Annotated in this window: 49 protein-coding genes (1 of these 49 only partly in view); 27 read left to right on the forward strand and 22 right to left on the reverse strand. The window is 75.2% G+C overall.

What is annotated here, in order from left to right:
- The 4 genes from ABD990_RS27755 to ABD990_RS27770 all read left to right on the forward strand — a co-directional run.
- A protein-coding gene (locus ABD990_RS27755; RefSeq protein WP_345383704.1) for a Pr6Pr family membrane protein crosses the window boundary here: on the forward strand, positions 1-422 show its 3' portion. It extends 226 nt beyond the left edge of the window; the window shows 422 of its 648 coding nt (coding positions 227-648); its start codon lies beyond the left edge, outside the window; the stop codon is at positions 420-422.
- Positions 423-469: 47 nt separating this feature from the next.
- Complete coding sequence (locus ABD990_RS27760; protein WP_425569674.1) at positions 470-2,053, forward strand: alkaline phosphatase D family protein; 1,584 nt, start codon at positions 470-472, stop codon at positions 2,051-2,053.
- Positions 2,054-2,160: 107 nt separating this feature from the next.
- Positions 2,161-2,769, forward strand: a complete 609-nt coding sequence (locus tag ABD990_RS27765; protein ID WP_345383705.1) for a sulfite oxidase-like oxidoreductase — start codon at positions 2,161-2,163, stop codon at positions 2,767-2,769.
- Positions 2,769-3,455 (forward strand): ferredoxin reductase, encoded by a 687-nt coding sequence (locus ABD990_RS27770; protein ID WP_345383706.1) that lies wholly within the window; start codon positions 2,769-2,771, stop codon positions 3,453-3,455. Before ABD990_RS27765 ends, ABD990_RS27770 begins: the two co-directional genes overlap by 1 nt.
- Positions 3,456-3,499: 44 nt before the next feature.
- Here ABD990_RS27770 and ABD990_RS27775 read toward each other — a convergent pair whose 3' ends face one another.
- Together ABD990_RS27775 and ABD990_RS27780 are read right to left on the reverse strand one after the other, a co-directional pair.
- Entirely contained in the window at positions 3,500-4,300 is an 801-nt protein-coding gene (locus tag ABD990_RS27775) for a DUF1932 domain-containing protein (RefSeq protein ID WP_425569671.1), read from the reverse strand.
- An 8-nt stretch (positions 4,301-4,308) separates the two neighbouring features.
- Positions 4,309-5,103, reverse strand: coding sequence for a metal-dependent hydrolase (locus tag ABD990_RS27780; protein ID WP_345383708.1), 795 nt, complete (start codon positions 5,101-5,103; stop codon positions 4,309-4,311).
- Positions 5,104-5,167: 64 nt separating this feature from the next.
- On the opposite strand from ABD990_RS27780, the gene ABD990_RS27785 reads away from it, so the two are divergent.
- Entirely contained in the window at positions 5,168-5,881 is a 714-nt protein-coding gene (locus ABD990_RS27785; RefSeq protein ID WP_345383709.1) for an HpcH/HpaI aldolase family protein, read from the forward strand.
- Between the two features lie 95 nt (positions 5,882-5,976).
- On the opposite strand, the gene ABD990_RS27790 is transcribed toward ABD990_RS27785, so the two are convergent.
- From ABD990_RS27790 to ABD990_RS27830, 9 genes are all read right to left on the reverse strand, one after another.
- The gene (locus ABD990_RS27790) at positions 5,977-8,160 is read right to left on the reverse strand and encodes an FUSC family protein (protein WP_345383710.1); all 2,184 of its coding nucleotides are present in this window, start codon (positions 8,158-8,160) and stop codon (positions 5,977-5,979) included.
- Positions 8,161-8,192: 32 nt separating this feature from the next.
- Positions 8,193-8,615 (reverse strand): ester cyclase, encoded by a 423-nt coding sequence (locus ABD990_RS27795; RefSeq protein WP_345383711.1) that lies wholly within the window; start codon positions 8,613-8,615, stop codon positions 8,193-8,195.
- Between the two features lie 59 nt (positions 8,616-8,674).
- Positions 8,675-9,697 carry a YihY/virulence factor BrkB family protein gene (locus ABD990_RS27800; protein ID WP_425569672.1) on the reverse strand — a complete coding sequence of 341 codons (1,023 nt, stop codon included), beginning with the start codon at positions 9,695-9,697 and terminating at the stop codon, positions 8,675-8,677.
- Positions 9,698-9,773: 76 nt separating this feature from the next.
- Positions 9,774-10,757, reverse strand: coding sequence for a methylmalonyl Co-A mutase-associated GTPase MeaB (gene meaB, locus ABD990_RS27805; protein WP_345383712.1), 984 nt, complete (start codon positions 10,755-10,757; stop codon positions 9,774-9,776).
- Positions 10,757-12,946: a methylmalonyl-CoA mutase gene (gene scpA / locus ABD990_RS27810; protein WP_425569673.1), complete on the reverse strand. Its 2,190-nt coding sequence runs from the start codon at positions 12,944-12,946 to the stop codon at positions 10,757-10,759. The genes meaB and scpA overlap by 1 nt, the downstream gene beginning before the upstream one ends.
- Positions 12,943-14,874 (reverse strand): methylmalonyl-CoA mutase family protein, encoded by a 1,932-nt coding sequence (locus tag ABD990_RS27815; protein ID WP_345383713.1) that lies wholly within the window; start codon positions 14,872-14,874, stop codon positions 12,943-12,945. The genes scpA and ABD990_RS27815 overlap by 4 nt, the downstream gene beginning before the upstream one ends.
- A gap of 139 nt (positions 14,875-15,013) precedes the next feature.
- Positions 15,014-15,457 carry a Rieske (2Fe-2S) protein gene (locus tag ABD990_RS27820; protein ID WP_345383714.1) on the reverse strand — a complete coding sequence of 148 codons (444 nt, stop codon included), beginning with the start codon at positions 15,455-15,457 and terminating at the stop codon, positions 15,014-15,016.
- A gap of 17 nt (positions 15,458-15,474) precedes the next feature.
- Positions 15,475-16,458 (reverse strand): DUF6529 family protein, encoded by a 984-nt coding sequence (locus tag ABD990_RS27825; protein WP_345383715.1) that lies wholly within the window; start codon positions 16,456-16,458, stop codon positions 15,475-15,477.
- A gap of 23 nt (positions 16,459-16,481) precedes the next feature.
- Positions 16,482-17,075 carry a hypothetical protein gene (locus ABD990_RS27830; RefSeq protein ID WP_345383716.1) on the reverse strand — a complete coding sequence of 198 codons (594 nt, stop codon included), beginning with the start codon at positions 17,073-17,075 and terminating at the stop codon, positions 16,482-16,484.
- A 224-nt stretch (positions 17,076-17,299) separates the two neighbouring features.
- On the opposite strand from ABD990_RS27830, the gene ABD990_RS27835 reads away from it, so the two are divergent.
- The 7 genes from ABD990_RS27835 to ABD990_RS27865 all read left to right on the forward strand — a co-directional run bounded on the left by ABD990_RS27835 (position 17,300) and on the right by ABD990_RS27865 (position 28,581).
- On the forward strand, positions 17,300-17,866 hold the full coding sequence (locus ABD990_RS27835) for a sigma-70 family RNA polymerase sigma factor (RefSeq protein ID WP_345383717.1): 567 nt from the start codon (positions 17,300-17,302) through the stop codon (positions 17,864-17,866).
- On the forward strand, positions 17,863-18,537 hold the full coding sequence (locus ABD990_RS27840) for an anti-sigma factor (protein ID WP_345383718.1): 675 nt from the start codon (positions 17,863-17,865) through the stop codon (positions 18,535-18,537). Before ABD990_RS27835 ends, ABD990_RS27840 begins: the two co-directional genes overlap by 4 nt.
- Positions 18,538-18,949: 412 nt before the next feature.
- A complete protein-coding gene (locus tag ABD990_RS27845; RefSeq protein WP_345383719.1) occupies positions 18,950-21,586 on the forward strand; it encodes a LuxR C-terminal-related transcriptional regulator in 2,637 nt (878 codons plus the stop codon).
- A gap of 256 nt (positions 21,587-21,842) precedes the next feature.
- Positions 21,843-22,442, forward strand: a complete 600-nt coding sequence (locus tag ABD990_RS27850) for a hypothetical protein (RefSeq protein ID WP_345383720.1) — start codon at positions 21,843-21,845, stop codon at positions 22,440-22,442.
- A gap of 108 nt (positions 22,443-22,550) precedes the next feature.
- On the forward strand, positions 22,551-24,383 hold the full coding sequence (locus tag ABD990_RS27855; protein ID WP_345383721.1) for a dynamin family protein: 1,833 nt from the start codon (positions 22,551-22,553) through the stop codon (positions 24,381-24,383).
- The gene (locus ABD990_RS27860) at positions 24,380-25,858 is read left to right on the forward strand and encodes a dynamin family protein (RefSeq protein WP_345383722.1); all 1,479 of its coding nucleotides are present in this window, start codon (positions 24,380-24,382) and stop codon (positions 25,856-25,858) included. The genes ABD990_RS27855 and ABD990_RS27860 overlap by 4 nt, the downstream gene beginning before the upstream one ends.
- 176 nt (positions 25,859-26,034) lie before the next feature.
- Entirely contained in the window at positions 26,035-28,581 is a 2,547-nt protein-coding gene (locus ABD990_RS27865; RefSeq protein ID WP_345383723.1) for an Hsp70 family protein, read from the forward strand.
- A 400-nt stretch (positions 28,582-28,981) separates the two neighbouring features.
- Here ABD990_RS27865 and ABD990_RS27870 read toward each other — a convergent pair whose 3' ends face one another.
- Positions 28,982-30,064: an LLM class flavin-dependent oxidoreductase gene (locus ABD990_RS27870; protein WP_345383724.1), complete on the reverse strand. Its 1,083-nt coding sequence runs from the start codon at positions 30,062-30,064 to the stop codon at positions 28,982-28,984.
- A gap of 121 nt (positions 30,065-30,185) precedes the next feature.
- Here ABD990_RS27870 and ABD990_RS27875 point away from each other — a divergent pair, with 121 nt between their 5' ends.
- Genes ABD990_RS27875 through ABD990_RS27895 form a run of 5 tightly spaced genes read left to right on the forward strand, consistent with a single transcriptional unit; the run spans position 30,186 to position 37,421 of the window.
- Entirely contained in the window at positions 30,186-31,604 is a 1,419-nt protein-coding gene (locus tag ABD990_RS27875; RefSeq protein WP_345383725.1) for a cytochrome ubiquinol oxidase subunit I, read from the forward strand.
- A 44-nt stretch (positions 31,605-31,648) separates the two neighbouring features.
- Positions 31,649-32,650, forward strand: coding sequence for a cytochrome d ubiquinol oxidase subunit II (cydB, locus tag ABD990_RS27880; protein WP_345383726.1), 1,002 nt, complete (start codon positions 31,649-31,651; stop codon positions 32,648-32,650).
- A gap of 7 nt (positions 32,651-32,657) precedes the next feature.
- Positions 32,658-34,334 (forward strand): thiol reductant ABC exporter subunit CydD, encoded by a 1,677-nt coding sequence (gene cydD, locus ABD990_RS27885; RefSeq protein WP_345383727.1) that lies wholly within the window; start codon positions 32,658-32,660, stop codon positions 34,332-34,334.
- Between the two features lie 41 nt (positions 34,335-34,375).
- Complete coding sequence (gene cydC / locus ABD990_RS27890) at positions 34,376-36,055, forward strand: thiol reductant ABC exporter subunit CydC (protein ID WP_345383728.1); 1,680 nt, start codon at positions 34,376-34,378, stop codon at positions 36,053-36,055.
- A gap of 13 nt (positions 36,056-36,068) precedes the next feature.
- Positions 36,069-37,421: a hypothetical protein gene (locus ABD990_RS27895; protein WP_345383729.1), complete on the forward strand. Its 1,353-nt coding sequence runs from the start codon at positions 36,069-36,071 to the stop codon at positions 37,419-37,421.
- A gap of 246 nt (positions 37,422-37,667) precedes the next feature.
- On the opposite strand, the gene ABD990_RS27900 is transcribed toward ABD990_RS27895, so the two are convergent.
- From ABD990_RS27900 to fabG, 3 genes are all read right to left on the reverse strand, one after another.
- Positions 37,668-37,838 carry a hypothetical protein gene (locus ABD990_RS27900; RefSeq protein WP_345383730.1) on the reverse strand — a complete coding sequence of 57 codons (171 nt, stop codon included), beginning with the start codon at positions 37,836-37,838 and terminating at the stop codon, positions 37,668-37,670.
- A gap of 153 nt (positions 37,839-37,991) precedes the next feature.
- On the reverse strand, positions 37,992-38,114 hold the full coding sequence (locus tag ABD990_RS27905) for a hypothetical protein (protein WP_345383731.1): 123 nt from the start codon (positions 38,112-38,114) through the stop codon (positions 37,992-37,994).
- A 10-nt stretch (positions 38,115-38,124) separates the two neighbouring features.
- Complete coding sequence (fabG, locus tag ABD990_RS27910; RefSeq protein WP_345383732.1) at positions 38,125-38,886, reverse strand: 3-oxoacyl-ACP reductase FabG; 762 nt, start codon at positions 38,884-38,886, stop codon at positions 38,125-38,127.
- Between the two features lie 172 nt (positions 38,887-39,058).
- On the opposite strand from fabG, the gene ABD990_RS27915 reads away from it, so the two are divergent.
- Positions 39,059-39,820, forward strand: a complete 762-nt coding sequence (locus ABD990_RS27915) for an SDR family NAD(P)-dependent oxidoreductase (protein ID WP_345383733.1) — start codon at positions 39,059-39,061, stop codon at positions 39,818-39,820.
- Between the two features lie 17 nt (positions 39,821-39,837).
- Entirely contained in the window at positions 39,838-40,200 is a 363-nt protein-coding gene (locus tag ABD990_RS27920) for a VOC family protein (RefSeq protein ID WP_345383734.1), read from the forward strand.
- Between the two features lie 34 nt (positions 40,201-40,234).
- Here ABD990_RS27920 and ABD990_RS27925 read toward each other — a convergent pair whose 3' ends face one another.
- Positions 40,235-40,360 carry a hypothetical protein gene (locus ABD990_RS27925; protein ID WP_345383735.1) on the reverse strand — a complete coding sequence of 42 codons (126 nt, stop codon included), beginning with the start codon at positions 40,358-40,360 and terminating at the stop codon, positions 40,235-40,237.
- A gap of 120 nt (positions 40,361-40,480) precedes the next feature.
- On the opposite strand from ABD990_RS27925, the gene ABD990_RS27930 reads away from it, so the two are divergent.
- The 4 genes from ABD990_RS27930 to ABD990_RS27945 all read left to right on the forward strand — a co-directional run bounded on the left by ABD990_RS27930 (position 40,481) and on the right by ABD990_RS27945 (position 43,532).
- On the forward strand, positions 40,481-41,014 hold the full coding sequence (locus ABD990_RS27930) for a YbhB/YbcL family Raf kinase inhibitor-like protein (RefSeq protein ID WP_345383736.1): 534 nt from the start codon (positions 40,481-40,483) through the stop codon (positions 41,012-41,014).
- A 47-nt stretch (positions 41,015-41,061) separates the two neighbouring features.
- A complete protein-coding gene (locus ABD990_RS27935; RefSeq protein ID WP_345383737.1) occupies positions 41,062-41,643 on the forward strand; it encodes a hemerythrin domain-containing protein in 582 nt (193 codons plus the stop codon).
- 32 nt (positions 41,644-41,675) lie between these two features.
- Positions 41,676-42,506 carry a family 1 encapsulin nanocompartment shell protein gene (locus tag ABD990_RS27940; protein WP_345383738.1) on the forward strand — a complete coding sequence of 277 codons (831 nt, stop codon included), beginning with the start codon at positions 41,676-41,678 and terminating at the stop codon, positions 42,504-42,506.
- 201 nt (positions 42,507-42,707) lie between these two features.
- The gene (locus ABD990_RS27945) at positions 42,708-43,532 is read left to right on the forward strand and encodes an alpha/beta fold hydrolase (RefSeq protein ID WP_345383739.1); all 825 of its coding nucleotides are present in this window, start codon (positions 42,708-42,710) and stop codon (positions 43,530-43,532) included.
- Positions 43,533-43,634: 102 nt separating this feature from the next.
- Here the strand turns inward: ABD990_RS27945 and ABD990_RS27950 are convergent, their stop codons facing one another.
- Entirely contained in the window at positions 43,635-44,678 is a 1,044-nt protein-coding gene (locus tag ABD990_RS27950; protein ID WP_345383740.1) for a hypothetical protein, read from the reverse strand.
- Positions 44,675-45,313 (reverse strand): hypothetical protein, encoded by a 639-nt coding sequence (locus ABD990_RS27955; protein ID WP_345383741.1) that lies wholly within the window; start codon positions 45,311-45,313, stop codon positions 44,675-44,677. The genes ABD990_RS27950 and ABD990_RS27955 overlap by 4 nt, the downstream gene beginning before the upstream one ends.
- A gap of 85 nt (positions 45,314-45,398) precedes the next feature.
- Between ABD990_RS27955 and ABD990_RS27960 the strand changes: the two genes are divergently transcribed.
- Positions 45,399-46,505, forward strand: coding sequence for a hypothetical protein (locus ABD990_RS27960; RefSeq protein WP_345383742.1), 1,107 nt, complete (start codon positions 45,399-45,401; stop codon positions 46,503-46,505).
- Position 46,506: 1 nt separating this feature from the next.
- On the opposite strand, the gene ABD990_RS27965 is transcribed toward ABD990_RS27960, so the two are convergent.
- Complete coding sequence (locus ABD990_RS27965; RefSeq protein ID WP_345383743.1) at positions 46,507-48,150, reverse strand: class I adenylate-forming enzyme family protein; 1,644 nt, start codon at positions 48,148-48,150, stop codon at positions 46,507-46,509.
- Positions 48,151-48,356: 206 nt separating this feature from the next.
- Between ABD990_RS27965 and ABD990_RS27970 the strand changes: the two genes are divergently transcribed.
- Positions 48,357-49,451 (forward strand): AbrB family transcriptional regulator, encoded by a 1,095-nt coding sequence (locus ABD990_RS27970; protein ID WP_345383744.1) that lies wholly within the window; start codon positions 48,357-48,359, stop codon positions 49,449-49,451.
- Between the two features lie 9 nt (positions 49,452-49,460).
- On the opposite strand, the gene ABD990_RS27975 is transcribed toward ABD990_RS27970, so the two are convergent.
- Positions 49,461-50,351: an ABC transporter substrate-binding protein gene (locus ABD990_RS27975; RefSeq protein ID WP_345383745.1), complete on the reverse strand. Its 891-nt coding sequence runs from the start codon at positions 50,349-50,351 to the stop codon at positions 49,461-49,463.
- A gap of 199 nt (positions 50,352-50,550) precedes the next feature.
- Between ABD990_RS27975 and pgm the strand changes: the two genes are divergently transcribed.
- Together pgm and ppgK are read left to right on the forward strand one after the other, a co-directional pair.
- The gene (gene pgm / locus ABD990_RS27980; RefSeq protein ID WP_345383746.1) at positions 50,551-52,182 is read left to right on the forward strand and encodes a phosphoglucomutase (alpha-D-glucose-1,6-bisphosphate-dependent); all 1,632 of its coding nucleotides are present in this window, start codon (positions 50,551-50,553) and stop codon (positions 52,180-52,182) included.
- The gene (gene ppgK / locus ABD990_RS27985) at positions 52,179-52,943 is read left to right on the forward strand and encodes a polyphosphate--glucose phosphotransferase (protein ID WP_345383747.1); all 765 of its coding nucleotides are present in this window, start codon (positions 52,179-52,181) and stop codon (positions 52,941-52,943) included. The genes pgm and ppgK overlap by 4 nt, the downstream gene beginning before the upstream one ends.
- A gap of 39 nt (positions 52,944-52,982) precedes the next feature.
- Here ppgK and ABD990_RS27990 read toward each other — a convergent pair whose 3' ends face one another.
- The gene (locus ABD990_RS27990) at positions 52,983-53,900 is read right to left on the reverse strand and encodes an aldose 1-epimerase family protein (protein WP_345383756.1); all 918 of its coding nucleotides are present in this window, start codon (positions 53,898-53,900) and stop codon (positions 52,983-52,985) included.
- A 39-nt stretch (positions 53,901-53,939) separates the two neighbouring features.
- Positions 53,940-55,898: ATP-binding protein (locus ABD990_RS27995; protein ID WP_345383748.1), on the reverse strand; the 1,959-nt coding region annotated here is incomplete at its 5' end.

The following is a 55,898-nucleotide window of genomic DNA, read 5'->3' on the forward strand; positions in this document are numbered from 1 at the left end:
ACTCCCTGGCGATGCGGGTCCTGCTGCTCGACGCCGTGGTGGGCATCGCCGTCACCGGTATCGTCTACAACCTCGTGCTGGCCCAGACCGTGGACCCGCACGGCCTGCACCAGGTCGCCACCGTGGTCTGCCACATGATCACACCGCTGCTCGCCGTCGTCGGGTGGCTGGTGTTCGGCCCGCGCGGGCTGGTGGACCGGGAGGTCGTGCTGGTCTCGGCGGGCTACCCGCTCGCCTGGCTGGCGTTCACGCTGGTGCGCGGCGCGGTGATCGACTGGTACCCGTACCCGTTCGTCGACGTCGTGGCGCACGGCTACGCCCGCATCGCGGTCAACTGCCTGGTCGTGGCCGTGTTGTTCGTCGGGCTGGGGTTCGGGGCGCTCGCGCTGGACCGTAGGCTGCCGGGGCTCGGCGCCCGCTGAGGGCGACCGTCGCCGAGTCCTGTCCTGCACCGGGAGGTGGCGTGCGCATCACCGGCGCGGAGGGTCCCCGGCCGTCTCCGGCCCCTCGCAGGGGTGCCACGACGCTCCCGCCGTTCGGCCGGCGTCTGTTCCTCCTCGGGGCCACCGCCGCCACCGGCGCGCTCGCCGCCGGTGCCGCACGCACGGCGTCGATCCGCGACCCCTTCACCCTCGGCGTCGCCTCGGGCGACCCGTCGCCCGACGGCATGGTGCTGTGGACGCGGCTCGCGCCGGATCCCCTCGCCGCCGACGGCCTGGGCGGGATGCCCGCGCGGGTGGTGCCGGTGGAGTGGGAGGTCGCCCGCGACGAGCGCTTCACCGTGATCGAGCAGCGGGGCACGGTCGACGCCGTACCCGAGGCCGCGCACACCCTGCACGTCGAGACCACCGGCCTGGCTCCCGGCCGCGAGTACTTCTACCGGTTCCGCGCGAACGGGGCCGTCTCCCCCGCGGGCCGCACCCGGACCGCGCCCGCCTCCGGCGCCCTCGGTCCGGCGCTGACCACCTGCGTCGCCTCCTGCGCGAACTACCCCATCGGGTACTTCACCGCGTACCGCCGGCTCGCCGAGGACGAACCCGACCTCGTCCTGCACCTCGGTGACTACCAGTACGAGTACGCGACGCCGGACGAGGCGGTCCGGCCCGTCGTCGGACCCGAGACGACGGACCTGGCCGAGTACCGTCAGCGGTACGCGCAGTACCGGACCGACCCGGACCTGCGCGCCGCGCACGCCGTCGCGCCCTGGCTGGTGGTGTGGGACGACCACGAGACCGACAACAACTGGGCCGGTGCCGACCCCGAGGACGAGCAGCCACGCAGGGCCTTCCGCGCCCGCCGCGCCGCCGCTGCCCGGGCGTACTACGAGAACATGCCGCTGCGCCGCACGTCGGTGCCGCGCGGCCCCGACATGCAGCTCTACCGGCGGATCGAGTGGGGCGGGCTCGCCACCTTCCACGTGCTCGACACCCGTCAGTACCGGGACGACCAGGCGTGCGGGGACGGCCGACGGGTCGGCTGCACGGAGCGGCTGGATCCCGGGCGGTCGCTGCCCGGGGCCGCCCAGGAGCGCTGGCTCGCCGACGGGTTCCGGCGCTCGCGGGCGCGCTGGGACGTGCTGGGCCAGCAGGTGTTCTTCGCCCGGCGCGACCTCGACCCCGGTGCTCCCGAGAGGCTGGCCATGGACGGCTGGGACGGCTACGCCGCCTCCCGCGACCGGGTCACCCGCAGCTGGGTCGACGCCGGTGTGCGCAACGCCGTCGTCCTCACCGGCGACGTGCACACCCACTGGGCCAACGAGATCAAGGCCGACTACGAGGACCCGGCCTCGCCCGTCGTCGGCACCGAGCTCGTGTCCAGCTCGATCACCTCGAGCGGCGACGGGGACGCCTCGACCGACCACCCCGACCTGCGGACCAACCCCCACCTGCGCTTCCGCAGCAACCGCCGGGGGTACGTGCGGGCCCGCTACGAGCCCGGGCGGCTCACCGCCGACTTCCGGGTGGTCGACGCCGTCACGACGCCGGGTGCGCCGGTCCGCACCGCGGCGTCCTTCGTGGTCCCGGACCGGGAACCCGGGCTCCACCGGGGGTGAGTCCCGGATGTGGGTCACCCGTCGACCTCACACCGCTCGGCGCGCGGGAATGTCGCCGCAGTCCGCCATGCTGTGTCGCGGTAGGACACGTCGGCGGAGGGACGGGCATGGCGATCACCCGAGGTTTCACCGGGCGCGGCCGGGCGACGCGCGACCCGCGGCTGCCCCCGGGCCAGTACGACGCGAAGGACGACTGGCCGGTGCTCAACGCGGAGGCCACGCCGCGGATCGGCACCGACCGCTGGACCTTCACCATCGAGGGCCTGGTCGACCGGCCGCGCAGCTGGACCTGGGAGGAGATCCACGCCCTGCCGGGGTCGCGGTACTCCGGCGACATCCACTGCGTCACCACCTGGTCGAAGCTGGGCATGACGTTCGACGGGGTCTCGGTCGACACGCTGCTCGAGGCCGTGGGCGTGCAGCCGGAGGCCGGGTTCGTCATGGCGACGGCGCACACGGGCTACACCACGAACCTGCCGCTGGCGGACGTGACCGGCGGGAAGGCGTGGGTGGTGTGGGAGGCGGACGGGCGGCCGCTGACCGTCGAGCACGGCGGGCCGGCGCGGCTGCTGGTGCCGCACCTGTACTTCTGGAAGAGCGCGAAGTGGGTCTCCGGCCTGCGCGTCATGGCCGAGGACGAGCAGGGCTTCTGGGAGCGCAACGGGTACCACGACCGGGGCGACCCCTGGCTCGAGCAGCGGTACCAGGGGGACTGATGGCGACCTGGCAGACGGCGACGGTGCTGGACGTCCGGCGGGAGACGCCCACGGCCAAGACCTTCCGGCTCAAGCTCCCGGCGGAGTCCGGGCACATCGCCGGGCAGTACTACGTGGTGCGGCTGACCGCGGAGGACGGCTACACCGCCCAGCGGGACTACTCGGTGGCGTCGGTGCCGGGCACGGACGAGATCGACCTGACCGTCGAGCTGCTGCCCGGCGGCGAGGTGTCGGAGTTCCTGCACGAGGTCGTCGAGCCCGGGGACGAGCTGGAGGTGCGGGGGCCGATCGGCGGCTGGTTCGCCTGGCCCGGCGACACCCCGGCGCTCGGCGTGGCCGGCGGGTCCGGGGTGGTGCCGCTGATGGCGATGCTGCGGTCCGCGCGGATCGCCGGGTCGGGGCTGTTCCGGCTGATCGTCTCGGCCCGCACGCCGTCGGCGCTGTACTACGGCGACGAGCTGCCGGGGCCGGAGACCACGATCGTCTACACCCGCGAGGTGCCGCCGGGGTACGCGCGGCCGCCGGGGCGGATCACGGCGGCGGACCTCGAGCCGCTGCTGCAGCCCGATCAGACCCTGTTCGTGTGCGGCACCCCGCCCTTCTGCGACACGGCGACCGACCTGCTCCTCGGCCTCGGTGTCACCGCGGACCGCATCCGGGTGGAGCGCTTCGGCCCCTCGAGCTGACCGCGCTCTGCGAGTCGGGAGTTCCGGCAGCGCGAGTCGGGAGTTCAGGCCCGCCGGTACATCTCGGCCGCGGCACGGGAGAAGCCGTCGGGCACCCCGGCCGCGGCCAGGGTGTCCGCCGCCTCCTCCATCTCTGCGACCCACCGCCAGCCCTTCTCCTTCGCCCGCCCCGCCACCGCGGCCAGCTCGGCCGGGTAGTCCACGCCGGTGCGCGCCAGCTCCTCGCGCAGCGGGCCGTCGACGCCGAGGGTGCGCGCGGCCTCGTCGAGCGCGAGCCAGATCGCGGGCAGCGCCTTGCTCTGCAGAGCGAAGCAGGCCTTGAGCGCGCTCGCGGTGCCCGGCTCGGGCCCGAGCGTGCGGGCCGCGAAGGGGGTGCCGGCGAACAGGGCCTCCACCGTCGAGGCGTGCGGCCCGGAGAGCCACAGGACGGTGCTGCCCGCCTCCCACGCCGGCGGGCCGATCACGGCTCCGTCGACCACGGCGTCGTCGGGGAAGAGGCCGCCGATCGCGGCGACCGTGGCCGGGGAGACGGCGTTCGCGTCGACGTACAACGGCGTCCGGTCCTGCCCGGCGACCGCCTCGGCCACCTGTGCGGCGACCTCGCGGGCCGCCCCCGGCGGGCAGATCGAGATCACGACGTGCGCGCGCCGGGCCAGCTCACCGACGTCCGGCACGGCGATCAGGTCCGCCAGCTCCGCGCGCTTCGACGTGGCCTGCGAGCGGCCCGCGGCCGCCCAGATCACGGCGCCGGCCCGCGCCTTGAGCGCCGAGCCGAGGGCGGCACCCATGGCCCCGGGGTGCAGGATCCCGATCACGGGGCGGGCGGGCAGCGTCCAGTCGCTCACGTCGGCCATCATCCGCCCGTGACCAGCCGGGCGCGCAGGTCCAGCAGGACGTCGAGCGCCCCGGGCACCACGTACACGGCCAGCGCGAGGGTCCCGAGGGTCAACAGGGGCGCGACCAGCAGCGCCTCCACCCGCCCGCCGGCCCGGAACCGCAGCGGTCGCGGGCTGCCGATCGGGTACCAGTGCCGGCCACGGATGGGCAGGGGCCAGAACAGCGGTGCCCCGGACTCGGTGACGGCGTCGCCCAGCGAGTGCACCAGCATCCCGAGCCCGACCGCGAGGCCGAGCCAGCCCGCCGTCCCGGCGGTGCCGCCGGGGAGCTTCTCCTCCGCCACCCAGGTCAGCCCCGCGGCGATCACCAGCGAGGGCGGGCCGGGCACCAGGCCGTCGAGCCCCTTGATCGCCAACGCCAGGCACACGAACAGCACCCCGGCGGTGACCGGCGTGCCCCAGCGCGCACTCGTCACGCCGACCGCGGCGGCGAGCAGCAGCGCGCCGGCCACCGTGTGGGTCAGACCCCGGTGCGTGCCGCGGCCGGAGTCCCGCGGGCCCCGGGTGAGCCGGAAGACCAGCGCCGACAGCGGCCGGACCGCGTGGGCGGCGAGCCAGGAGGCCCAGGAGAAGCGGCGGCTCGCCGTCGACGAGGGATGGTCGAGGTCGGGCAGCAGCGCGGCCCCCGCCGTCACGCCGGCGAAGGTCAGGATCGTGCCCGCGGTCGGGGACGTGCCCACCACCTGCGGGGCGAGCCCCGCGACCGCGAGCCCGAGGGCCGCTCCGGACGTGGCGTGACTGACCCCGAGCACCGGGTGACCGTACGTGCGGCGGGCCGCGCTTCCCGCGAGGCGCGCCGAGGGGCAGGGTCGTGGCATGAGCCTCTCCTTCGACGGCGCCGTCGCCGGCTGGTGCCAGCTCCCCTCCCCCGCCGCGGCCGAGATCGTCGGCTCCTCCGGCGTCGATCTCGTGTGCCTGGACGCCCAGCACGGCCTCCTCGGGGACGACTCCCTGCTCGCCTCGCTGCAGGCCCTGCGCGGCGTCCCGACGCTGGTCCGCGTGCCGCACAACGCCCCGGACCCGATCAGCCGGGCCCTCGACCGCGGGGCCGACGGCGTGATCGTCCCGCTGGTCGACTCGGCCGCCGAGGCCGCGGCGGCCACCGCCGCGTGCGCCTATCCCCCGGCCGGGGTGCGCAGCTTCGGCCCCACCCGGGTGGGCTGGACCGGCGCCGACGTCCTCGCTCGCGGCGCCTGCGTGATCATGATCGAGACGATGGCGGCGGTCGCGGACCTGCCGGCGATCCTGCAGGTCGACGGGGTCGACGCGCTCTTCGTCGGCCCGTCGGACCTCTCGTTGAGCTCGGGCCGGGCCGCGATCCCGCCGCTCGACGACGAGGGCTACCGCGACCTGCTCCGCTCCGTCACGGGGCAGTGCCGGGAGGCGGGCATGCCGGTCGGCGTCTACTGCGGGTCGACCGAGTGGGTGGCCACCTACCGCGAACTGGGCTTCACCTGGCTCACGATGCCCGCGGAGGCGGGGCTGCTGCAGGCCGCCGTCGGCTCGACCCTCGCCGCGTTCCGTCGCTGAGTATCGGCTCCTTCGGCGCCACGCTCCATGATCGTCGGTGGGGGACCGCGGACGTCGTTCCTCGACGGCGTCCGTCCACGTCCGGTGATCATGGCCTACCGGGGCGCCCCGTCCGCGATCCCGGCCAGCCGGAGGCGGAGGGCGTCGGCCGGCGACCCGGGTTCGGCGGCGGGGGCGGCGAGGACCCGGGAGAGGTCGTCGCGCAGGCCGTCGAGCCAGACCCGCAGGTCGGCGAGGTGGTAGAGGTCGACACCGAGGTCCGTGGGCCACCGCAGGTCCGGCGGCGGGAGCGTCGGCGCGGTGAGGGCGGTGCGGTCCCGGCGCGCGAGACCGAGGGCGACGTGCTCGAAGCGGGCGGCGACGTCCGCGGCGGCGAGGTCGAGCGGGCCCACGCAGCTGAGCAGCCGCCCGGTCGGGCACTCCCGGACCAGGGCCTCCGCCCCGCGCACGGCGTGGTGCCCGGCCACCAGGGTCGCCTGCCAGTCGACGACGCCGGGCTGCGGCCGTTCGCTCTGGTAGAGCGCGTAGGAGGCCTCGGCGAGGCGGCCGGTGCGGCGGGCGCGGGGCAGGGCGTCGGCGGGCCGGGCGCCCTCGGCGACCACCCGGACCGTCTCGCGGACCACGCCCGCGGCGTCGGCCAGGAACTCGGCGGCGGCGCGGTGCAGTTCGCCGGTCCCACCGCGCGGCCACGCGATCAGGCCGATCACCACGCCGATGGCGGCGCCGACGGCGACGTCGAGCAGCCGGGCCTCGGCCAGATGCCAGTCCGCCGGGCTGACCTGCGCGAACACCATCGAGATGACCAGGGTGAAGAGCGCCTGTGCCCAGCCGGGGCCGAGCAGCGGACCGGCGGCGAAGCCGACGAGCATGAGGATCGGCAGCAGGACGGCGTAGGTCGTGGGCGGCACGCCCACCACGAGCAGCCCGGCCGCGATGAGGGCGCCGATGGTGGTTCCGATCAGGGCCGGGCGCAGCAGGGCGCGGGTCTCGGCGGCCGTGGTCCGCAGCACGGTGAGGATGGTGAGCAGCACCCAGAACCCGTGGGACAGGTCGAACAGCCCGGCCAGCAGCCTTGCGACGGCCAGGGCGACGGCGAGCCGGAGCGCGCCCTGGAAGTAGACCGACCGCGGGGTGAGGTGTTCGCGCAGCCGGTGCCAGAGCAGCGCCCACTCCGGCTCGTGGGCGAACCAGAAGACGCCGGGACGGGCCGAGGCCGGGGTGGGGTCGGGCGGGACGGGGGCGCCCGCGACCACGCGCAGCGCCGTGACCAGCGTCTTCGTCCACTCCCCCAGCTGCAGGGCCAGCGACCCGAGCCGCAGCCGTTCCGGCGGGAGGCCGTCGGGCGGAATGGCGGCGCGCGCCGCCCGGAACTCCCGCAGGGCCGCGGCGACCCGGTCGGTGTCCGGGACCTCGCCCTCGCCACGCAGCCACGCGCCGGCGGCCGCGACGCAGGAGGCGACCTGGCGCAGCAGGCCGGTGGCGGCGGGCAGGTCCGGGGCGGCCCGGTCGTCGGTCAGGGCGAGGTCGGCGACGCGGCCGAGCAGCAGCCGCGTCGTCCCGGCCGCGGTGGCCAACGCGTGGTCGCGACGGCTCGCCGAGGCCGGGGCCTGGCCGAGCGGCAGCTGGGAGGGCCGCAGCGCGTCGGCGGCGTCGACGGCCTCGGGCAGGAGCGCGTCGAGCCGCTCCCGCCCGCCGCCGGACCAGGCGACGACCAGCGCGTCGAGGCAGGCGGCGAGACCGCCCACGGCCGCGGCCAGCCGATCGGTGTAGGGCGGCGGGCTCCGGTCCGGCCAGAGCACCAGCTCGGCGGCGGCCAGCACCACGACGGCGAGTGCGAGGCCCGCGATGCGCCAGCCCAGCGCGCCCGGGTCGAACGGCGGGAAGCACGGCAGGATGTACAGCAGCTGCGTGCCGGCGGCCAGCCCGACCAGCCGCGGTCCGCCCACCCCCACGAAGCTGACCACGAAGCCGAGCACGAACATCCCGGCCGTCGCGGCGGCCAGGTCGAACGACAGCAGCGTGCCGAGGCTGATCAGCACGGCCCCGACGGGCAGCATCACCAGGATCGTGCGCGCCCGCCGGGACGGGGTGCCCGGGATCTGCGAGAGCGCCCCGAGCGCGACGGCCCCGAACAGGGCGTACGCGGCCATGTCCGGGTCGTCGAGCACGTACCGGCAGACGTAGAAGCCCAGGCAGGCGACGACCGTCACCCGCGCCGCCCGCCGGACGGCGGCCAGGCCGGGGTCGTGGCGGCGCAGCCACGCCCCCGGTGAGGTCATGCCGGGCATCCTGCCCGCGGGGTCGCCCCGTGTCAGCCCTGCAGGTGGCCGAGCTGCCGCAGGACCGTCATGTTGTCCCAGGTGATCCACCACTCGGCGATCTTGCCCTCGGCCATCCGGAACACGGCCCCGAAGCTGAATTTGGCGTACTTCCCGGTGGCCGGGAACGGGCCGAAGTCGCCGTCCTGGGTGCCCTCGTAGGTCGCCCAGAGGCCGACCATGTCCCCGTCGACCACGATGTGCTCGAAGGTCTGCTTGTTGTCCGGGAAGACCGTGGCGTCGAACCGCAGGAAGTCCTTGAACTGGTCGAGGTTCGTGACCTCCATCGCGGGCGTCGCCTCGCAGTGCCGGACGACGTCCGGCGCGAGCAGGGCGTCCAGGTCGTCGAGCCGGCGCTCGTTCATCGCGCTCTCGAAGCGCCGCATGAGGTCCTTGGTCTCGCCCGGGGTCAGCACGTGCGGACACCTCCGTGATCGTGGTCGACCGGAGGCGTTCGGAGCGGATCTTTCGGGCGTTACGACAGGTGCGGCTGCGGCACCTTGTTGCGGCGGTCCCGGAGCCGCTTGGGCCAGTAGTGCTGGATCGCCGCGTTGAAGTGCGCGCCCAGCACGATCGCGAGCCCGATGAAGAACGCGGCCAGCAGGAACGCGATCGGCGCGGCGAGGGCGCCGTAGGTGTAGCCGGTGGTGGTGAGCCAGCTGATGTAGACGCGCAGCCCGGTGACCCCGGCCAGGAACACCACGGCCGCGAGCAGAGCGCCCGGCAGGCCGCGGTGCCACGGCGGCTTGGCCGGCAGCGCGAGCTTGTAGAGCGTGGTCAGGGCGAGGACCAGCACGAACCCGAGCACCGGGTAGTAGAGCCAGCCGATGAGCGTGACCGCCGGGTCCTGCCACGACGCCGGCAGCAGCTTGGGCAGCCGGTCCGGGCCGAGGGCGAGCAGCGGCAGGGAGACGATCCCGCCGACCAGGGCGACGAGGTACATGAGCAGCGCGAGCGTCCGCTGCCAGACCGCGTTGCGGACGCCGTACTGGTCGTGGGCCCGGGTGATCGCGTCGACGAACGACGACATCGCCGACGACCCCGACCACAGCGAGATCACGAAGCCCAGCGACACGAGCTCGCTGCGGCCCGTCGTGAGCAGCGTGGTGACGGTCGGGGCGATGATCTCGTCGACGACGTTGCGGCTGAACACCGTGGAGGCGCCGCGGAGGATCTGCTGCTCGGCGAGGTCGATCGTGTCCGGGCCGAACCAGCCGCCGATGTAGCCGAGGCTGCCGAGCACACCCAGGAGCAGCGGCGGCAGCGACAGGGTCTGCCAGAACGCGGCCGCCGCCGACTCGCTGAAGATGTTGTCGTCCCAGGCCCGCACCAGCGTGCGCTTGACCAGGACCCAGGCCCCGTGCCGACCGTAGGGCCGGGGCGTGCCCTCGGCGGTGAGCCGGACCGTCGGGGCGTCCGGCACCTCGTCGGCCGGGCGGGCGGGGTCGCCGGGGTGCGCCTGCGCGCGCTCCGGGGCCCGGCCCGCCACGTCCGCCACGCCCCCAGCATGCGCCGACCCGGGGCATCTGTCGCGTCCGAGTTCCGGCGCGTCCGGGTCCGGCCCGCCGGAACCGTCAGCCCAGCAGGTCCAGGATCTCCTGGGCGGCCAGCGTGGGCGTCAGCTCGCCGGTGCGGACCTCCTCGGTCAGCCCCGGCAGCCGCCTCTTCACGCCCGGGTCGCTCGTCAGCCGGTCCATCAGCTGGTCGCGGACCATCGCCCACATCCACTCGACCTGCTGGTCGGCCCGGCGCCGCGCGAGCTCGCCGGCCTTCTCCAGCGCCGCGCGGTGCTCGAGCACCGTGCCCCACACCTTGTCGAGGCCCTTGCCGGTCTGTGCGCTGCAGGACAGCACCTTCGGCCGCCAGTGCTCGCTCGACGGCGCCATCATGTGCAGCGCGCCCGCGAGGTCGCGGGCGGCGGCCCTGGCCTCCCTCTCGTGCGGCCCGTCCGCCTTGTTCACCGCGACGACGTCCGCCAGCTCCAGGATCCCCTTCTTGATCCCCTGCAGCTGGTCGCCGGTGCGGGCGATGGTGAGGAACAGGAAGGTGTCGACCATCCCGGCCACGGTGACCTCGGACTGGCCGACGCCGACCGTCTCGACCAGCACGACGTCGTAGCCGGCGGCCTCCATCAGCACCATCGTCTCGCGGGTGCGCCGGGCGACGCCGCCGAGCGTGCCGGCGCTCGGCGAGGGCCGGATGAAGGCGTTGTCGTCCACGGCGAGCGCGGCCATCCGGGTCTTGTCACCCAGGATCGACCCCTTCGTCCGGGTGGACGACGGATCGACGGCCAGGACCGCGACCTTGTGCCCCTCCCCCGTCAGCCGGGTGCCGAGCGCCTCGATGAAGGTCGACTTCCCGACGCCGGGCACGCCCGAGATCCCGACCCGCGTCGCGCCGCCGGCGTGCGGCTGCAGCTCCAGGAGCAGCTGCTGGGCCGCCTGCCGGTGGTCGGCGCGGTTCGACTCGACGAGCGTGATCGCGCGGGCCAGGACCGTGCGGTTGCCGTCGAGCACGCCCTTGGCGAGCGCCGGGACGTCCGGCGGCTTCGGGGGCATCAGTCCGTCGACTCCGCGTGGTCCCCGTGGCCGAGGGCCGCCGACAGCTTGCCGAGCAGCTCGACGGCCGACTCCGCGATCACTGTGCCGGGCGGGAAGACCGCCGCGGCGCCCATGTCGACGAGCTGCGGCACGTCGGCCGGCGGGATCACGCCACCGACGACGATCATGATGTCCTCGCGGCCCAGCTTCGCCAGCTCCTCCTTCAGCTCGGGCACCAGCGTCAGGTGCCCGGCGGCGAGCGAGCTCGCCCCGACGACGTGGACGTCGGCCTCCGCGGCCTGCCGCGCCACCTCGGCGGGGGTCTGGAACAACGGGCCGACGTCGACGTCGAAGCCCAGGTCGGCGAACGCCGTCGCGATCACCTTCTGGCCGCGGTCGTGCCCGTCCTGGCCCATCTTGGCGACGAGGATGCGGGGCTGGCGCCCCTCCTCCTCGGCGAACTCGGCGACGAGCTCGCGGGCACGCGTGATCGCCGGGCTGGACCCGGCCTCCTCGGAGTACACGCCGGAGATGATCCTGATCTGGCCGGAGTGCCGCCCGAACACCTTCTCCAGCGCGTCGGAGATCTCGCCGACCGTGGCCTTCGCGCGGGCGGCGTCGACGGCCAGGGCCAGCAGGTTCTGGTCGACGCCGCGCTCGGCACCCTCGGCGATCGCCGCCGCCGAGTTCGTCAGCTTCTCCAGCGCCGCGTCGACCTCGCGGGAGTCCCGCTCGGCGCGCAGCCGCTCGAGCTTCTCGATCTGCTCGCGGCGCACCTGCGCGTTGTCGACCTTGAGGACCTCGACCACCTCGTCCTCGTCGACCACGTACTTGTTCACGCCGATCACGGGCTGGCGGCCGGAGTCGATCCGGGCCTGGGTGCGGGCCGCGGCCTCCTCGACGCGCAGCTTCGGGATGCCGGCGTCGATCGCCCGGGCCATGCCGCCGGCCTTCTCGACCTCGGCGATGTGCCCCCACGCCCGGCGCGCCAGGTCGTAGGTGAGCTTCTCCACGTAGTAGGAGCCGCCCCACGGGTCGATGACCTTGGTGGTGCCGGACTCCTGCTGCAGCAGCAGCTGGGTGTTGCGGGCGATCCGCGCGGAGAAGTCGGTGGGCAGCGCGAGTGCCTCGTCAAGCGAGTTCGTGTGCAACGACTGGGTGTGGCCCTGGGTCGCCGCCATCGCCTCGACGCAGGTCCGGACCACGTTGTTGTAGACGTCCTGCGCGGCCAGTGACCAGCCCGACGTCTGCGAGTGCGTGCGCAGCGAGAGCGACTTGGGGTTCTTCGGCGAGAACTGGTTCACGAGCTTCGACCAGAGCAGGCGCGCGGCCCGCATCTTGGCGACCTCCATGAAGAAGTTCATGCCGATCGCCCAGAAGAAGCTCAGGCGCGGGGCGAACTTGTCCACGTCCAGGCCGGCGTCGATCCCGGCGCGCAGGTACTCCACGCCGTCGGCCAGGGTGTAGGCGAGCTCGAGGTCGTTCGTCGCCCCGGCCTCCTGGATGTGGTACCCGGAGATCGAGATCGAGTTGAACTTCGGCATCTTCTGCGACGTGTACGAGAAGATGTCCGAGATGATCCGCATGCTCGGCTGCGGCGGGTAGATGTAGGTGTTGCGGACCATGAACTCCTTGAGGATGTCGTTCTGGATGGTCCCCGCGAGCTGCTCCGGCTTCACCCCCTGCTCCTCCGCCGCGACGATGTAGAGGGCGAGCACCGGGAGCACCGCGCCGTTCATCGTCATCGAGACCGACATCTTGTCCAGCGGGATCCCGTCGAACAGCTGCCGCATGTCGTAGATCGAGTCGATCGCGACGCCGGCCATGCCGACGTCGCCGCCCACACGCGGGTGGTCCGAGTCGTAGCCGCGGTGCGTGGCCAGGTCGAAGGCGATCGACAGGCCCTTCTGGCCGGCCGCGAGGTTGCGGCGGTAGAAGGCATTCGACTCGGTGGCCGTGGAGAAGCCCGCGTACTGGCGGATCGTCCACGGCTGGCTCGCGTACATGGTCGGGTACGGCCCGCGCAGGTACGGGGTGATGCCCGGGTAGGTGCGCAGGAAGTCCAGGCCCTCGGTGTCCGCCGCGCTGTAGAAGGGCTTGACCTCGATGCCCTCGGGGGCCTCCCAGGCCTCCGGGCCGCCGGCCCAGTCGGTGGTCGGCGACGCGTCGGACGCCAGGTCGACCGTCGTGAAGTCGGGGATGCTCACTTCTCGACCTCCAGGGCGGAGTAGACGTCGTCGATGACGGCGAGGGCGTCGCACCCGGCGAACAGGTACCCGTCGACGCCCTCGTAGGGGCCCTTGCCTGCCAGCAGGATGCGCGCGGCGCCGGCCTCGCGCAGCGCGGCGGCCGTGGCCTCGGCGCGCTCGCCGTACAGCGCGTCCGTGGAGCAGAGGACCGCGACCGGGGAACCCGCCTTGCGGAAGGCCTCGGCCACCTCCTCCGGTGTCTCGGTCGGGCCGGCCTCGGGCGCGGCGATCCCGCCCGCCTGCAGCAGGTTGCGCGCGAACCCGGCGCGGGTGGTGTACGCCGCGAGCGGGCCGAGGGTGGCCAGGAAGGCGGCCGGGCGCGCGCCGGTCTCGGCGAGGATCTCGTCCGACCGGTCGCGATGGGCCTCGTAGGCCTCCGCGGGCCGGTAGAGCGGCAGGCCGCCGCGGGCGACCGGCTCAGGGAGCCGCGTGCGCTCGACCGGCTTCTCGTCGAGGTTCGGGAACTCGCTCACGCCGGTCAGCGGCGTGCGGCGGGTCGCGACGCCCTTCTCGCGCTTCGCCCGGACCTCGCCGATCTGCTCCGCGAGCAGCCCGGAGTCGAGCGCGGCCACGGCGCCGCCCGCGGCCTCGAGCTCCTGGAAGAAGGCCCAGCCGGCGCGGGCGAGGTCGTCCGTGAGGTGCTCGACGTACCAGGAGCCGCCGCCCGGGTCGATCACCCGGGCCAGGTGGGACTCCTCGATGAGCAGGGACTGGGTGTTGCGCGCGACGCGCCGGGAGAAGGGCTCGGCCTCCCCGATCGCGATGTCGAACGGCGGCACGGTGACCGCGTCCGCCCCGCCGACACCGGCGGCGAACCCGGCGACGGTGCCGCGCAGCATGTTCACCCACGGGTCCCGCTTGGTGAACAGCGTCGGCGAGACGACGGCGTGCTGGGCCTGGCCGGGGCCGTCGACACCGGACGCCTCCAGGACGCGGCCCCACAGCCGTCGGGCCGCCCGGAGCTTGGCGATGGTCGGGAACTGCTCGGCGGTGGCGGAGAAGCGGAACTCCAGCAGGCGCGCCGCCTCGGCCACCGACAGCCCGGCACCGGTGAGCGCGCGCAGGTAGGCCACGCCCGCCGCCAGCGAGAAGCCGAGCTCCTGGGCCTCGGAGCCGCCGGCCTCCTGGACCGGGGTGGCGTCGACGACCACGGCCTTGACCTGGGGGTACTGCCCCGCCACACGGGTCGCGAGCGGGACGACGGAGTCCACGTCCGGCCCGGAGCCGGCGCGGGCGCGCAGCCCGATCGGGTCGAGGCCGAGGGTGCCGAGCAGGGCGTCCTTCGCGACGCCGCGCTGCTCGGCCAGGGTCAGGAAGGCCTCGGCGGCCTCCTCGGCCGACTCCCCCGCGTCGAGCACGACGGGGGCGAGGTCGAGCATGACGCCGTCGAGCGCCGCGCCCAGCTCGGCCACCGGCACGCCGCCGGCGCCGACGGCGAGCCACACCGAGGACACGCCGTTCTCGAGGTCGGCCAGCAGGGCCGCGTGCACCGCCTGCGCCGAGGGCGCGGCGTGGTGCTGGCGGACGTCCCAGCCCGCCGGCACGTGCCCGCCGGCGCGGGAGCCGCGCACGAAGGGCAGCGCCCCCGGCACGCCGGTCTCCGGCAGGTCCGCGACGTCCTCGGCGGTGTACAGCGGCTGCACGTGGATGCCGTCGGCGGTGTCCCAGGCGAGCTTCTCGACGCCCGCGCCGCGCGGCGCGTCCTCGCCGATGCGCCCGGACCTGCGGACGACCGCGTCGACCGCGGCCGCCCACTGCTCGCGCCCCGCGTCCTCGAACTCGGCCGCGAGCACCAGGTGCTCCGGCGGCTCGGGGGCGTTCTCGGCGAGCTCCTGCTCGTCCACCTGGTCGGTCGGGGCGTCCTGCGGTGCCCTGCCTGATGTCATCCGCGCAACTCCTCACCCACCCCGGCGAGCGCACACGCCGTGGTGCGTCGTCGCTACGCGGGGTCGTGCGGAGTCTAGTGAGCGCACCGAGGCCCGGTCAGCCGTGACCCTCGTGATCTGGACCTCTGATCGGCCCTGATCAGGCCAGCGTCACGGCGTCCCCCGACACGGTGACGGCCTTCTCGGGGAGCGGCTTCTTCGCAGGTCCCTCGGTCGGCGCGCCGTCGGTCACGGAGAAGTAGCTGCCGTGGCAGGGACACACGATCTGGCCGTCCGCGACGGACGTCACCGCGCAGCCCTGGTGCGTGCACGTCGTCGAGAAGGCCTTGAACAGGCCCGCGGTCGGCTGGGTGACGACGACCTGCTGCGCGGCGAGGATCACGCCCCCGCCGACGGGGACCTCGGCCGTCCTCACCAGCGGAGCGGCCGCGCCGCCGGGCTGGGGCGCCGCCGTGGCGCCGCCCGCCTGCGGGGCCGTCTGCGGCTCCGGCGCCGCGGAGTAGGTGGCGCAGCCGGCGAGGGCGGCACACCCGGCGGCGCAGGTGCCGGCGAGCATCGAGCGTCGGTTCAGCAGGGGGCTCATGGGTGGGTCTCCCGGGGTCAGAAGGTCAGGCCCTTGGTGGTGAAGAACCACACCGAGGACGTCAGGAAGAGGCCGGTCAGCGCCGTGAAGACCAGGCCGCCGAGGAGGGGCAGGGCCCAGCGGGGGGCGTCGTGCCGGGGCAGGACGAGCATCTTCGCGGCGAAGGCGCCGTAGAAGAAGCAGCCCAGCAGCGAGTGCAGCAGCACCCGCAGGTTCGCGTCCGAGTAGCCGAGCGCGTAGAGGCAGTGCACCGCGACCGGGATCGTCAGCAGCACCGCGACCCGGCCGGACCAGCGGTGGAGCGTCGCCGTCCGCGGGCCGGCGGGGCCGCGGCGGGCGAGCCGGCCATACATCCGCATCGAGGTCCAGAGCTGCACCAGGACCAGCACGAACGCCGCGGCGGTGAGCCAGCTCTTGGCCGCGAGCCCGCTGGAGAAGCCGGCGAGGTTGATCGCGGTGCCCGTGCCCTCGTGGAGCCGGGCGTAGGCGCCGAGGCCCACGGAGACCGCCACGCCGACGACGGTCGGGACGAGGATCGCGGCGAGCCGGGTGCGGGGGTGGGCCGGCGCCTCGACGACCTCGGGGGCGTCGGCGGGATCGTCGGCGGGGCGGTGGCCCGGGACGTCGAAGGCGTCGAACCCGCCGAACCGGTCGAACTCCGCGAGCTCGTCGACGTCGTTCAGGTCGTCGTAGTCCGGGCGGTCCCAGGTGCGCCGGCCCCACGTCGGGTCGGCCCACGTCTGCTCGACGCTCTCGTCGCGCCCCGGCTGGTCGGGCACGGCGGCGAAGACCGAGGTGGTGGCGTCGTGCAACCGCGGGTCGAGCCCGGCGTCCGGCCCCGCCGGCACGATCGGGAGGTTCGGGTCGGTGGGCGGGTCGAACCGGCCGGGGTCGTGGCCCGGCCGGTGGCCGGCGTCGGCGGTGTCGGAGTAGGGCTCGGTGCCGTGCTCGGCGGGATCGAGGCCGAGATCGGTGGCACCGGCGCGCGGGGAGCGGCTCACGGGGTCCTCCGGGGAGATCGGGGTCAGGCGGTGCCGAGCTTCTTCAGGACGGCCCGGTCGGTGGCGACCCCGGCGGGGGCGTCCTCGGGCTGGGCGGAGAAGGGCCAGCTCTTGTCGCCGACGGCGACGGTGCCGAACACGGCCCGGTCCGTCGCGTCGGCGGTCAGGTCGCCGTCCACGCCGCTGAGCTGCAGCTTCCCGCCGTTGACGGTGCCCTCGAACCAGGACTCGACCTGCTCGCCGTCGCAGACGTAGGCGACGACCTTGTCCCCCTCGACGCCCATCGCGACGGTCACCTCGTTGCCGGCGGAGCGGCCGGCGAAGGCGGCGTCGGACACGGCGGGGGCGGCCTCCTGCTCCTGCTGAGGGGCCTGGGCCTGAGGAGCGGGGGCGCTCGCCTGGGGAGTGGCCTGCGCAGCCTGGGCGGGGGCCCCGGCGGGAGCGCCGTAGCCGTCGGAGCCGGCCGAGGCGGCGGAGCCCGTCGAGCCGGACTGCGCGGTCGTCGTCACGGCCGGCTCGTCCGCCGGTCCGCCGGCCAGGACCGTGTTCACGCCGAACACCGCCAGGCCGACCGCCAGCACGGCGAGCAGCGTCAGCATCGGGCCGCGTGCCCTCATCGGATCACCTCGTTCGTGGGGGAGCGTTCACAGGGGGACACGGACGCGGGCGGGGGGTGGTTCACCGGATCGGGGAAGAAGTTGCGGTGAACCGTCGCCGCGGCACGTCCGTGTCGCCGATGTGGACTTCGCTACCCTCACCGCGCTCCGCAGGGGCACGGGACCGCCGGTGGGCCCGGCGCGTTCCGCCCGCGGTGTCGTCCGTCCTCTCTCCGGGAGCGTGCATGGTCGGGTCGGGTCACCGGGCGCGGGGACGCGCCCGGGAACGCACGGGTCCACGGGACCCGGACGAGGCGCTGATCCGCGCCGTCTACGCCGAGCACGGGCGGGCGCTGCTGGCGTTCACCACCCGCCTGCTCGGCGACCGGGCGGCGGCCGAGGACGTGGTCCAGGAGGTCCTGGTCCGCGCGTGGCAGCACTCGGACGTGCTGACCAACGGCCGCGGGTCGGTGCGCAGCTGGCTGCTGACCGTCGCCCGGAACCTGGTGACCGACCGGGTGCGGGCGCAGCGCGCCCGTCCGTCCGAGGTCGAGGAGGACGCCGCTCCCCCGGTCGCGACCGGCGACCACGCGGACCGGGTCGTCGACGCCCTGACCGTCCTGCCCGCCCTGGAACGGCTCTCGCCCGACCACCGGGACGTCCTGGCCGAGGTCTACTTCCGCGGCCGGACGCTGCCCGAGGCCGCCCAGGTGCTCGGCGTGCCCCCGGGCACGGTGAAGTCCCGCTCGTACTACGCGCTGCGCGCCCTGCGCACCGCGCTCGGCCCGACCGTGGAGGGAGTGCCGGGATGACGACCTGCGGCATCGACGGCGGCGAGCTGTCCGCGCACGTCCTGGGGCTGCTGACCCCGGCGGAGACGGCGGCGGTCGAGGCTCATCTGAAGGGGTGCGCGCAGTGCCGCGCCGAGTGGGAGGACCTGCGCGCGATGACGCGGACGCTCGACGAGCTGCCCGACGAGGCCCTGCTGGAGGGGCCGCCGGACAGCGACCTGGTGCTGCACCGGGCGCTGCGCGAGATCCGCGACGAGCGGGCCTCGGAGCGACGCCGGCGCTTCCTGACCCGGGCGGTCGCGGCGGTGGTGGTGGCCGCGGCGCTGCTCGGTGGCGGGATCGTCGCGGGCCGGGCACTGGCCCCGACCGCGCCCGCCACGACGGTGGCCGCGGGCGCCCGGACGATGGAGGCGACCCAGGGCGCGGTCACCGCCGCGGTCACCGTGACCCCGGCCAACGGCTGGGTGCGGCTCGCGGCCAACGTCAAGGGCGTCCCCGCGGGCGAGCACTGCCGCCTGGTCGTGCTCGCGAAGGACGGCTCCCGCGAGATCGCCGGCGGCTGGGTGGTCCCGCCGCAGGGCGAGGCGGGCGGCGTCCACCTCGACGGCAGCGCCGGCGTCCCCGCCGACCAGGTCGCCGGTGTGGTCGTGGAGAACACCGCGGGGCAGCGGTACGCGGAGATGAGGGTGTGAGCGGAACGGCCCGCTGACGCCTGTCCCCGCGGGGATCGGCAGCGTCGAGGAGATGGCGGCTCAGGGCGTCCGTTCCGCGTCACGTGGCATCGCCGTGTCGCCCGCCGCTCACCCGTCGTGACCGCCAGCCCGGGGCCGGGGCGCCCGGATCCTACGCGTAACCGCGTTACGCGTCGTTTGCCCGGTCGGACCTCTGCGACAGGAGGATGAATTCGCCGGGATGCGGTTGGCAGTGCCGGTGCACATGGGCAGAGTCCGACTGCCGATCCGCGGGGGGCGGTTCGGGGCGGTGGGACTCTCCTGTGAGGTTTCCGGTGAGTTGCGTTCTCGGCCGTTCCGCACTCGGCGCCCGTTCTCCGTGCGCCACGGAGTCCTCGCCGGAACCTGCCGTTCCGCCAGCAGGGCGGCGGCCGTGATCCGCACCTGGCCCTTCGTGGGCCGCGCCGCCCAGCTGGCCCGCGTGCGTCGGATCCGGTCCGGCCCGGGCGGCCGCGCAGGCGTGGTGCTGGTCGGGCCCGCCGGTACCGGCCTGACGCGGCTGGCCCGGGCGGTACTCGACGCGGCCGCGGCGGAGGGGTGGACGGCGCGCTGGGCGATGGCGACGCGGTCGGCGGCGGAGATCCCCCTCGGCGCACTCGCCCAGCTCCTCGACGCCGCGGATCCCGTCGAGGGGCCGCAGGTGCTGCCGCAGGCGGCGGCGCACATCGTGGCGGGGGCCGGCGGGCGCAACCTGGTCGTCGGCGTGAACGACGCCCATCTCCTCGACAGCGTGTCGGCGAGCGTGCTCCACCACCTGGCCGTGACGCGCTCGGCGTTCCTCGTGCTCACGGCGCGGACGGACGTGTCCGTGCCGGACCCGGTGTTCGCGCTGTGGAAGGAGAACCTCCTCGAACGCGTCGACGTGCACGAGTTCGACGAGGACGAGACCGCCGAGCTGCTGAGCCGGGTCGTGGAGGCGCAGGTGGACCGGGCGACCGTGCACCAGTTGCACGCGCTCACCGGCGGCAACGCCACCTACCTGCGCGAGCTCGTCGAGGACGCGCTGCGGTCGCGGACCCTCGCCCCGGTCGACGGGATCTGGCGGTGGGCCGGGCCGCCGCGCCCGACGCGGCGGCTGAGCGATCTGGTCCGGGCCCGGATCGGCAGCCTGCGACCGGAGGAGCAGGAGGTCCTCGAGCTGCTCGCCTTCGGCGGCGACCTCGACGCGGACGGCCTGTTGGGCCTGTACGGCGCCGACCTCCTCGACCGGCTCGAGCAGCGCGATCTTCTGGTGTCGCGGGTGGTGGGCGACCGGGTGCGGGTGTCGCTCGCGCGCCCGCTCTACGTCGAGGTGCTGCGCTCGGCCTCCTCGCCGCTGCGCGAGCGGGCCGTCTACCGGCGCCTCGCGGAGTCCCTCGGCGGGTCCGGCGCCGAATCGGTGGACCCGGTCCGGACCACCTCCTGGCGGCTCGCCGGAGGGCTGCCCGTGCCGGACGAGACGCTCGTGGCGGTCGCCGAGCAGGCGGCGACGGCGGCGGAGCCGGACCCCGCCGCAGCGGTCAGGGTGGCGCGCGCCGCGGTCCGCAACGGCGGCGGGTTCGACGCGTCGATGACGTTGGCCCACGCGCTGATGGCCCTCGGCCGGCCGGGCGAGGCCGAGGAGGTGCTCGCCGGGCTCACCGCCGCCGCGGACACCGACGCGCGACGGGCGGGGCTGGCGGTGGCCCGCCTCGGCAACCTGCAGTGGGGCGTCGGGGACCCGGACGGTGCGGCAGAGCTGATGGCCGAGGTCGACCGAGCGTCCTGGCTCGATCCGCGGCGCCCGGAACCGGTGGTGCTGCGTGCGGCGTCCCTCGCGTACACGGGCCACTACGGCGAAGCGCTCACCGCGGTCGCGCCGCTCGTCGACGACGCCGACCGGCTCGGTCCGCTGGCCGGCCCGGCACGGGCCGTCGCGGCCGAGGCGCTGTGCGCCACCGGACGCCACGATGCCGCGCTCGCCGTGGCCGAGCGGGCCCGGGCCGCACTGCCGGACGCGGCCGCGTGGGCGGCGGGCTGGGGACGGGCCCAGCTGGACGCGGCAAGCTGCGGTGCGTTGATCGGCCTGGGCCGGTCCCCGGAGGCGGCGGAGCTGGCCGAGGCCGGGCACCGTCGTGCAGTGGCCGCCCACCAGTCCGTCGCCCAGGCCCTGTACGAGGGCTGGCACGGCATCGCGCTCGCGCGGCAGGGGCTCCTCGGCGACGCCCTGCAGCGGTTGCGGGACGCCGCCGGAGCGGTCGAAGGCGGCTCGTTCCCCTTCCTGGCGGTCGTGCTCGCCCACATCGCCGGGACCGAGGCCATGCGCGGCGACGCGGTCGCCGGGGCTGTGGCCCTCCGGCGGGCCGAGCGGGCGTCCGAGGCGGTCGGCGGGGCCGGCGACGCGTGGGTGGTGCTCGCCTCGGCCTGGGTGGCGGCCGCGCAGGGTCGCGGCGACGCGGTGACCCGCGCGCTCGACGCGGCCCGGCGGGCGCGGGCGGTCGCCCACGTGCAGGCCGAGCTGGAGGCCTTGCACGGCTGCGTCCGACTCGGGGCGGCGACGACGACGCTGGACCGGATCACCGAGGTGGCCGCCGAGGTGGACGGTCCGATGGCCCCCGCCTGTGCCCGGCAGGCCGCCGCACTCGCCGCCGGGGACGCCCGCCGGCTGGTCGAGGTCGCCGAGGTCTTCGCCGGGCACGGCACGCTGCTCGTCGCCGCCGAGGTCGCCGCCCAGGCCGCCCGCCTGCACGACCTCGGCGGACGTCGGGGTGCGGCGCGGCTCGCGGCGACCCGGGCCCGGGAGTGGGCCGGGCGCTGCCAGGGCGCCGCCACCCCGGCGCTGGCGTCGCTGGGCGGGGCCGGGGTCCTGACGTCCCGGGAGACCGAGATCGCGACGCTCGCGGCCGCCGGGATGACCAGTAAGGCCATCGCGGCCGAGCTGATGGTGTCCGTGCGGACGGTCGACAACGTGCTGCACGGCATCTACCGCAAGCTCGGCGTACCCGGCCGGCGGGAGCTGGGCGAGGCGCTGCGCGCGGGTGTGGCCGAGTGACGCTCCGCCGGGTGACCGCGGGGAGCCCGGGCGCACGCCGTCGGCGCAGGTCGTCGGGCGGAGGGTCGGCGGCGGGCCGTCTCCGCAGGTCCTGCTTTGCGTGGATGAGTAGTCCCGTGCGTACCGGGGCGGAGGGAAGTACCGGGCTACTCACGACGCGGGGCCGCGGCCGCCTCGACACTGCTGCCCGGCGACCGGTCGGTCGCCACCGCGCGAGGGACCCAGCCAGGGACAGGCACGGGCAGGAGGGACCGTCATGGCCGACCAGAGCACGGGCGAGCACACCCGCAGCGGGGACGTCTTCGGGCACGAGCACCGGGACCGCGACGAACTCCGCGAGCGCGAGCGCGAGGAGCACCGCCGCGAGGAACGCCGCGAGCACGAGCGCGAGGAACGCCGCGAGCACGAGCGGGAGCGCCGCGAGCACGAGCGGGAGGAGCGCCGCGAGCACGACCGTGAGCGCCGCGAGCACGAACGCGAGGAGCACCGCGAGGGACACCGGGGCGAGCACCACGGTCGCGAGGAGCACGGCCGGCACTTCGAAGGGACCCGGCACGAGCACCGGGACCGCGACGAGCACCGCGACCGGGACCGCGACGACCGCGACCGGGACGAGCGCCGGGACCGGGACGAGCACCGCGACCGTGACCGCGACGAGCACCGGGGCCGCGACGAGCACCGGGGCCGCGACGAGCACCGGGACGACGAGCACCGGTACGAGCACCAGGGGATGCGCTCCGAGCACGACGAGGGCCGCTACGACCACGACCGGTCCGAGGACCACGGCCGCCGTGGTGACCAGGAGCACCACGACATGCAGCAGTCGCACGACATGTCCGGGTCCGAGCACGTCTGAGCACGTCTGAGCACGTCTGAGCACCTCTGAGCACGTCCGACAGGCGCCGGCGTCCACCGCGGCGCCGGGCAGGGTCGCCGGGGGGTCGGGGGCCGGTCCGGGGGGAGCATGATCCAGCAGCAGGGACCGAGCGCCGCGGTGCGCTACGGCCGGGAGACCGTGGACCTGGCGATCGAGGGCGCCGTCGCCCACGGTCGGGATGATCTCGTCGAGCGGCTGCGCGGCGCCCGGGACCTGCTGTCGGGCTCCGGCGTCACGGTGTACGTCGTCGGCGAGTACAAGCAGGGCAAGAGCTCGCTGGTCAACGCGTTGCTGACCACCTCGGTGTGTCCGGTGGACGACGACATCGCCACGGCCGTGCCGACCGTCGTGCGGTTCGCGGCCGAGCCGAGCGCCCGGGCCGTGTACGAGCCGCAGGACGGCGACGTCGGCTCGCCGTGGACCGAGACGATCACGTTCGAGCAGATCGCCGACCACGTCGCGGAGGCCGGCAACCCCGGCAACCGGCGGCGCCTGCGGTCGGTGACGGTGGGTGTGGACCGGGCGCTGCTGGAGTCCGGGCTGATCGTGGTGGACACGCCGGGGGTCGGCGGGCTCGGGTCGGTCCGCAACGCGGTGACCGCGAGCGCGCTGCCCTCGGCGCACGCCGTGCTGTTCGTCTCCGACTCCTCGCAGGAGCTCACGGCTGCGGAGCTGCGCTTCCTCCGGACCGTGGCCGAGCTGTGCCCGACGGTCCTGTTCGTCCTGACCAAGACCGACCTGTACCCGCACTGGCGGCGCATCCTCGAGCTCGACCTCGCGCACCTGGCGCGGGAGGGGGTGACGGTAGCGGCCTTCGCCGTGTCCTCGCAGGTGCGGTCGGCCGCGGCCGAGAGCGGCGACGCGGAGCTGAACGAGGAGTCCGGGTTCCCGCCGCTCGTGCACCGGATCGGCGACGTGATCGAGGACGCGGAGCGGGTCGCGCTGCAGTCGCTCGGCGCCCACCTGCTCTCGGCCATCGGGCAGATCGTCGCCGCGCTCTCGGCGCGGGCCGCCGCTCTGGGTCGCCCGGAGGACGCCGGCGACGTGCGGGCCGAGCTCGCCCGGGCGCGGGAGAGGGCGGACACCCTGCGCAGCCGCAGCTCGCGGTGGCAGCAGGTGCTCTTCGACGGCTTCGCCGACATCTCCTCGGACGTGGACTTCGATCTGCGGGTGCGCACCCGGGCGGTGCTCGCCGAGGCGGAGCGGGCGATCGACGAGGGCGATCCCGCCAAGAACTGGGACGAGTTCGAGAAGTGGCTGCGCTCGCGGCTGGCCGCGGAGACGCTCGAGAACTACGCGCGGTTCACCACGGCCGCCGACGAGCTGGCGGAGCGGGTCGCCGAGCACTTCGAGCTGGTCGAGAAGCAGATCCTCACGGTCCGGGCGCCGGTGGGGGTGCTGGAGCAGCTCTCGATCGACACGGCCGCGCTCGACGCCCCGAAGAAGCTCACCGGGAAGATGGCGATCTTCCAGAAGACCTACGCCGGTTACATGATGTTCACGATGCTCGCGCATCTGACGACGCTGGTGATCCCCAGCCCCGTCGGCATCGTCGCGGGCCTGCTGATGGGCCGCGCCGCACTGGGCGAGGAGCGGCGCCGGGCGGTCGAGCAGCGCCGGTCGGCCGCCCGCACCGCGGTGCGCCGGTTCGTGGAGGAGTTCTCGCTGCAGGTGTCGAAGGACTCCCGGGACACGGTCCGGCGAGCGCAGCAGGAGATGCGCGAGCGGTACACCCGGCGGGCCGAGGAGCTCCAGCGGTCGGCCACCGAGGCGCTCGACGCCGCGCGCGAGGCGGTGCGCGGCGACGAGGACGCCGCCGACGAGCTGCGCCGGCTGCGGAAGGACCTGCAGCTCTTCGCCACCCTCCGCGCCCGCACGGAGCAGATGCTGGCGCGGACCGCCCCGGAGCCGGCGCGATGAGCGGGCCGGAGGTCGCCCGGCGGGTCGCCGCCCTCGTCCGGGCGGCGATCGGCGAGTACGCCGGTGGCCCGGCCGAGGGCGAGCTGCGCGCCGTGGCGGCGCGGCTCGCCGAACCGCTCCGCGTGGCGATCGCGGGCCGGGTCAAGGCGGGCAAGTCCACGCTGCTCAACGCGCTGGTGGGGCAGCAGCTCGCCGCCACCGACGCCGGGGAATGCACGCGGATCGTCACCTGGTACGTCGACGGGATCACCTATCGCGTGGCGCTCCATCCGCGCGCGGGGCCGCCACGACAGGTGCCGTTCGGGCGCGTGCAGGGAGCGCTCGACATCCGGCTCGAGGGGGTGACCGCGGAGGACGTGGAGCGGCTCGTGGTCGAGTGGCCGGCGCCGGCGTTGCGGACGATGTCGCTGATCGACACCCCCGGCATGGGCTCGACGAGCACCGCCTTCGGCGAGCGGACCGAGGCGCTGCTGACCCCGGAGGCCGAGTCCGAGGGCGGTCCCGCCGAGGTCGACGCGGTGGTCTACCTGATGCGCCACGTGCACGGCGAGGACGTCCGGTTCCTCGAGGCGTTCAGGGACGGCTCACCCGACCGCAACCCGGTGAACACCGTGGGCGTGCTCGCCCGCGCGGACGAGGTGGGGCACGCCCGCCCGGACGCGCTCGACGTCGCCGCCAGGATCGCCACGCGGTACGCCGCGGACCCCAGGATCCGGGCGCTGTGCCGCACCGTCGTGCCGGTGGCGGGGCTGCTGGCGTCCTCCGCGGCCGCCCTGCGGGAGAGCGAGTACCGCATCATCGAGGTGCTCGCGCGGGCGCCGGACCTGGACCGGCTGCTGCTCACCGCCGACCGGCTGCGCACGGCACCGACCGACGTCCCGCTGCTGCCCGACGAGCGCGCCATGCTGCTCGACCGGTTCGGGATGTTCGGGTTGCGGCTCGCCACCCGCATGGTCCGCGACGGCGAGGTCGGCAGCGCCGGCGACCTCGCGGCGGCGCTGGCGGAGGCGAGCGGCCTGCCGCGGTTGCGGGCGGTGCTGGCGGACCAGTTCGCGGCGCGCGCGGAGATCCTCAAGGCCCGGTCGGCGTTGCTGGGCCTCGAGTCGGTCGTGCGGCGGTTCCCGCCACCGGCCGGGTCCGGTCTCGCGCGCGAGGTCGAACGGGTGCGCGCGGAGGCCCACGAGTTCGCCGAGATCGCGCTCCTGGACGCCGTTCGCTCGGGGGCGGTCCCGCTCTCCCCCGACGAGTTCGCGGCCGCCGAGCTCCTGCTGGGGGCGGCCGGGACGGACGCGCGTGCCCGCCTCGGCCTGACCGCAGACGCCGGACCCGAACAGGTCCGCAAGTCCGCCGCCGACCAGCTCCTGCGGTGGCAGCTGCGTGCCGAGCACCCCGGCTCGCCGCGCGAGGTCGGGCGGGCGGCGCGGCTGCTGGTGCGCAGCTGCGAGGGCATCCTCGGCGAGCTCGGCCCCGGATGAGCGGCGACCGGGGAGCTCGTCGTCGGCCACGAGCGGCAGGGCATGAGTAGCCGGGCCGCCGCCGCCGTCCGGGGTGAGTAGCGCACTACTCATGACGGGTGCGGCGGTGCCCGGGAGGTTGACGGGCGGGAGGCCTCGGGCCGTTGCCGCCCCCTGTGACGTCTGGAGGAGGCCCGGTGGGCTACAGCCTCGGAATCGACCTCGGCACCACCTACACGGCGGCGGCCGTCGACCGCCGGGGCGCCGTCGAGATGGCCACGCTCGGCGACCGTACCGCGGCCATCCCCTCGGTCGTGCTCTGGCGCAGTGACGGTCCGGTGCTCACCGGGGACGCCGCGAACCGCCGGGCGATGATGGAGCCCGACCGGGTCGCCCGCGAGTTCAAGCGCCGCCTCGGCGACCCCACGCCGCTCGTCCTCGGCGGAGCGCCGCACTCGGTCGCCTCCGTGCTGGCCTCGTTGCTCCACGCCGTCGTGGACAAGGTCGCGGACCGCGAGGGCGGGCCGGCGGAGCACGTGGTCCTGACGCACCCGGCGAACTGGGGGCCCTACAAGCTCGAGCTGTTCGGGTCGGTGCCGCGGATCGCCGAGGTCGAGCACGTGTCGCTGACGACCGAACCGGAGGCCGCCGCGGCGCACTACGCGACGAACGAACGCCTGCCCGACGGGGCGGTCATAGCCGTGTACGATTTCGGCGGCGGGACCTTCGACGCCACCGTGCTGCGGCACCGCGGTGCCGGCTTCGAGACCCTCGGCGTGCCCGAGGGGGTGGAGGGTCTGGGTGGGATCGACTTCGACGAGGCGGTGTTCGCCTTCGTCGACCGGACCCTCGACGGGGCGGTGACGGCCCTCGACCACGGGGATCGGCAGAACGCGGCGGCCCTGCTCAGGCTGCGGCAGGAGTGCGTGCTGGCGAAGGAGACGCTCTCGTTCGACATCGAGACGCTCATCCCGGTGCTGCTGCCGGGCCTGCAGACCGAGGTGCGGCTGACCCGCGCCGAGCTCGAGGAGATGATGCGGCCGTCGATCGAGGCGACCGTCCGCGCCCTCCGCCGGGCGCTGCGGACCGCGGAGGTCGAGCCGGAGGACCTCTACGCCGTCCTCCTGGTCGGCGGTTCGTCGCGCATCCCGCTGGTGTCGCAGATGGTGTCCGAAGCGCTGGGCCGGCCCACCGCGGTCGACGCCCACCCCAAGCACGTCGTCGCGCTCGGCGCGGCCGCCCTCGCCGCGGCGCTCGAGCAGGCCCCGGGCAACGGGGCCGGGGCCGCACCCGAGGGCGTGGTCCCCGTGGTGCCGGAGCCGCGCCGCGACGGCATGGCGGTGGCCGACGGCGCAGCGGGGACCGTGGCGGACGGCGCAGCAGCGCCCGTGGCGGACGGCGCAGCAGCGCCCGTGGTCGCCGGCGCAGCGACGGGCGTCACCGGTGCGCCCGTCGGGGCTCCCACACGGACCGAGGTGCCGCCGGCCGCCGCTGCCGCAGCGACGGACGCGCCGTCGCCCGCACCGCCTGCGGTCGACGTGCCGCCGCCGGCACCGGCGGTCGAGCCGCCGCGGCCCGCAGCGGCCGAGGCTGCTCCCCCCGACACCCCGGTCGGTCCCCCGACTGCTCCTCCCGGCACGCCGTCCGGTCCCCCGCCGCTGGCCGGTCCTTCGGGCCGCGGACCGCGCCGCCCCGTCCGCATCCTCCTCGCCGTCGCGTCCGTCGTGGTGGTGCTGGCCGCTGCGGGGATCGGGGTGTTCCTGTGGCGCGGGGGCGGTACCTCTCCGACCGCCCCTGCCGGGGCCGCGAACGTCGCCGCGAGCATCGCCGGCCCCACCGTCTCCGGGTCCGTCCCGGTCGGGCAGAACCCGCAGGACGTGCTCCTGTCGCCCGACGGCCGCACCGCCTACGTCATGAACACCGGCTCCAACTCGATCTCCGTGATCGACACGGGCACACGGGGGATCACGGCGACCGTTCCCGTGCCCAACGGACCGCCGCAGTTCGCCAGCATCAGCCCGGACGGCGCGCGCCTGTACGTGAGCGTCTACAACCCCGCCACCACCGGCGCCAACGCGGTCAACGCCGTCGACGTGGTCGACACGAGGTCGCTCTCGGTCACGCACACCATCCCGGTCGGCCTGCACCCCTACGCCTCCGCGGTCTCCCCGGACGGCAACACCATCCTGGTCCCGAACCACGACTCGGCGGACATCTCCGTGATCGACTGGAGGACCAAGTCGGTGACCGGGCGGATCCCGGTGAAGCCCAATCCGCACTTCGTCGCCTTCACCGCGGACGGCTCGAAGGCGTTCGTCGCCGACCACGAGTCGAACGTCGTGTCGGTGCTCGACGGGCACTCGCACGCCGTCACCGCGGTGATCCCGGTGGGTCGCAGCCCGCACAGCCTGGCCGTGTCGCCCGACCAGAGCACCGTCTACGTCGTCGACTACGACCAGAACACGGTCTCCGTCATCGACATCGGGAGCGAGAAGGTCACCGGAACGATCCCGGTCGGGGCGAACCCGCAGAGCGTCGCCTTCGCCCCCGACGGCAAGCACGCCTACGTCGCGAACAGCGGGGGCGGCACCGTCTCCACCATCGACACCGGCACCCGCGCGGTCGTCTCCACGGTGCAGGTCGGGCGCAGTCCCACGACGATCGCCGTGGCTCCTGACGGCCGGACCGCGTACGTCACGAACTACGACGACAACACGCTCTCGGTCCTCGCCACCGCCGCCTGACCCCGTCGGCCGGCGCCCGGTCCGCTCGCGCGGCGTCCGCCGGCGCCCGGCACACCCGCACGGTCCGGTCGCACACTCGACGAGCCGCCGCGCGCACGTCAGGGCGTGGTCCCGCATCCGGGGCGAGCGGCACACCGTGTCGACCACCTGTGCGACGCCCCCGGGGTTGTGCGGGCGCGAGGCGGCGGTGGCTCGTCGGGCAAGTCGCGTGACGTGTTTGCCCCGGTGTCGGGCCCGACGAGCTCGTCCTTTCGACCGAGGCAGAGCCGGCACACCCCGTCGCGCCGGCCACATCAGGTCGACGGCCCGTGCGACGCACCATCGGGGCGTGCGACCGAGCCAGACGGCTGTACCGGACGCGAGCAGGTGTGGCCGGGCGCGAGCGAGTTCCCCGCGGCCGTCACCGGGCGGTGGCGCCGAGCTCTTCCCCGACCCCTTCCCCCGCCGCCTCGACCCGGTCGCTCCGCCGCACCGGGGTCGCGGGGAGGGTGAGGCCGGGCAGCACCTCCGCGCCGAGGCGGGCGACGTTCTCGCAGGTCCGGGCCTCGTCGCCGGTGGTCTCGACCATCAGTGCGAGGGATCGGGCGCCGGTGTGGCGGAGCGTGCGGGACAGCCGGGCGCGGCAGAGCCCGGGATCGCCGACCGGGTGGAGGCGGCAGAGGAGGTCGGTGTACTCGTCCGCGTCCCGCGGGATGCGGGGCGCGCCGTCGTAGCGCGTGTAGCCCGCGAGCCCCGGCCGCAGCCAGCGCGGGAGCGCGGCGCGCACCTCCGCCTGCGCGCCGGCGGTCGTGTCGGCGACGTGTGCGAGGTGCGTGCTCACGTGCGCCACGTCCGGCCCGCCCCGCGACCGGTGGGCGCGGACGAACCGGGCCTTCTCGGCGTCGTCGGCGTGCATGCCGAGGAGCATCGGCAGCCCGCGCGCGGCGGCGAGCCCGATCCCGGTCTCCGAGGTCACGGCGAGCAGCGGGTCGACGCCCGCCCGCGGTCCCGGCACCACCGGCACCTCGCGGAACCGGAACGCGGGCCCGGCGCCGCGCACCCGGGGCCCGGCCAGGGTCGCCAGCAGCAGGTCCAGCGACTCGGCGAACCCGCCGTCGAGCCGCTCGGGCCCCGTGCCGAAGACCTCCAGGTCCACCCACGGCCCGCCCCGCCCGACCCCGAGCCGGAAGCGGCCGCCGGACACCTGGTCCAGCAGCAGCGCCTGCTCGGCGAGCGCGACCGGGTGCTGCACGGACAGCACACTCACCGCGGTCCCGACGGTGATCCGCGAGGTCGCACCCAGCACGTACCCGGCCAGCGTGACGGCCGAGGGGCACAGCCCGTAGGTCATGAAGTGGTGCTCGGCGAGCCAGACCGCGTCGAAGCCGGCCTCCTCGGCGGCGACCGCCGCGGCGACCGTCCCCTCCAGCACCTCGCCCGCCGAGCGCCCCGGGAAGCCCGGGGCGAGCAGGAAGACCCCGACCCGGGGCCGCGCGCCGATCATGCCCGGACCGTAGCGGCGGTGACCGGACACACGGGCCCCGGCACGTGACCGGATCTTCTACTCGGTGTAGAACTGAGCCAGAACCTCTACAAGTCGTAGAAGTTCGGGAGGAGCCGCCGCCATGGCACTCGACCTGGCCCGTTGGCAGTTCGGGATCACGACGATCTACCACTTCCTCTTCGTCCCGCTGACGATCGGGCTGTCCGTGATCGTGGCGTCCCTGCAGACCGCCTGGCACCGCACCGGCCGCACCGAGTACCTGCGGGCCACGAAGTTCTTCGGCAAGCTCTTCTTGATCAACTTCGCCATGGGCGTGGTGACCGGGATCGTCCAGGAGTTCCAGTTCGGGATGAACTGGAGCGAGTACTCGACCTTCGTCGGCGACGTCTTCGGGGCGCCGCTGGCCATGGAGGCGCTGCTCGCCTTCTTCCTCGAGTCGACCTTCATCGGCCTGTGGATCTTCGGCTGGGACAAGCTCCCCCGGCGCGTCCACCTGGCCTGCATCTGGGCCGCCGCGATCGGCACGAACCTGAGCGCCTACTTCATCCTCGCGGCCAACGCCTGGATGCGGCACCCGGTCGGCTTCGAGGTCGACCCGGCCACCGGACGGGCCCGGCTGACCAGTATCTGGGCCGTGCTCGGCAACGACCAGGCCTGGTCGACCTACCTGCACGTCGTCTCGGCCGCGTTCATCGCCGCGGGCCTGTTCGTCGCCGCCGTCAGCGCGTACAAGCTGCTGAAGGACAAGGAGCCGCGCGAGAGGGAGCTCTTCCGCAGGAGCATGCGGGCCGGGTTCGTGGTCACCGCGGTCGCGGGCGTCGTCGTCACCCTGAGCGGCGACCACCAGGCCAAGCTCATGGCGCAGTACGAGCCCATGAAGCTCGCCAGCGCCGAGGCCCTGTGGGACGACGAGCACGGCGCCGGTTTCTCGATCTTCGCCGTCGGCGACATCCAGGACGGCCGCAACCACGTCAACGTGCAGGTCCCCGGCGTGCTGGCCTTCCTCGCCACCGGCGACCTCGAGGGCGACGTCCAGGGCATCAACGACATCCAGGCCCGCTACGAGCAGGTCTTCGGTCCCGGCACCTACATCCCGAACGTCGGCCTCCTCTACTGGGCCTTCCGGCTGATGATGGGCCTCGGCCTGGCCGGCGTGGCGATCTCGGTCGTCGGGCTCTGGATGACGCGCAAGGGCAGACTGTTCCCCTACCGCTGGCAGTACGGGCTGGTCGTCGCCGCGCTGCCCGCCGCCCTGCTGGCCACCATCTTCGGCTGGATCCTCACCGAGATGGGCCGCCAGCCCTGGACGGTCGTGGGCGAGCTGCTCACGGCACACAGCGTGAGCCCCGGGGTCAGCCTCACCGAGGTCGCGATCTCGCTGAGCGCCTTCACGCTGATCTACGCCGTGCTGGCGGTCGTCGAGTTCGGCCTGCTGTTCCGGTACGTGAAGGCGGGCACCGCCGCCGTCATGCCCTACCCCGAGGACGACGCCGTCGAGCCCGAGAAGACCGACGACCGCGTCCCCGCCTTCGTCTACTGACGGAGGACCTGCTCGTCAGGGTCCGACCATCCAAGGAGCACACGATGGACCTCCCTCTGCTCTGGTTCGTCGCCATCGCCGTCCTCTGGACCGGCTACCTGGTGCTGGAGGGCTTCGACTTCGGCGTCGGGGCGCTGCTGCCGGTGCTGTCGCGCGACGACACCGACCGGCGCGTGATGATCAACTCGATCGGCCCGGTCTGGGACGGCAACGAGGTCTGGCTGATCACCGCGATCGGCGCCACCTTCGCCGCCTTCCCGGCCTGGTACGCCTCGATGCTCAGCGGGTTCTACCTGCCGATGCTGCTGATCCTGCTGGCCCTGATCGGCCGCGGGGTGGCCTTCGAGTACCGCGGCAAGGTCGACTCGGCCGTCTGGCGGCGGCGCTGGGACGTCGTGATCGTCGCCGGCAGCGCGCTCCCGGCCTTCCTGTGGGGCCTGCTGTTCGCCAACCTGGTCCGCGGGCTCGCGATCGGCCCCGACCACGTCGTCACGACGAGCGTGTTCGGGCTGTTCAACGGCTACGCGGTGCTCGGCGGGCTGCTCACCCTGGGCCTGTTCCTGCTGCACGGCGCGGTGTTCCTCGGCCTCAAGACGGACGGACCGGTCCGGCTGCGGGCCCGGTCGTTCGCGGCCTGGTCGGCCCTGGTCGTGCTGCCGCTGCTGGTCGCCTTCGCCGGCTGGACCCAGGGCCGCAGCGGCGAGCCGTGGACGCTGCCCGTGGCCGTCGTGTCGGTCGTCGCCCTCGCCCTGGGGGCGGGCCTGGTCCGCCGGGGTCGCGAGGGGTGGGCCTTCACCGCCACCGCGGTGGCCGTCGGCGCCCTGGCCGTGCTGATCTTCGGGTCGTTGTTCCCGGACGTCCTGCCCTCGACGACGGACCCGGCGAGCTCGCTGACGGTCGACAACGCCGCCTCGGCGCCCTACACGCTGACCGTGATGACGTGGGTCGCGGTGGTCTTCCTGCCCCTGGTCCTGGCCTACCAGGCCTGGAGCTACTGGGTCTTCCGCAAGCGGGTCACCCGCGACCACATCGCCGTGAGCCACTGAGAGACCGATGAAACCCCTGGATCCCCGCCTGCTGCGCACGGCGAGCGCCGTCCGCACCCACCTGCTCGTCGCCACCGGGTGCGGCGCGGCCCTCACCGGGCTGATCCTGCTGCAGGCGTGGCTCGTGTCCCGCGTCGTCGCCCGCGCGACCGGCGGCGCGGGGCTCGAGGAGCTCGCCCTGGTGATCGCGACCGTCGCCGCGGTCGCGGTCGCCAGGGCCGGACTCGCCTACGGAGCGGAGGCCGCCGCGCTCCGCAGCGCGGCGAAGGCCAAGTCGCAGCTGCGGATGCGGCTGGTCCGGCACGTCACGGCGGGTGTGCCCCGCGACCGGGACGCGGGCGAGCTGGTCACCCTCGCCACCCGCGGCCTCGATGCGCTCGACGACTACTTCGCCCGTTACCTCCCCCAGCTCGTGCTGGCCGTCATGGTCCCGGTCGCGGTGCTCGCGGTGATCGCGGGCGCGGACTGGGTGTCGGCGGTCGTCGTCGCGGTGACCCTCCCCCTGATCCCGCTGTTCATGGCCCTGGTCGGGATGCACACCCAGGCCCGGACGAACCGGCAGTGGGCGCTGCTGAACCGGCTCGGCGGGCACTTCCTCGACGTCGTCGAGGGGCTGCCCACGCTCGCCCTGTTCCGCCGGGCCAAGGCCGAGGCGGCGCTGGTCCGCGAGGTGACCGACCGGCACCGTGAGGCGACCATGGGCACGCTGCGGGTGGCGTTCCTGTCCGCGTTCGTGCTCGAGGTGCTGGCCACCCTCGCCGTCGCGCTGGTCGCCGTCGAGATCGGCTTCCGGCTGCTCTACGGCCGGCTCGACCTGGAGACCGCGCTGCTCGTGCTGATCCTCGCGCCCGAGGCGTACCTCCCGCTGCGCGAGGTCGGGGCGCGGTTCCACGCCAGCATGGAGGGCATCGCCGCGGCGCAGCAGGTGTTCACCGCACTCGACGACCGGGCCGCGAGCCTCACCGCCGGCACCGGCACCGCGCCCGCCGGGGACCTCCGCCTGCACGGCGTGACCGTCCGCCACCCGGGCCGGGAGCGGCCCGCGCTCGACGATCTCGACCTCATCCTCCCGGCCGGCCGGACCACGTTGGTCACCGGGCCGAGCGGGGCGGGCAAGTCCACGCTGCTCGGGATCCTGCTGCGGTTCGTCGAGCCGGCAACCGGCCGGATCACCGTGGGCGGGCACGACCTCGCCGACACCGACGTCGACCGCTGGCGCCGGACGACCGCCTGGGTCCCCCAGGACCCGCACCTGTTCGACGACACCCTCGCCGGCAACATCCGCCTCGGCGAGCCCGACGCCCCGATGGAGGCCGTGCGCCGCGCGGCGGGCCTGGCCGAGCTCGACGACGTCGTCGCCGGGCTGCCCGAGGGGTACGCCACGCGGCTCGGCGAGCGGGGTGCGCGGCTGTCGGCGGGACAGCGCCAGCGGGTCGCACTGGCCCGGGCCTTCCTGCGCGCCGAGTGCTCGCCGGTCCCGCCGCTGGTCCTGCTCGACGAGCCGACCGCGCACCTCGACCCGGACAACGCGGCCGCGGTCCGCCGCGCGGTCGGGCGGCTGGTGGAGGGCCGCACCGCCGTGATCGCGACGCACGACCCGGCCTGGGCGGACGAGCTGCCGGCCGACGCAGAGCTCGTCCGACTGGACGCTCCCGCGCCGGTCAGTGGGGGTCGTGAGCGATGAGTGCCGCGAGAAGGGCAGTTCGCGCCCACGGGGTGGTGCGGATGCTGGGGCTCGCGCGACCCCGGGGTGGGCTGTTCGCGCTGGGCGTGCTGCTCGGGGCGGTGGCGACCGCGTCGGGGGTCGGGCTGCTCGCGCTCGCCGCCTGGCTGATCGCGACGGCCGCGACGCACCCGCTGGTCACGGCGCTGGGCGTGGCCGTGGTGCTCACCCGGGCACTCGGCGTGACCCGGGGGGTGGCGCGCTACCTCGAGCGCCTGGTCACCCACGACGCCGCGCTGCGCACCCTCGCCGACGCCCGCGACCGCGTCTACGCCCGGCTGGCCGCCACCGAGCCGATGCGCCGGTTCCGCTCCGGCGACCTCGTCTCGCGGCTGGTCAGCGACACCGACGCGACCCAGGACCTGCTGGTCCGCGGCCTCACGCCGCCGCTGTCGGCGCTGCTGGTCGGGGGCGGGGTGGTCGCGCTGTCGACCGCGCTGCTCGCCGAGGGCGGGCTGCTGCTCGCGGCCGGCCTGGTGCTCGCCGGGGTGGCCGTGCCGCTGCTCGCCGCACGAGCCGGCCGCGGACCCGGCCGCCGGGCCACGTCGGCCCGCGCCGAGCTCTCGACCGCGCTGGTCGACGCGCTGCAGGGCGCGCCGGACCTCGTCGCCTACGGGGCGATGGACCGGGCCGTCGCGCGGGTCGAGGCGGCCGACGCCGACCTCACCCGCACCGCCCGGCGCGACGCCCGCCTGCTCGGCCTCGGCGCCGGGGCCACCGCGCTGCTCGCCGGGCTCACGCTGTGGGGCTCGCTGCTCCTGGGCGTCGCCGCGGTGTCGGACGGCCGGCTCGGCCCGATCCCGCTCGCCGTGCTGGTGCTGACCGCGCTGGCCGCGTTCGAGATCGTGGCGCCGCTGCCCGCGGCGGCCGCCCGGCTGGGTGCGGTCCGGGCGAGCGGCGAGCGGCTCTTCGCCGTGCTGGACACCCCGCCGCAGGTGCGGCCCGCGTCGGACGAACCGGTGCCCGCCGGCCCCGCCGACCTGCGGATCAGGGACCTGACCGCGCGCTACGACGGTCCCCTGGTGCTCGACGGGCTGGACCTCGACGTCCCGGCGGGGGCGCACGTCGCCGTCGTCGGCCCGAGCGGGGCGGGCAAGAGCACGCTCGCCGCCGTCCTCTTCCGCTTCCGGGACGCCGAGGCCGGCTCGGTCCGGCTGGGCGGGACCGAGCTGCTGGACCGTTCCCCCGACGCCGTGCGCGCCGTGGTGAGCGGCGTGCCGCAGGACCCGCACGTCTTCGACAGCACCGTGCGCGAGAACCTGCGTCTGGCCCGCCCCGGGGCGACCGACGACGAGCTGCGGGCCGTCCTCGCCCGGGTGCGCCTCGACCTCGACCTCGACGACCCCGTGGGGATCCGCGGCAGCCGGCTCTCCGGCGGTATGCGGCAGCGGCTCGCCCTGGCCCGCGCGCTGCTCACCGACCCCGCGGTGCTCGTCCTCGACGAACCGACCGCCCACCTCGACCCCGCCACCCGGGACGCCGTGCTCGACGACCTGCTCGACGCGGCCGCGGGCCGCGCGACCGTGCTGATCACCCACGACCTGGCCGGACTCGAACGGATGGACCACGTGTACGTCGTCCGGGAGGGGCGGGTGACCGAGCACGGCACCCCCGCCGAGCTGCTCGCCGACGGCGGGTGGGTCGCGGGCCGGCCTCTCAGCCGGTCCACAGCCGACCGCTGACACGCTCACCGCCGTGCGTCCCCGCCGATCCCTTCCCGTCCTCGCCGCCCTCGCGGCCGGCCTGCTCGCGCTGACCGGCTGCTCCTCCCCCACCCCGCCCGCTACCGGTGAGATCACCGACCGGTCCGCCGCCGGGCTCGACCTCGGGCGGGGGTGGGAGTGGACCCCGCAGGGCGCCCCGCTCGACCTCGGGGTGACGCACACCCAGGACAGCCTCGACGACCACGACCCGGCCGAGTCGAACGCCCGCGGCGAGGCGATCCTGCGGGACTCCGCGGTGTGGCAGAACGTGCACCTCATGGGCTTCGGCACGCTGAGCCCCGAGCCCGCCCCCGGGCAGTACGACTGGTCGACGCTCGACAAGCGGATGGAGCTGGTGGCGCGCACCGGCGCCCGCACGGTCCTGACCGCCTGCTGCGCGCCGGACTGGATGAAGGGCGGCGTCGCCGGGCAGACCGACTGGGACCGGCTCGAGGTGGCGCCGCTGCACCGGGACTTCCAGGCCTACGCCGACCTCGTCGCGCAGACCGTGCAGCGCTACCCGCAGATCGAGCGCGTCGTGGTCTGGAACGAGCTCAAGGGCTTCTTCGACATGACGAAGAACCGGTGGGACCACGAGGGCTACACCGCGCTCTACAACGCCGTGTACACCGCGGTGAAGGCCGTCCGCCCGGACGTGCAGGTCGGCGGCCCGTACCCGGTCATGATCAGCCTGCCGACGGACGACCCGAACGCCTCGGAGATCCTGACGGGCGACTGGGGCGCGATCGACCAGCGGATCCTCGACGCGCTCGGGTACTGGGAGGCCCACAAGGTCGGCGCCGACTTCCTGGCCGTCGACGGCGGCACGGCGCAGCGCGGCGGCACGATCAGCGGCCGGCTCGACGACGCCGCGGCGAAGTTCTCCGACGTCACGCGGTACCTGCGCGGCACGACCACGCTGCCGATCTGGTGGACCGAGTTCTACTCGGAGGTGCCCGAGGGCATGACGGGCGCGGCGGACAGCCAGGCCAGCGCCGCGTCCACGCTCGCCTCGGTGGCCGCGTTCGCCCGGTCCGGGACGTCGGTGGCGCTGCTGTGGGGTCCGCAGGGCAGCTCGCTGGAGTACTCCGCGCTGTGGACGGACGCCACCCAGCCCGGTGGCGGCCGGCCCACCCCGCTCACGCAGGCCTGGGAGTGGCTCGTCCCGCGGCTCGCGCAGGGGACCGTGGAGCTCGGGACCGCGCAGGACGCGCCGCTGATCGCGTTCCGGGCGCCCGACGGCAGCGCGCTGGTCGTCAACGTCTCCGACGAGACCGTGCCGGTCGACGGACAGCAGCCGCTGGCCCCGTACGCGATCGGGATCCGGAACGCCCCGACGGCCTGAGGGCCGGAGCCGCGGCCGCCGTGCGCGGCGGCCGCGGATCGGGTCAGCGCACCGGGGTCAGAGGGCCGGGGTCGGAGCGCCGGGGTCAGAGCGGCGGGGTCAGCGCACCCGGCGGGTGACCGTGGCCGTGGTGGCCGGCTTGCCGGTGGGGCCCCGGCCCTCCACCTCGACCACGCCGAAGGACCGGCCCGCGTGCACCACCCGGGTCCGGAACCGCGTCGTGCCCGCGACCGGCGAGGGCCGCAGCTAGCAGATCCGGACCGAGCCGGTGACCACCGCGTCGACGTCCGGCAGCCCGGCGGTGAACTTGCCCCACTCGGTCGCGACACCGAGCAGCGTGCCGTCCGCGGCCAGCACCCGGCCCTGCGACAGGGAGCCCTCGGCGTCGGCCGCGACCGCCCGCGCCTCGACGGTCACCGGGGTGCGCGACGGGGGCGACGAGGTCGGCGGCCAGCTCGGTGGCGACCGTCCAGCCGTCGGCCGGCCGGGGCAGGAGCATCGCCTGCCCCAGCACGGCGTCGAGCAGCACGCCCAGCGCCCCGGCGGAGGGCCGGCCGTCCGGGCCGACCTTCACGGGGCGGTGGGCATGCTCGCGCGGACCAGGCCCGAGTCGTCGACCTCGATCCGGCCCATCCCGACGAGGCGGTCCGGACCGAGGGGCGCCGTCAGCAGGACCGGCGCCACCGCCGGCACGACCGACACGTCAGGCCTTCGGGCCGCCGGCGACGTAGATGACCTGGCCGGAGACGAAGCTCGAGCGCTCGTCGACGAAGAACGACACGGTCTGCGCGATGTCCTCGACATCGCCCGGGCGCTGCACCGGGATCTCCTTGGCGCGGGCCGCCTTGAACTCCTCCCAGTCCACGCCGAGCCGCTCGGCGGTGGCCTTGGTCATCTCGCTGGCGATGAAGCCGGGCGCGATGCAGTTGACCGTGACGCCGAACTTGCCCAGCTCGATCGCGAGGGTCTTGGTGAAGCCCTGCAGGCCGGCCTTCGCGGTGGAGTAGTTCGCCTGGCCGCGGTTGCCCAGCGCCGAGGTCGAGGAGAGGTTGACGATGCGGCCCCAGCCGGCGTCGACCATGTGCTTCTGCACGGCCCTGGCCATGAGGAACGAGCCCTTGAGGTGCACGCCCATGACCGAGTCCCAGTCCTGCTCGCTCATCTTGAACAGCAGGTTGTCCCGGGTGATGCCGGCGTTGTTGATCAGGACGGTCGGCGCGCCGAGCTCCTCGGCGACCCGCTCGACGGCGGCCTCGACGGCCGCGGCGTCGGACACGTCCGCACCCACGGCGATGGCGCTGCCCCCCGCGGAGACGATGGCGTCGACGGTGGTCTTCGCGGCCGACTCCTCGAGGTCGATCACGGCGACCTTGAACCCGTCCTGTGCCAGGCGCTGTGCGGTGGCCGCACCGATCCCCCGCGCCGCTCCCGTGACGATCGCGACGCGCTGCTGCGACTCCGCCATGTCTTCGTCTCCTTCGACTTCGCTCGACTTCGCTGCGACCCCACCGGTCGTGAACGACCGATCGTTTCGCCCCGATCCTCGCACCGGTATCCCGGCAGGACGCAACCCGCTGTCGCCCGCGCCACGTCCGGACCCTCCCGCGGCTTGGTGCGACTGCATTAAGGTCCCGCGCATGACGGTACTGCAGCGGTTCTCGCTCGAGGGCAAGGTGGCCATCGTGACGGGCGCGTCGTCGGGGCTCGGCGTCGCGTTCGCGAAGGCGCTGGCGGAGGCGGGTGCCGACGTCGTGCTGGGCGCGCGCCGCGCCGACCGGCTCGACGGCACCCGGAAGATGGTCGAGGAGCTCGACCGCCGGGCGATCGCGGTCACGACGGACGTGGCGCGGCAGCCGGACTGCCAGAACCTCGTCGACACGGCGATGGCCGAGTTCGGCCGGGTGGACGTGCTGGTCAACAACGCCGGCATCGGCACCGCGGTCCCGGCCACCCGGGAGACCGTCGAGGAGTTCACGCAGGTGATCGACGTGAACCTGAACGGCTGCTACTGGATGGCGCAGGCGTGCGGCCGGGTCATGCAGCCCGGCAGCAGCATCGTCAACATCTCGAGCATCCTCGGCATCACCACCGCGAGCCTGCCGCAGGCGGCCTACGCGGCCAGCAAGGCGGGCCTGATCGGGCTCACCCGCGACCTCGCCCAGCAGTGGGGCGGCCGCAAGGGCATCCGGGTCAACGCCCTGGCCCCGGGCTTCTTCGAGTCCGAGATGACGGACCAGTACAAGCCGGGCTACCTGGACGCGATGATGGCCCGCGTCCCGCTGGGCCGGAAGGGCGACCCGGAGGAGCTGGCCGCCGCGCTGGTGTTCCTCGCCGGTGCGGCCGGCGGGTACGTCACCGGGCAGACGATCGCCGTCGACGGCGGCATCACGATCACCTGACGGGCTACGGTCACCCCGTGAGCGACCCCGCGAAGACCCCCGTGAAGATCGGGAACGTCCTGCACCCCGTGGCCGACGTCGACGCCGCCGTGCGCTTCTACGCCGACACCTTCGGCCTGCCCACGAAGTTCGTCGACGGCGACCGCTACGCCGCCCTCGACGCCGGCGGCACGACGCTGGCCCTGGCCGGCCCGGCCGAGGACGTGACCGGCGGGGTACCCGCGGCCGCGTTCAAGGTCCCGGATGTGACCGCGGCCCTGGACGCCCTCGTGCAGGGCGGCGGGTCCGTGGTCCGCGAGCCCGAGCAGGGCCCGCACGAGGTCCGGGCCGTGGCCCGCGACCCGTGGGGCAACACCGTGGTGGTCTACGGGCCCCGCTGAGCGGAGCTTGCGGAGCGAACATCGGCGCTGACGGTCAGCCCAGCAGGACGGTCCGGAGGTCGGGCCGGCGCAGCACGCGCTCGGCGGCCTCCGGATCGATCCCCGGCTCGCGGCGCGCCGCCAGCACCTCGGCGCGGGCCGCGGCCAGCGCGTCGGCCAACGAGCGCGATCGCCAGCAGCGCGATGGAGCGCCAGCGGGCCCGGAACAGCGACCAGGAGGTGCGCTGCGCGGTCGCGAAGAGCAGCGGGGGCAGCCCGATCGGTGCCATGATCCGGGACCATGAGCCACGACCCCTACAGCGACCTGCCCGACCTCCCCACGTTCGAGCTGACCAGCGACGACGTCTCGCACGGCGGCACCCTGGACACCCCGCACCTGTCCGGCCTCATGGGCGCGGGCGGCGAGGACCGGTCGCCGCACCTGTCGTGGAGCGGCTTCCCGGAGGGCACGAAGTCGTTCGCGGTCACCTGCTACGACCCGGACGCGCCGACGGCCTCGGGCTTCTGGCACTGGGCCGTCGCCGACATCCCCGCCTCCGTGACAGAGCTGCCCGCGGGCGCCGGCGACGAGAACTCGTCGTCCCTGCCCCAGGGCGCCGTGGTGCTGGCCAACGACGCCGGGATGAAGCGCTTCGTCGGTGCCGCCCCGCCGCCCGGGCACGGCCCGCACCGCTACATCTTCGTGGTGCACGCCGTGGACGTGGAGAGCCTCGGCCTGCCCGAGGGCGCCACGCCCGCCTTCCTCGGCTTCAACCTGTTCAGCCACGCGATCGCCCGCGCGACCCTGACGGCGACGCACGAGAACACGGGCTGACCGGCCCGGACGGGCGCGGCGGGACCGTACCGCAGTACGGTCCCGCCGTGGCCGACATCACCCAGCTCATCCTCGACGACCACGAGTGGTTCCGCCGCCGGTTCGCCGAGCTCGACGACCTGCGCGCCGAGGGCGCCGATCCGTCGGCGCTGCGCGCGGTCTGGCGCCCGCTGGCCGACCTGCTCGACGTCCACGCCGAGGCCGAGGAGCGGATCTTCTACCCGCAACTGCTCCGGAAGGGCGAGAACGACCCGGAGGAGGAGACGCTCGACGCCATCGGCGACCACAACGACATCCGGGACGGGGTGCGCGAGGCGGACCGCAACCCCGTCGGCAGCCCGGGTTGGTGGACCGGCGTCGACCACGCCCGCGAGGCCAACGACGAGCACATGGGCGAGGAGGAGAACGAGGGCCTGCCGGACTTCCGCCTCAACGCCCCGTCCGGGCTGCGCGACGCGCTCGGCCGGCAGTTCACCGAGTTCAAGGAGCGGCACCCGGGCGGGCAGGGCATCGAGATCACCGACAAGGACCCCGAGGAGTACGTGGAGTCGATCGAGCGGGAGATCCATCCGCCGTCGGACTTCTCCGGCGACGTCTCGCTCGGCATCGGCGGGCTCCGCGGCCGCTGACCCCCCGCCCTCCTCACCACAAGGAGCACCACGTGACCGCACCCTCCGACCACCTGCTCCGGGCGATCGCGCCCATCCCCACGGAGGCCTGGAAGGCGATCGACGACGAGGCGCGCGAGCGGCTCACCCCGCTGCTGGCCGCCCGCAAGGTGGTCGACTTCGTCGGCAGCGGCGGCTGGCAGCACTCGGCGCGCAGCCTCGGCCGCACCACCGGGCTCGCGGGCCCGCCGCCCGGCGTCGAGGGCGGCGCCGGGGTGAGCGCCCGCGTCCGGCGGGTCCTCCCGCTCGCCGAGGTCCGGGTGCCCTTCACGGTCTCCCGCGCCGAGATCGACGACATCCAGCGCGGCACCCCCGACCCCGACTTCGAGGACCTCGACCGGGCCGCCCGGGTGGCGGCCGAGATCGAGAACCGGACCGTGTTCCACGGCTGGCCGGCCGCCCATGTCGAGGGCATCGCCCAGGTCGCGCCGTACGAGTCGCTCCCCCTGGGCACGGACTGCCTCGAGTGGCCCGGAGCGATCGCGCGCGGGGTCGACACGCTGCGCCGCAACGGCATCGGCGGGCCGTACTCGCTGGCGGTCGGGCCGGACCTCCACACCCGGATCGTCGAGACCACGGAGCACGGCGGCCACCTGCTCTTCGACCACCTCAAGCGCATCCTCGGCGGCTCGGTGATCTGGGCGGCCGGGGTCGACGGCGCGGTGCTGGTGAGCGAGCGGGGCGGGGACTTCGCGCTCGACGTCGGGCAGGACCTCGCGATCGGCTACTCCCACCACGACGCCGACACGGTCGGCCTCTACCTCGAGGAGAGCTTCACCTTCCAGGTGGTCGAGCCCGACGCGGCGTTCGTGCTCACCGTCTGAGTACGTGACGACCGAGGGGCCGCGGACCGCGATCCGCGGCCCTCCGTCGTCGTGCGGGTGGCGGCCCTGCGCCGCCGCGCGGCCCCGACGGGCGGCCGTTCGGTGGTGGGCCGGCCCGGGGGCGGGGAGTACCGTCCGGTGGCCTCCGAGCGCGAGCACCCGCGTCGGGTGCCGCGCACCGATCGCGGCGAGGAGGCCGTCATGAGCCCAGCGATGGAGCGCGTGTCCGTGAACGGGGCCGAGCTGGAGGTCGCCGTCGAGGGCTCGGGCGAGACCGTCGTCTTCGTGCACGGAGCCGGCATCGCGGACTCCTACCTCCCCGTCGCGACCGATCCGATCGTCCGTGACCACTACCGCACCGTCCGGTACCGGCGCCGCGGGTACGGGGGGAGCAGCCCGGTGCAGGGCACCGTGACCGTCGCCGAGCACGCGGACGACTGCCGAGCCCTGCTGGACCAGCTGGGGATACGGCAGGCCCACGTGGTCGGGCACTCCTACGGCGGCGCGGTCGCGCTGCAGCTCGCCGTCGACGCGCCCGAGGTCGTCACGACCCTCACGGTGTTCGAACCGGGCCTGCTGGCCGTCCCGAGCGGCCCGAGCTTCTTCGAGCGCGTCGCGCCGATCTTCCAGATGTACGAGCGCGGCGAGCGGGTGGCGGCCGTGGACGCCTTCATGACCACCGTGGCCGGTGCGGACTGGCGCAGCAACGTCGACCGCACCGTTCCGGGTGGCGCCGCCCAGGCCGAGAAGGACGCGGCGACGCTGTTCGAGTCGGACCTGCCCTCGGTCGGAGCGTGGCGGTTCGACCCCGAGCAGGCGGCGAGCATCCGACAGCCCGTGCTCTACGTGCTCGGGTCCGACACGTTGCCGGTGATCCGCGAGGGACGGGACCTGCTGCGCTCGTGGCTCTTCCGGATGGAGGACGCGGTCCTGACCGACGCCACCCACCTCCTGCAGATGGAACAGCCCGCGGCCGCGGCCGCGGCGCTCGTGGACTTCCTGAAGCGCCACCCCGCCGCCGCGTAGCGCGCCCGTCCGGGCCGGCACGTCGCTGCACGACCCGGCTGCACACGGCGGAGGGGCCGCGGATGTGGTCCGCGGCCCCTCGTCGTGGTGGTGTGGCGCTCGTCAGATGGTGAGCAGCCGGTCGAAGAAGCTCCGGTAGCGGCCCAGGGCCAGCCGGAGGTCCTCGGTGGAGGCGGACTCGTTGTTCAGGTCGCGCTCCAGGTCGCTGCGCTGCCGCTTGAACAGCTGCTCCAGCTCGTCGAGCACCTCGCCGACCAGGCCGTTGGCGTCCCGGACGGCACCGCGGGGCTCGTCGACGAAGCTCGCCTTCAGCTGCTCCCAGCGGCGCAGGTAGTCCGCGGAACGGTCCTGCGGGATGAGGGTCGCGTGGCCGGAGGAGTCGGTCTCCTGGCTGGGCGCACCCATCGACTCCGCGCGGGAGCGCCCGCCCTCGCCCATGTCGCCCTGCATGTCGCGACCGCCCATGTCGCCCCGGCCCATGTCGCCCTGGCCCATGTCGCCCTGCATGTCGCGACCGCTCGTGCCGCCCTGGCCCATGTCGCGGAGCCCGTGGCCGCCCTCGTCGCCCGGCATCCGCTCGTCGGGCACGCCGCCGCCGTGCGTGGCGCCGACGGCAGTGGCGCCGGTGGCGTCGCGGCCGGTGTCGTGAGCGGTGTCGTGGGTGCCCATCGGCGCGGTGGCGGTCGTGCCGCCGGCGGTGTCGCCGGTGTCCTGCCCGCCGCGCAGGTCGACCGTGCGCACGCCCTCGTCCCGGCGGAGGTCGGCGTGGCCGGTGCCGCCCTCGCGGGCACGGAGCCCGTCGTCCGGCACGTCGCCCGCACCGAGGTCACCGCGGCCGCGGTCCCCGGGCAGCTGCTCCTCGTGCCCGCGCGGGGTGGGCATGGGGCCGCCGCCCTCGCCGGTGTCGTAGCCGCGCTCGCGGGTGCCGACGCCGCCGCGGTCCTCCTGCGCGGCACCGTGCGCGTCGTGGCCGTGCTGACCCGGCTCCCGGCCCAGCACCTTGTCCAGGAAGCTGCGGTCGTCGTGCCCGGCGTCGCGTCCCGTGTGGTCGCCGCGGCCGGTGTCGGTGCGGGGGTCGAGCTTGTCCATCAGCCGCTCCCCTCGCGTCTCGTCGCCCCGTCGCTCGTGGCCCACGTGCTCGCTCATGCGCTCGTCTCCTTCCGGCGGGTGTCGTTCCGGCCGGCGGGGTCGCCGCCGTGCCGGGCGTCGTGCTGGGCGCCCTGGTGACCGTCACGGCCCTGGTCGCCGCCGAGCAGCGCCTGCACCAGCTCGCGGTAGGAGGTCACCGCGCCGCGCAGCTCCTCGGTGTCGGCCCGGTGCTCGCGGTTCGCCTGGGCGATCCGGCGCGCCTCGCGGTAGCGCTGCACCACCACCGGGTGGTCGACGGAGACGTCCGCCGCCCGCTGCTCGAAGTCGTCCACGGGGTAGCCGCGGGCGGACATGACCTCGCCGACCAGGGCGTCCGCGTGCTCGACGGCCCGGTCGGGGTCGTCGACGAACTCGGCCTGCACCTGGGTCCAGCGCCGCTCGAAGGTCTCGCGCTCGCGGTCGTCGAGGTCGCGCAGCTTCAGGCCGCGGTGGCGCTTCTCGCGCTCGGCCAGGACCCGCTCCGTCTCGGCCGGGTCGTTCGTCTCCGACAGATGGCGGTCGTACTCCGGGCCGAAGCGCTCCTTGAGCCGCCGGCTCTTCCGGCGCCCGCTCATCGACCACGCGAACGCGGCGAGCGCCAGCAGCGCGATCACCACCACGACGATCACTACGATGACTGTGGTGCTGCTCATGGTCGTCGGGTGCCCACTGAGGACCTGTCACAATCGGTGAGCGGCAGAATGATCTGTGACCGCGGCCACACTGAATCGAGTGAGCATGAACCGCTCTGCTCCGGATGCCGACGACGGACCGTCCGGACGTCCCGCGGACGACCCCGGCGAGTCGGCAGACGCCTCGACCGACGAGCCGATGGACACCGACGACCGGGTGGAGGCCGCCGCGGACGAGCTCTACGGCGTGCCCCCGGACGACTTCGTTCCTGTGCGTGACGAGCTGGTCGCCGAGGCCAGGCAGGCCGGCGACCGGGAGGCGGCGAAGGCCATCGGGCGGTTCCGCAGGCCGACCCAGGCCGCCTGGCTGGCCAACCTGCTCGCCCGCGAGCGCGGCGACCAGCTCGACGCCCTGCTCGACCTGGCCGAGGAGCTGTCCTCCGCTCAGCGGACCCTCGACGGCGCCCAGCTGCGCCACCTGTCCGCCCAGCGCTCGAAGCTGGTCGGGGCGATGGCGCGGGAGGCGCGCCGGCTCGCCGCGGCCGACGGGCACCGGGTCACCGAGTCCGTCGAGAAGGACCTGCGCGGCATCCTCGAGGCCGCCCTGGCGGACGCGGACGTCGCCGACGAGGTGCGCTCCGGGCGGCTGACGCGCACCGTCAGCTGGTCCGGTTTCGGGTTCGGCGGCGAGACGAGCGTGGGCACGGGGACGCCCCGCGGGCGCGGCACGGACGGTACCCGGCGGCGCCGTCCCGTCACCCGACCGGCGCGCCGGCCCGCCGAGCGCCCGGCCGAGCCGGAGGACGCCGAGACCGACACCGAGACCGACACCGAGACCGACACCGACGCCGAGGAGCGCGCCGAGCGCAAGCGCCGCGAGCGCGAGGAGCGCGAACGCCGCGAGCGGGAGCGGGCCGAGGCGCGCGAGGCCGTCGCGGAGGCCCGCCGGGCCGCGGACGCCGCCGCGGACGCCGAGGAGGACGCCGCCGCGGCCCTCCGGGACGCCGAGTCCGACCGGGACGACGCCACCGCGCGCGTCGAGGAGCTCACCGCCGAGCTGGAACGGGCGCGGGAGGCCCGCACCGCCGCCGCGGCCGCGGTGAAGGACGCCGCCCAGGCCGAGCGCGAAGCCGGCCGCGCCGCACGGGACGCCCGGACGGCGCTCTCCCGCGCCGAGGAACGCCTCGCCGAGCTCGAGGAGGACGAGGAGTAGCTCAGGCGGAGCGCTCGCGGAGCTCCCGCTTGAGCAGCTTGCCGGTGGCCGTGCGCGGCAGCGGCTCGTCCCACCAGAACACCTGCGCCGGCGCGGCGAACCCCGCCACCTGCGCGGTGACGTGGGCGCGGAGCGCCTCGGCCGCCGCGTCGTCGTGCGCCGTGCCGGGTTCGGTCCGGACGGCGGCCGCGACCTCCTCCCCCAGCGTCGGGTGCGGCACGCCGAAGACGGCCACCTCGAGCACCCACGGCACCTCGTGCAGGGCCGCCTCGACCTGGGCGCTGTAGACGTTCTCGCCGCCGCGCAGCACGACGTCCTTGAGCCGGTCGACGACGTGCACCCAGCCCGCGCGGACGAAGCCGAGGTCCCCGGTCCGGAACCAGCCGTCGACGAAGGCGGCCGCGGTCGCCTCGGGGTTGTGCCAGTACCCGCCGACGACGTTCGGCCCGCGGAACCAGAGCTCGCCGATCTCCCCGTCCGGCACCTCGGCGAGCGTCTCGGGGTCGACGATCCGGATGTCCGCGCCGGGCGCCGGACGGCCGACGCTGTCCGGGTGGGCCGCGTAGTCCGCGCCGATGTTGGCGCAGACCGCCGAGGTGGTCTCGGTGAGGCCGTAGCCGTTGGCGGACAGCGGTCCGAGCTCGGTGGCGATCCGCTGGACCAGCTCACCGGGGATCGGGGCGCCGCCCATCCCGATGCGGGACAGCGAGGACAGTTCGTCGGGGTGCGCGATCGCGATCTCGGCGAGCTCGCGCATCGTCGTCGGGACGCCGGCGCCGCCGGTCAGCTGCTCCTCCCGGACCAGCCGGCGGGCCTCCTCGCGGTCCCACCGGTACATCGTGGCGACCTTGCCGCCCACGATCACCTGCCCGTAGAGGCCGTTGAGCCCGGCGATGTGGAAGAGCGGGTAGGTCAGCAGCGTGCCGGACTGCGGCGGCGCGGGGCGGCCGGACGGCGGGGTCACGGCGGCGTTGGCCCGGGCCGTGAGCAGGACGTTCAGCGCGTTGGTGACGTGGTTGCGGTGGGTGTGCACCGCGCCCTTGGGCCGCCCGGTGGTGCCCGAGGTGTAGAGGATCGTCGAGGGGTCGTCCGGGCGGACCGTGACCGGTGGCGGGCCGGCCGCGAGGTCCAGGGAGGCGACCAGGTCCGCCCACTCGCGCCCCGGGAACGGGCCCTGACCGCGCACCCGGACCAACGGCACGTCGCTCCCGATCCCGCCGTGCCCGGCCAGCACCTCGGCCCGCTCACCGTCCGCGACCACGATCCGGGCGCCGGAGTCACCGACGGCCCAGACCATCTCGGGCCCGGTCCACCAGGCGTTCAGCGGGACGGCGACCAGCCCGGCGAGCTGCGCCGCCCAGAACACGACGCCCCACTCCGGGTAGTTGCGCATCGCGATCGCGACCCGGTCGCCGGGCGCCAGGCCGTACGCGTCCCGCAGGGCCGCGGCCAGGCCGTGCACCAGCCGCAGGTGGGAGGCGTAGTCGAGGTGCTCGTCGGCGTAGACCCAGTAGGCGCGGTCGCCGAACGCCGCGGTGTCGGCGACCATCTCGGCGAGCGTGTGCGGCCCCCGCTCGAACACCCGCATCGGGATCCCGCCGACCACCTCCTCCCGCAGCGCGAACTCCGCGCCGGGGGCGGTCATCCGGGCGAGCTCCCGCCCGAGGGGTGTGTCGTCGGCGTGGAGGTCCGGACCGGGGCCGGTGGGTCCGGCACCGGTCGACCCTGCGCCCTCGCCCGTCCTGCTCGCTACTGCCTGGTCGTCGCTGTCCGTGGCACGCATCGGAGATCACTCTGCCACTCGCGGCACCCGTCGCGCGACGGCCCGTTGCACCGTGCCAGGGTCGGGACGTGAGCGAGGAGCCGACCGGGTTCGGGGACCGCGCCCGCGCCGTCCCTTGGGCGCGGTGGGCGCTGCTCGCCGCGCTCACGGTCGCCCTCACCGTGGTGCTGCAGGCCCTCGGCGTCCCCTCGCCGGCGCTCTTCGCCGGGCTCGCGGTGGCCACGGTCCTGGCGTTGATCGGCATCGGACCCACCCGCGTCGCCCGGCCCGCGACGTCGGCCGCGCAGGCGGTGATCGGCGTGGTCATCGGAGTGCTGGCGCGGCCGGACACGCTGACCGCGGTCGCCGCCGACTGGCTCCCGGTCCTGCTGGTCAGCCTCGGGACGCTGGCGGTCAGCATGGGGGCCGGGCTGCTCCTGGGCGTCCAGCGCGGGGTGTCGCCGCTGACCGGGATGCTCGCGCTCACCGCCGGTGGCGCCTCGGGCCTGGTCGCCGTCACCCGCGAGCTCGGCGGCGACGAGCGGATCGTCTCGGTGATCCAGTACCTGCGGGTGGGCATGGTCACCGCGGCCATGCCGGCCGTCGCGACGGCGGTGTTCGGGGCCGGGCACGTCGGCGTCGGGTCGGGGACGGGCGGGGCGACGGCCCCCTGGTACCTCGGGGCGGCGCTGGTGGCGGTGTGCGCGCTCGTCGGCGTCCCGCTCGCGAACCGACTGCACGTGCCCGCCGGCGCGCTGCTCGGGCCGATGGTCATCGCCCTGGTGCTCAGCCTGTCGGGGCTCACGTTCGACGCCTCGCCGCCCGGCCTGCTGGTCGACCTCGCCTACGCCGTGATCGGGTGGCAGGCCGGGCTGCGGTTCACCCGCCCCGCCCTGCGGACGGTGATCCGGGTGCTCCCGCTCGCCACGGTGCTGATCCTCGTGATCGTCGCCGCCTGCGCGGGCCTCGGTCTGGTGCTCTCGGCCGCGACGGGCGCGAGCCTGCTCGACGGGTACCTGGCCACCACCCCGGGCGGGATCTACGCCGTGCTGGCCACGGCGATCTCGTCCGGCGGGGACGTGACCTTCGTCGTGGCCGTGCAGGTGCTGCGGGTGATCCTCATGCTGCTGGTCGCGCCGTTCCTCGCCCGGCTCGTGGGCCGGCGGTGGGGTGGCAGCACGTAGGGGTCCTCCTCAGCCGTGGGGGCGGCGGTTCACCCGGCCCGGCGGGGGCTCCGGCACCGCCTCCGGGTGCAGCGCCCACGCCAGCGCCTCGACGCCGTCGACCAGCCCGGGGCCGGCCTGCACCACGTACGCGGCGGAGTCGATGGCGACCAGCGGGACCCCGGGCAGGTGCCCGGCCACTCCCCCGGCCCGGCGCTCGGCCTCGGCCAGCCCGAAACCGCAGGGGGCGACGACGGCGACGTCCGGCCGCAGGGCCGCCAGCTCCGCCCAGTCCGCCGCGACGCTCCGCCCGCCCGCGACCGCGCCGAGCGGCTCGCCGCCGGCCCGGCGGACGAGCTCGGGCACCCAGTGGCCCGCCACGTAGGGCGGATCGGTCCACTCGAGCATCAGCACCCGCGGCACGGGCCGCCCGGCGACGGCCTCCCCGACGGCCGCGAGCCGCGCCCGCAGGCCCTCGACCAGCCGATCCCCCGCGTCGGCGGCGTCCGCGGCCCGGGCGACGACGAGGATCGCGGCCAGCACCTCGTCGAGCGTGTGCGGGTCGACCGAGACCACCACCGCATCCGTGCCGATGTCCGCCAGGGCGTCCTCGACGGTGCCGGCGGGCAGCGCGCAGACCCGGCAGAGGTCCTGGGTGAGGATCAGGTCGGGCCGGGCCGCGGCGAGCGCCACGCGGTCGAGCTCGTACATCGGCAGCCCGGCGGCCGCGCGGTCGGCGACCCAGGCGTCGATCTCCTTCGGCTCCAGGCCGGGCGGGATCGCGGTGTCGACGACGACGGGCACGTCCCTTGGCGCGCCGGTGGGGAGGCCGCACTCGAAGGTGCGGGCGACGAGCGCGGGGCCGAGCCCCAGCGCCCCGACGATCTCCGTGGCCGCGGGAAGCAACGACGCGATCCGCATGCGGCGGAGCGTAGCCCCGGACGGCTCGGTGCCGGCACGCCGTGCGCGGGCCGGCACCGAGCCGTCCGGCGCCGGTCCGCGGGGCCCTCCCGCCGCGTCCGGATGACCGGGGGCGCCGGATGCGGCAGGCTACGAGGGCACCCGTGCCGGAGGAGCGCCGGCGGCGCGGTGCACCCAGCTGCACGAAGCGGAGGACGACATGGCCATCCACCCGCGGGCCGGCACCCCGGCCCGCCCCGAGGACCTCGTCGACGTGCCGGCGCTGCTGGCCGCCTACTCCGAGCGGCATCCCGACCCCTCGGTCGCGGCGCAGCGGGTCGCGTTCGGCACCTCCGGGCACCGCGGGTCGGCCTTCTCGGCGACCTTCAACGACGACCACATCGCCGCCACCAGCCAGGCCATCTGCGAGTACCGGGCGCAGCAGGGCACGGACGGTCCGCTGTTCCTCGGCAAGGACACCCACGCGTTGTCCGACCCGGCCTGGGAGACCGCGGTCGAGGTGTTCGCGGCCAACGGCGTGCAGGTGCTCGTCGACGCACGTGGCGGCTGGACGCCGACCCCCGCCGTGTCGCACGCGATCCTGACCCACAACGAGGGCCGGGACAGCGGGCTCGCCGACGGCGTCGTCGTCACGCCGTCGCACAACCCGCCGAGCGACGGCGGGTTCAAGTACAACCCGCCGGACGGCGGCCCCGCCGGCACCGCGGCCACCAGCTGGATCGCGAACCGTGCCAACGAGCTGCTCGAGGCGGAGCTGCAGGGTGTACAGCGGGTGCCGCTCGACCGGGCCGAGCGCGGCACCTACGACTTCCTCGACACCTACGTCAGCGACCTGGAGTCCGTCGTCGACCTCGACGCGATCCGCAGCGCCGGCGTCGTGCTGGCTGCGGACCCGCTCGGCGGTGCCGCGGTGCACTACTGGGGCGCGATCGCCGAGCGCTACAAGCTGGACCTCACGGTGGTGAACCCGGACGTCGACCCGGCCTTCGGCTTCATGACGCTCGACTGGGACGGCAAGATCCGGATGGACTGCTCGTCGCCCTACGCGATGGCGTCGCTGGTCGGCCGCAAGGACGAGTTCACCATCGCCACCGGCAACGACGCCGACTCCGACCGGCACGGCATCGTCACCCGCGACGCCGGGCTGATGAACCCGAACCACTACCTCGCCGTCGCCATCGGCTACCTGTACGCACACCGCGCCGGCTGGCCGGGCGGCGCCGCCGTCGGCAAGACCGCGGTCAGCTCGTCGATGATCGACCGGGTGGCCGCCGACCTCGGCCGGGAGCTGCTCGAGGTGCCGGTCGGGTTCAAGTGGTTCGTGCCCGGCCTGCAGGACGGGAGCATCGCCTTCGGCGGCGAGGAGAGCGCCGGCGCCTCGTTCCTGCGCACGGACGGCCGCCCGTGGTCCACGGACAAGGACGGCATCATCATGTGCCTGCTCGCCGGCGAGATCACCGCGGTGACCGGGCAGACGCCGTCGCAGCGGTACGCCGAGCTGACCTCGCGGTTCGGCGACCCCGCCTACGCGCGGACCGACGTGGCCTGCTCCCGCGAGGACAAGGCGAAGCTCGGCAAGCTGTCCGCCGACGACGTCTCCGCGACGGAGCTGGCGGGCGAGCCGATCACGGCGCGGCTCACCACCGCCCCGGGCAACGGCGAGCCGCTCGGCGGGCTCAAGGTCGTGACGGAGAACGGGTGGTTCGCCGCCCGGCCCTCCGGCACCGAGGACGTCTACAAGGTCTACGCGGAGAGCTTCCGGGGACCCGAGCACCTGGCCCGGATCCAGGAGGAGGCGCAGCAGGTCGTGACGGGAGCGCTGGGCGGATGACGAAGAAGAAGCACCACGGCCACCACCACGGCCTGGGCATCGACATCGGCGGGTCGGGGATCAAGGGCGCGCCCGTCGACCTGGACAAGGGCAAGTTCGCGGACGAGCGGCTCCGCATCCCCACCCCGCAGCCGTCGACGCCGGAGGCGGTCGCCGAGGTCGTCGGGCAGATCCTCGACCACTTCGAGTGGGACGGGCCCTTCGGCTGCACGTTCCCGGCCGTCGTCCAGCACGGGGTGACCCAGACGGCGGCCAACGTCGACCCGTCCTGGATCGGGTGCGACGCCCAGGGCCTGATGCGCGCGAAGACCGGCCGCCGGGCGCTCGTGGTCAACGACGCCGACGCGGCGGGGATCGCCGAGGTCGAGTTCGGGGCGGCCAGGGGGCACCGGGGCGCCGTGCTGGTGTCCACCCTCGGTACGGGCATCGGGTCCGCACTGATCCTGGGCGGGCACCTGTTCCCCAACACCGAGCTCGGCCACCTGGAGCTCGACGGGTACGACGCCGAGACGCGGGCCGCCGACTCCGCCCGCGAGCGCGAGGACCTCTCGTGGGAGGAGTGGGGCGGCCGGCTCACCCGGTACTTCCAGCACGTGGAGAACCTGCTCTGGCCCGACCTCATCGTGGTCGGCGGCGGGGTGAGCAAGAAGTTCTCCCGCTGGCAGCCCTACGTGCAGACACGCACGCCGATGGTCCCGGCGGAGCTGCTCAACGACGCCGGGATCATCGGGGCGGCGCTGCTGGCGCACCAGGAGCACTGAGCTCCCGGCCGCCGGGTCCCTCGGCCGGGCGCCGGCCGCTCAGGCGGTGCCCGGGCTCGTGATCGGGTGCAGGCCCCAGCGGGCGGTCCACTCGGCGCCGGGGGCGAGGACGGCGAGGTCGGTGCCGGAGTTCAGGGCGTCGGGCGGGCAGGTCATCGGCTCGACGGCCACGCCCCGGCCGTGGCCGGGCATGTCCGGCGGGGTGAAGACCTGGACCCACCGGAACACCGGTTCGGCCCACAGCTCCACGCCGCGCCCGTCCGGGGCGACGAGGCGGTGCCGGACCAGGCCGTCGCCCTCGGCGGGAGCGCAGTCCCCGAAGGCCGAGTCCAGCTCGAGGCCCTTCAGCCGTGCGCCCGTGCGCAGCGGGTCGTCGGCGGCGAGCGGCTCGAGCGGGCCGCCGGGCAGCTGGTCGGTCAGCGGCAGCGCGGCGCGTGCGGCGAGCGTGAGGGTGCAGTCGTCCGTCGGGGTGTCACCGACGCGCAGGTAGGGGTGGAAGCCCAGGCCGAACGGGATGTCGTCCGATCCGAGGTTGGTGGCGGTCGTGGTGACCGTGAGGCCCTGCTCGCCGACCGCGTAGGTGACGGCGACGCGGACCGGCTGCGGCCAGCCGTTCTGCGGCGGCGCGACGGCCTCGAGGGTGATCGCGGAGTCGGTGCGCTCCGCGGGGCGCCAGAAGGCGTACCGGAGCAGGCCGTGGATGGCGTTGCCGGCCGCCGGTTCGGTCAGCGCGAGCTGCTGGTCCTTCCCCTGCCAGCTCCAGCGGCCCCCCGCGACCCGGTTCGGCCAGGGCGCCAGCAGCGAACCCGACCCGCGCGGCGGGCGCACGCCCTCGGGCTGGGGCTCGGTGTAGTCGACGCCGGCCACCGAGAAGGAGCGCAGTCCCGCCCCGACCTCGTTGACCGCCGCCCGCGCGTCGCCGGACGCGATCGTGAAGTGCTCGCCGCTCGGATCCATCACGGACGCTATCCTGCCGGGTCCGGGGTGGATCGTGGATCAGGCGGGGTGGGCCAGCGGGGCGGCGACCGGGGCGGGCGGCCCCAGGTCGATCACCGTGACCTCGCCCGCCGCCCGGCGGGCCAGCCCGGCCAGGTGCTCGTGGTGGGTGAACAGCAGCACCTGCCAGTCCGCGGCGAGCTCGCCGAGGACGGCGAGCGCGGCGGCGGCGCGGGCGTCGTCGAAGGTCATGAGGACGTCGTCGAGCACGACCGGGACGGCCGGCAGGCCCGCGGCCCGGCGCTCGGCCTGCAGCTGGCGGATGCCGGCGAGCCGCAGCGCGAGGAAGACCTGGTCCGCCGTGCCCTCCGAGAGCTGGTCCGGGGCGAGCTCCTCGCCGTCCGCCCGGGCCGCGACGAGCGTGCGGGCCTCCCCGCCCGCCGGCCGCAGCCCGGAGAAGCGCCCGCCGGTGAGCCGCTCGAGCAGCCGGCCCGCCTCGTCGAGCAGCGGGGAGGCGTGGCGCCGCTCGTAGCTCTCCAGCTCGCGGCGCAGCGTCTCGCGCTGCAGGTGCACGATCACGTACCGCTCCGCGGCCTCCGCGGCCCGGGCGAGGTGCCCCTGCGCCTCGGCATGGAGCACGGCCGCGCCGTCGGCCCCCTCGAGCACGCGGCGGCGGTCGCGCAGCCCGCCCAGCTGCTCCAGCAGCTCCTCGTGCTCGCGCGCCAGCTCGGCCGCGGCCGCACGGGCGCGCTCGAGCTCCTCGGCGAGAGCGCTCTCCTCGACCGTGTCCGAGGCCGCGACCAGCTCGTCCGCGTCGAGATCCGGGGCCGCGGTGCGGAGCAGGGCCAGGGCCGTGGCCTCCTCCTCGCGGATCCGGACGGCCTCGCGGCCCCGCTCGGCCGCGGCCTCCAGGCCGCCCTCCTCGGGCGCCGCGGTGAGCCACAGCTCCACCGCGAGCCGGTCGAGCCGCTGCCGGGCCGCCGACGCCTCGCGGCGGACGCGGCGTGCCTCGGCCTCGGCCTGCTCGGTGGCGGCGTCGACGTGCCGGGCCGACACCGCGGCCTCCGCCGCCCGCCGGACCCGCTCGGTCAGCTCGGGCAGCGCGACGGCCGGGGGCAGCGCGCGCCCGAGGTGCCGCTCCGCGAGCGCGGTCACGGCCTTCTCGTGCGCGGAGACCCGCGCCGCGAGCCGCTTGGCCTCCCCGGCCAGGGCCCGGCCGTCGGCCTCCGCCCGAACGGCCTCGGCCAGCACCTCCTGCCGGACGCGCCAGCTCCCGGGGCCGGTGTCGCCCGGCCCGCCCGCGGCGCGCAGGGCGTGCCGCCAGCGCAGCATCGCCTCGTCCAGGTCGTGGCGGCGGGCGTCGCTCTCGGCCGCGGCGCGCTCGGCGTCCGCCCGCAGCCGCTGCAGCACCGTGCGCCGGTCCCGGGCGGCGTCGGCCTCCGCCTCGAGGTCCTCGGCGGCACGGAGCAGCGCGTCGAGATCGGCGCCGGGCCGGGCCCGGCCGGCCGCCTCCAGGGCGGCGGTGAGCGTGGTGGTCTGGGCGGCCTCGTCGGCGGCCAGCGCGTCGGCGCGCGCGACGGCGTGGTCGCGCTCGGCGAGGGCCTGCCGGGCGGCGAGCAGGCCGCGCCGGACCGTGTCGGCCTCGTCCGGGTGCGGGGCAGGGCAGGCGCCCCACAGGGCGATCCACCGCTCGCGGGCCTCGGCACGGGCGGCGGCCGCCGCCTGCGCCGCGGCCTCCGCGGCCGCGTACTCCTCCCCCGCCGCCGTGACGTCCGCGCGGGCGCGGGCCAGCTCGGCCATCCGGTCCGCGGCCGTGATCATGCCGTCGGCCAGGGCATCGGCCTCGCGGACCGCGCGCTCGACGGCCAGGGTCGCCCGGGCGAGCCCGGCCGGGTCGGCGGCTGCGGGGTCCCGGACGGCGGCCAGCAGGGCGTCGACCGCGGTGTCGCGCGAACGGCGGGCCGCGGCCAGCGCGTCGGCATCGGCGGGGGCGCCCGCGGCGACCAGCTCGTCCGCGTC

This window comes from Pseudonocardia yuanmonensis (assembly GCF_039542425.1).
Classification (GTDB): Bacteria; Actinomycetota; Actinomycetes; order Mycobacteriales; family Pseudonocardiaceae; genus Pseudonocardia; species Pseudonocardia yuanmonensis.

Bases quoted from the DNA above. Each gene is read 5' to 3' on its own strand.
- ABD990_RS27765 (WP_345383705.1), top strand. From the start codon at position 2,161: ATGGCGATCACCCGAGGTTTCACCGGGCGCGGCCGGGCGACGCGCGAC.
- ABD990_RS27770 (WP_345383706.1), top strand. From the start codon at position 2,769: ATGGCGACCTGGCAGACGGCGACGGTGCTGGACGTCCGGCGGGAGACG.
- ABD990_RS27785 (WP_345383709.1), top strand. From the start codon at position 5,168: ATGAGCCTCTCCTTCGACGGCGCCGTCGCCGGCTGGTGCCAGCTCCCC.
- ABD990_RS27790 (WP_345383710.1), bottom strand. From the start codon at position 8,160: ATGACCTCACCGGGGGCGTGGCTGCGCCGCCACGACCCCGGCCTGGCC.
- meaB (WP_345383712.1), bottom strand. From the start codon at position 10,757: ATGCCCCCGAAGCCGCCGGACGTCCCGGCGCTCGCCAAGGGCGTGCTC.
- ABD990_RS27815 (WP_345383713.1), bottom strand. From the start codon at position 14,874: ATGACATCAGGCAGGGCACCGCAGGACGCCCCGACCGACCAGGTGGAC.
- ABD990_RS27820 (WP_345383714.1), bottom strand. From the start codon at position 15,457: ATGAGCCCCCTGCTGAACCGACGCTCGATGCTCGCCGGCACCTGCGCC.
- ABD990_RS27830 (WP_345383716.1), bottom strand. From the start codon at position 17,075: ATGAGGGCACGCGGCCCGATGCTGACGCTGCTCGCCGTGCTGGCGGTC.
- ABD990_RS27835 (WP_345383717.1), top strand. From the start codon at position 17,300: ATGGTCGGGTCGGGTCACCGGGCGCGGGGACGCGCCCGGGAACGCACG.
- ABD990_RS27840 (WP_345383718.1), top strand. From the start codon at position 17,863: ATGACGACCTGCGGCATCGACGGCGGCGAGCTGTCCGCGCACGTCCTG.
- ABD990_RS27850 (WP_345383720.1), top strand. From the start codon at position 21,843: ATGGCCGACCAGAGCACGGGCGAGCACACCCGCAGCGGGGACGTCTTC.
- ABD990_RS27855 (WP_345383721.1), top strand. From the start codon at position 22,551: ATGATCCAGCAGCAGGGACCGAGCGCCGCGGTGCGCTACGGCCGGGAG.
- ABD990_RS27860 (WP_345383722.1), top strand. From the start codon at position 24,380: ATGAGCGGGCCGGAGGTCGCCCGGCGGGTCGCCGCCCTCGTCCGGGCG.
- ABD990_RS27870 (WP_345383724.1), bottom strand. From the start codon at position 30,064: ATGATCGGCGCGCGGCCCCGGGTCGGGGTCTTCCTGCTCGCCCCGGGC.
- ABD990_RS27875 (WP_345383725.1), top strand. From the start codon at position 30,186: ATGGCACTCGACCTGGCCCGTTGGCAGTTCGGGATCACGACGATCTAC.
- cydB (WP_345383726.1), top strand. From the start codon at position 31,649: ATGGACCTCCCTCTGCTCTGGTTCGTCGCCATCGCCGTCCTCTGGACC.
- cydD (WP_345383727.1), top strand. From the start codon at position 32,658: ATGAAACCCCTGGATCCCCGCCTGCTGCGCACGGCGAGCGCCGTCCGC.
- cydC (WP_345383728.1), top strand. From the start codon at position 34,376: ATGCTGGGGCTCGCGCGACCCCGGGGTGGGCTGTTCGCGCTGGGCGTG.
- fabG (WP_345383732.1), bottom strand. From the start codon at position 38,886: ATGGCGGAGTCGCAGCAGCGCGTCGCGATCGTCACGGGAGCGGCGCGG.
- ABD990_RS27915 (WP_345383733.1), top strand. From the start codon at position 39,059: ATGACGGTACTGCAGCGGTTCTCGCTCGAGGGCAAGGTGGCCATCGTG.
- ABD990_RS27930 (WP_345383736.1), top strand. From the start codon at position 40,481: ATGAGCCACGACCCCTACAGCGACCTGCCCGACCTCCCCACGTTCGAG.
- ABD990_RS27945 (WP_345383739.1), top strand. From the start codon at position 42,708: ATGAGCCCAGCGATGGAGCGCGTGTCCGTGAACGGGGCCGAGCTGGAG.
- ABD990_RS27950 (WP_345383740.1), bottom strand. From the start codon at position 44,678: ATGAGCGAGCACGTGGGCCACGAGCGACGGGGCGACGAGACGCGAGGG.
- ABD990_RS27955 (WP_345383741.1), bottom strand. From the start codon at position 45,313: ATGAGCAGCACCACAGTCATCGTAGTGATCGTCGTGGTGGTGATCGCG.
- ABD990_RS27960 (WP_345383742.1), top strand. From the start codon at position 45,399: ATGAACCGCTCTGCTCCGGATGCCGACGACGGACCGTCCGGACGTCCC.
- ABD990_RS27965 (WP_345383743.1), bottom strand. From the start codon at position 48,150: ATGACCGCCCCCGGCGCGGAGTTCGCGCTGCGGGAGGAGGTGGTCGGC.
- ABD990_RS27975 (WP_345383745.1), bottom strand. From the start codon at position 50,351: ATGCGGATCGCGTCGTTGCTTCCCGCGGCCACGGAGATCGTCGGGGCG.
- pgm (WP_345383746.1), top strand. From the start codon at position 50,551: ATGGCCATCCACCCGCGGGCCGGCACCCCGGCCCGCCCCGAGGACCTC.
- ppgK (WP_345383747.1), top strand. From the start codon at position 52,179: ATGACGAAGAAGAAGCACCACGGCCACCACCACGGCCTGGGCATCGAC.
- ABD990_RS27990 (WP_345383756.1), bottom strand. From the start codon at position 53,900: ATGGATCCGAGCGGCGAGCACTTCACGATCGCGTCCGGCGACGCGCGG.